This is a genomic window from Stenotrophomonas sp. 2619, assembly GCF_040548725.1.
GTDB lineage: Bacteria > Pseudomonadota > Gammaproteobacteria > Xanthomonadales > Xanthomonadaceae > Stenotrophomonas > Stenotrophomonas maltophilia_AP.
In genome coordinates, this window is the sequence record NZ_JBEPSF010000008.1 from 1 (window position 1) to 54,226 (window position 54,226).

General features: G+C 65.9%; 62 protein-coding genes, 1 tRNA gene and 1 pseudogene (1 of these 64 cut by a window edge). 28 read left to right on the plus strand and 36 right to left on the minus strand.

The window, feature by feature from the left end; translation table 11 throughout:
* Window positions 1-329 precede the first annotated feature (329 nt).
* From ABIA71_RS09440 to dxs, 4 genes are all read left to right on the plus strand, one after another.
* Window positions 330-818 (plus strand): LEA/WHy family protein, encoded by a 489-nt coding sequence (locus ABIA71_RS09440; protein ID WP_354284999.1) that lies wholly within the window; start codon window positions 330-332, stop codon window positions 816-818.
* Window positions 819-863: 45 nt separating this feature from the next.
* On the plus strand, window positions 864-2,657 hold the full coding sequence (locus ABIA71_RS09445) for an acyl-CoA dehydrogenase C-terminal domain-containing protein (protein WP_354285000.1): 1,794 nt from the start codon (window positions 864-866) through the stop codon (window positions 2,655-2,657).
* A 239-nt stretch (window positions 2,658-2,896) separates the two neighbouring features.
* A complete protein-coding gene (locus ABIA71_RS09450; RefSeq protein WP_128096442.1) occupies window positions 2,897-3,556 on the plus strand; it encodes an HNH endonuclease in 660 nt (219 codons plus the stop codon).
* Between the two features lie 112 nt (window positions 3,557-3,668).
* Window positions 3,669-5,579 carry a 1-deoxy-D-xylulose-5-phosphate synthase gene (gene dxs / locus ABIA71_RS09455; protein WP_354285001.1) on the plus strand — a complete coding sequence of 637 codons (1,911 nt, stop codon included), beginning with the start codon at window positions 3,669-3,671 and terminating at the stop codon, window positions 5,577-5,579.
* Between the two features lie 103 nt (window positions 5,580-5,682).
* Here dxs and ABIA71_RS09460 read toward each other — a convergent pair whose 3' ends face one another.
* The 3 genes from ABIA71_RS09460 to ABIA71_RS09470 form a co-directional block, all read right to left on the minus strand.
* Window positions 5,683-5,886, minus strand: coding sequence for a hypothetical protein (locus ABIA71_RS09460; protein ID WP_038687329.1), 204 nt, complete (start codon window positions 5,884-5,886; stop codon window positions 5,683-5,685).
* 168 nt (window positions 5,887-6,054) lie between these two features.
* Window positions 6,055-6,588, minus strand: a complete 534-nt coding sequence (locus ABIA71_RS09465) for a DUF3011 domain-containing protein (protein ID WP_354285002.1) — start codon at window positions 6,586-6,588, stop codon at window positions 6,055-6,057.
* 151 nt (window positions 6,589-6,739) lie between these two features.
* Entirely contained in the window at window positions 6,740-7,831 is a 1,092-nt protein-coding gene (locus tag ABIA71_RS09470) for an FAD-dependent oxidoreductase (protein WP_354285003.1), read from the minus strand.
* Window positions 7,832-7,911: 80 nt separating this feature from the next.
* Here ABIA71_RS09470 and ABIA71_RS09475 point away from each other — a divergent pair, with 80 nt between their 5' ends.
* Window positions 7,912-8,355: a MarR family winged helix-turn-helix transcriptional regulator gene (locus tag ABIA71_RS09475; RefSeq protein WP_354285004.1), complete on the plus strand. Its 444-nt coding sequence runs from the start codon at window positions 7,912-7,914 to the stop codon at window positions 8,353-8,355.
* Window positions 8,356-8,378: 23 nt separating this feature from the next.
* Here ABIA71_RS09475 and ABIA71_RS09480 read toward each other — a convergent pair whose 3' ends face one another.
* From ABIA71_RS09480 to ABIA71_RS09495, 4 genes are all read right to left on the minus strand, one after another.
* Window positions 8,379-8,582 (minus strand): hypothetical protein, encoded by a 204-nt coding sequence (locus ABIA71_RS09480; RefSeq protein WP_354285005.1) that lies wholly within the window; start codon window positions 8,580-8,582, stop codon window positions 8,379-8,381.
* 267 nt (window positions 8,583-8,849) lie between these two features.
* Window positions 8,850-9,902 carry a linear amide C-N hydrolase gene (locus tag ABIA71_RS09485; RefSeq protein WP_354285006.1) on the minus strand — a complete coding sequence of 351 codons (1,053 nt, stop codon included), beginning with the start codon at window positions 9,900-9,902 and terminating at the stop codon, window positions 8,850-8,852.
* Window positions 9,903-10,016: 114 nt separating this feature from the next.
* Entirely contained in the window at window positions 10,017-11,372 is a 1,356-nt protein-coding gene (locus ABIA71_RS09490) for a sensor histidine kinase (protein WP_354285007.1), read from the minus strand.
* Window positions 11,369-12,043, minus strand: a complete 675-nt coding sequence (locus tag ABIA71_RS09495) for a response regulator transcription factor (RefSeq protein WP_354285008.1) — start codon at window positions 12,041-12,043, stop codon at window positions 11,369-11,371. Before ABIA71_RS09495 ends, ABIA71_RS09490 begins: the two co-directional genes overlap by 4 nt.
* Before the next feature lie 113 nt (window positions 12,044-12,156).
* On the opposite strand from ABIA71_RS09495, the gene ABIA71_RS09500 reads away from it, so the two are divergent.
* From ABIA71_RS09500 to ABIA71_RS09515, 4 genes are all read left to right on the plus strand, one after another.
* Window positions 12,157-12,999, plus strand: a complete 843-nt coding sequence (locus ABIA71_RS09500) for a MipA/OmpV family protein (RefSeq protein ID WP_354285009.1) — start codon at window positions 12,157-12,159, stop codon at window positions 12,997-12,999.
* A gap of 2 nt (window positions 13,000-13,001) precedes the next feature.
* Entirely contained in the window at window positions 13,002-13,235 is a 234-nt protein-coding gene (locus ABIA71_RS09505; protein ID WP_354285010.1) for a hypothetical protein, read from the plus strand.
* A gap of 43 nt (window positions 13,236-13,278) precedes the next feature.
* Complete coding sequence (locus ABIA71_RS09510; protein ID WP_354285011.1) at window positions 13,279-13,704, plus strand: hypothetical protein; 426 nt, start codon at window positions 13,279-13,281, stop codon at window positions 13,702-13,704.
* 80 nt (window positions 13,705-13,784) lie between these two features.
* Window positions 13,785-14,552, plus strand: a complete 768-nt coding sequence (locus tag ABIA71_RS09515; RefSeq protein ID WP_354285012.1) for a transporter — start codon at window positions 13,785-13,787, stop codon at window positions 14,550-14,552.
* Between the two features lie 229 nt (window positions 14,553-14,781).
* On the opposite strand, the gene ABIA71_RS09520 is transcribed toward ABIA71_RS09515, so the two are convergent.
* Window positions 14,782-14,955: a DUF1328 domain-containing protein gene (locus tag ABIA71_RS09520; protein ID WP_038687308.1), complete on the minus strand. Its 174-nt coding sequence runs from the start codon at window positions 14,953-14,955 to the stop codon at window positions 14,782-14,784.
* A 112-nt stretch (window positions 14,956-15,067) separates the two neighbouring features.
* Window positions 15,068-15,541, minus strand: coding sequence for a GNAT family N-acetyltransferase (locus ABIA71_RS09525; protein ID WP_354285013.1), 474 nt, complete (start codon window positions 15,539-15,541; stop codon window positions 15,068-15,070).
* 124 nt (window positions 15,542-15,665) lie between these two features.
* Between ABIA71_RS09525 and ABIA71_RS09530 the strand changes: the two genes are divergently transcribed.
* Window positions 15,666-16,136, plus strand: coding sequence for a hypothetical protein (locus tag ABIA71_RS09530; RefSeq protein WP_354285014.1), 471 nt, complete (start codon window positions 15,666-15,668; stop codon window positions 16,134-16,136).
* A gap of 367 nt (window positions 16,137-16,503) precedes the next feature.
* Here ABIA71_RS09530 and panB read toward each other — a convergent pair whose 3' ends face one another.
* Entirely contained in the window at window positions 16,504-17,355 is an 852-nt protein-coding gene (panB, locus tag ABIA71_RS09535; RefSeq protein ID WP_354285015.1) for a 3-methyl-2-oxobutanoate hydroxymethyltransferase, read from the minus strand.
* 26 nt (window positions 17,356-17,381) lie between these two features.
* Complete coding sequence (locus ABIA71_RS09540; RefSeq protein ID WP_354285016.1) at window positions 17,382-17,999, minus strand: LysE family translocator; 618 nt, start codon at window positions 17,997-17,999, stop codon at window positions 17,382-17,384.
* Between the two features lie 117 nt (window positions 18,000-18,116).
* On the opposite strand from ABIA71_RS09540, the gene ABIA71_RS09545 reads away from it, so the two are divergent.
* Window positions 18,117-18,578 carry an Lrp/AsnC family transcriptional regulator gene (locus ABIA71_RS09545; RefSeq protein WP_038687299.1) on the plus strand — a complete coding sequence of 154 codons (462 nt, stop codon included), beginning with the start codon at window positions 18,117-18,119 and terminating at the stop codon, window positions 18,576-18,578.
* 27 nt (window positions 18,579-18,605) lie between these two features.
* Here ABIA71_RS09545 and ABIA71_RS09550 read toward each other — a convergent pair whose 3' ends face one another.
* On the minus strand, window positions 18,606-18,917 hold the full coding sequence (locus tag ABIA71_RS09550) for a hypothetical protein (protein ID WP_354285017.1): 312 nt from the start codon (window positions 18,915-18,917) through the stop codon (window positions 18,606-18,608).
* A 153-nt stretch (window positions 18,918-19,070) separates the two neighbouring features.
* Between ABIA71_RS09550 and ABIA71_RS09555 the strand changes: the two genes are divergently transcribed.
* Window positions 19,071-19,415, plus strand: coding sequence for a DMT family transporter (locus ABIA71_RS09555; protein WP_354285018.1), 345 nt, complete (start codon window positions 19,071-19,073; stop codon window positions 19,413-19,415).
* Window positions 19,415-19,999 carry a TetR/AcrR family transcriptional regulator gene (locus ABIA71_RS09560; protein ID WP_354285019.1) on the plus strand — a complete coding sequence of 195 codons (585 nt, stop codon included), beginning with the start codon at window positions 19,415-19,417 and terminating at the stop codon, window positions 19,997-19,999. Before ABIA71_RS09555 ends, ABIA71_RS09560 begins: the two co-directional genes overlap by 1 nt.
* An 18-nt stretch (window positions 20,000-20,017) precedes the next feature.
* On the opposite strand, the gene ABIA71_RS09565 is transcribed toward ABIA71_RS09560, so the two are convergent.
* Together ABIA71_RS09565 and ABIA71_RS09570 are read right to left on the minus strand one after the other, a co-directional pair.
* Entirely contained in the window at window positions 20,018-20,359 is a 342-nt protein-coding gene (locus ABIA71_RS09565) for a low molecular weight protein tyrosine phosphatase family protein (RefSeq protein ID WP_128097475.1), read from the minus strand.
* Window positions 20,356-20,556: a hypothetical protein gene (locus tag ABIA71_RS09570; protein ID WP_128097474.1), complete on the minus strand. Its 201-nt coding sequence runs from the start codon at window positions 20,554-20,556 to the stop codon at window positions 20,356-20,358. The genes ABIA71_RS09565 and ABIA71_RS09570 overlap by 4 nt, the downstream gene beginning before the upstream one ends.
* Window positions 20,557-20,632: 76 nt before the next feature.
* Between ABIA71_RS09570 and ABIA71_RS09575 the strand changes: the two genes are divergently transcribed.
* From ABIA71_RS09575 to ABIA71_RS09590, 4 genes and pseudogenes are all read left to right on the plus strand, one after another.
* The gene (locus ABIA71_RS09575; RefSeq protein WP_354285020.1) at window positions 20,633-21,067 is read left to right on the plus strand and encodes a S24 family peptidase; all 435 of its coding nucleotides are present in this window, start codon (window positions 20,633-20,635) and stop codon (window positions 21,065-21,067) included.
* A pseudogene (locus ABIA71_RS09580) lies at window positions 21,051-21,688 on the plus strand (Y-family DNA polymerase). Before ABIA71_RS09575 ends, ABIA71_RS09580 begins: the two are co-directional and overlap by 17 nt.
* 80 nt (window positions 21,689-21,768) lie before the next feature.
* Window positions 21,769-21,924 carry a DinB/UmuC family translesion DNA polymerase gene (locus ABIA71_RS09585; RefSeq protein WP_354285131.1) on the plus strand — a complete coding sequence of 52 codons (156 nt, stop codon included), beginning with the start codon at window positions 21,769-21,771 and terminating at the stop codon, window positions 21,922-21,924.
* 315 nt (window positions 21,925-22,239) lie between these two features.
* Complete coding sequence (locus ABIA71_RS09590) at window positions 22,240-22,296, plus strand: hypothetical protein (protein ID WP_502961228.1); 57 nt, start codon at window positions 22,240-22,242, stop codon at window positions 22,294-22,296.
* An 87-nt stretch (window positions 22,297-22,383) separates the two neighbouring features.
* Here ABIA71_RS09590 and ABIA71_RS09595 read toward each other — a convergent pair whose 3' ends face one another.
* From ABIA71_RS09595 to ABIA71_RS09605, 3 genes are all read right to left on the minus strand, one after another.
* Complete coding sequence (locus ABIA71_RS09595) at window positions 22,384-24,135, minus strand: AAA family ATPase (protein ID WP_354285021.1); 1,752 nt, start codon at window positions 24,133-24,135, stop codon at window positions 22,384-22,386.
* Window positions 24,136-24,615: 480 nt separating this feature from the next.
* Window positions 24,616-24,918: a hypothetical protein gene (locus ABIA71_RS09600; protein WP_354285022.1), complete on the minus strand. Its 303-nt coding sequence runs from the start codon at window positions 24,916-24,918 to the stop codon at window positions 24,616-24,618.
* A gap of 30 nt (window positions 24,919-24,948) precedes the next feature.
* Window positions 24,949-26,211 carry a hypothetical protein gene (locus tag ABIA71_RS09605; RefSeq protein WP_354285023.1) on the minus strand — a complete coding sequence of 421 codons (1,263 nt, stop codon included), beginning with the start codon at window positions 26,209-26,211 and terminating at the stop codon, window positions 24,949-24,951.
* Between the two features lie 199 nt (window positions 26,212-26,410).
* Between ABIA71_RS09605 and ABIA71_RS09610 the strand changes: the two genes are divergently transcribed.
* Both ABIA71_RS09610 and ABIA71_RS09615 read left to right on the plus strand, forming a co-directional pair.
* Entirely contained in the window at window positions 26,411-26,908 is a 498-nt protein-coding gene (locus ABIA71_RS09610; protein ID WP_354285024.1) for a hypothetical protein, read from the plus strand.
* 33 nt (window positions 26,909-26,941) lie between these two features.
* On the plus strand, window positions 26,942-27,289 hold the full coding sequence (locus ABIA71_RS09615) for a DNA cytosine methyltransferase (protein WP_354285025.1): 348 nt from the start codon (window positions 26,942-26,944) through the stop codon (window positions 27,287-27,289).
* Between the two features lie 72 nt (window positions 27,290-27,361).
* On the opposite strand, the gene ABIA71_RS09620 is transcribed toward ABIA71_RS09615, so the two are convergent.
* On the minus strand, window positions 27,362-27,661 hold the full coding sequence (locus tag ABIA71_RS09620) for a hypothetical protein (RefSeq protein ID WP_354285026.1): 300 nt from the start codon (window positions 27,659-27,661) through the stop codon (window positions 27,362-27,364).
* 436 nt (window positions 27,662-28,097) lie between these two features.
* Between ABIA71_RS09620 and ABIA71_RS09625 the strand changes: the two genes are divergently transcribed.
* The 3 genes from ABIA71_RS09625 (at window position 28,098) to ABIA71_RS09635 (ending at window position 29,191) form a co-directional block, all read left to right on the plus strand.
* Window positions 28,098-28,529 (plus strand): phage integrase Arm DNA-binding domain-containing protein, encoded by a 432-nt coding sequence (locus tag ABIA71_RS09625; RefSeq protein ID WP_354285027.1) that lies wholly within the window; start codon window positions 28,098-28,100, stop codon window positions 28,527-28,529.
* A 99-nt stretch (window positions 28,530-28,628) separates the two neighbouring features.
* Window positions 28,629-28,961 (plus strand): site-specific integrase, encoded by a 333-nt coding sequence (locus ABIA71_RS09630; RefSeq protein ID WP_354285028.1) that lies wholly within the window; start codon window positions 28,629-28,631, stop codon window positions 28,959-28,961.
* A complete protein-coding gene (locus ABIA71_RS09635; RefSeq protein ID WP_354285029.1) occupies window positions 28,946-29,191 on the plus strand; it encodes a tyrosine-type recombinase/integrase in 246 nt (81 codons plus the stop codon). The genes ABIA71_RS09630 and ABIA71_RS09635 overlap by 16 nt, the downstream gene beginning before the upstream one ends.
* A 70-nt stretch (window positions 29,192-29,261) precedes the next feature.
* Here ABIA71_RS09635 and ABIA71_RS09640 read toward each other — a convergent pair.
* The 9 genes from ABIA71_RS09640 to thrS all read right to left on the minus strand — a co-directional run bounded on the left by ABIA71_RS09640 (window position 29,262) and on the right by thrS (window position 37,266).
* Window positions 29,262-29,338 (minus strand) — tRNA-Pro (locus ABIA71_RS09640).
* Between the two features lie 67 nt (window positions 29,339-29,405).
* Window positions 29,406-29,762 carry a MerR family transcriptional regulator gene (locus ABIA71_RS09645; protein ID WP_038687283.1) on the minus strand — a complete coding sequence of 119 codons (357 nt, stop codon included), beginning with the start codon at window positions 29,760-29,762 and terminating at the stop codon, window positions 29,406-29,408.
* Window positions 29,743-30,042, minus strand: coding sequence for an integration host factor subunit alpha (locus tag ABIA71_RS09650; RefSeq protein WP_005410432.1), 300 nt, complete (start codon window positions 30,040-30,042; stop codon window positions 29,743-29,745). Before ABIA71_RS09650 ends, ABIA71_RS09645 begins: the two co-directional genes overlap by 20 nt.
* Before the next feature lie 25 nt (window positions 30,043-30,067).
* Entirely contained in the window at window positions 30,068-32,449 is a 2,382-nt protein-coding gene (gene pheT / locus ABIA71_RS09655; RefSeq protein ID WP_354285030.1) for a phenylalanine--tRNA ligase subunit beta, read from the minus strand.
* A 99-nt stretch (window positions 32,450-32,548) separates the two neighbouring features.
* Entirely contained in the window at window positions 32,549-33,544 is a 996-nt protein-coding gene (gene pheS, locus ABIA71_RS09660; RefSeq protein WP_038687280.1) for a phenylalanine--tRNA ligase subunit alpha, read from the minus strand.
* A 196-nt stretch (window positions 33,545-33,740) separates the two neighbouring features.
* Window positions 33,741-34,100, minus strand: a complete 360-nt coding sequence (gene rplT, locus ABIA71_RS09665; protein ID WP_017355264.1) for a 50S ribosomal protein L20 — start codon at window positions 34,098-34,100, stop codon at window positions 33,741-33,743.
* A 10-nt stretch (window positions 34,101-34,110) separates the two neighbouring features.
* Window positions 34,111-34,308, minus strand: a complete 198-nt coding sequence (gene rpmI / locus ABIA71_RS09670; RefSeq protein ID WP_017355265.1) for a 50S ribosomal protein L35 — start codon at window positions 34,306-34,308, stop codon at window positions 34,111-34,113.
* A gap of 465 nt (window positions 34,309-34,773) precedes the next feature.
* Window positions 34,774-35,313 carry a translation initiation factor IF-3 gene (gene infC, locus ABIA71_RS09675; protein ID WP_172407481.1) on the minus strand — a complete coding sequence of 180 codons (540 nt, stop codon included), beginning with the start codon at window positions 35,311-35,313 and terminating at the stop codon, window positions 34,774-34,776.
* 48 nt (window positions 35,314-35,361) lie between these two features.
* A complete protein-coding gene (gene thrS / locus ABIA71_RS09680) occupies window positions 35,362-37,266 on the minus strand; it encodes a threonine--tRNA ligase (RefSeq protein WP_354285031.1) in 1,905 nt (634 codons plus the stop codon).
* Between the two features lie 385 nt (window positions 37,267-37,651).
* On the opposite strand from thrS, the gene ABIA71_RS09685 reads away from it, so the two are divergent.
* The 4 genes from ABIA71_RS09685 (at window position 37,652) to ABIA71_RS09700 (ending at window position 41,037) form a co-directional block, all read left to right on the plus strand.
* Window positions 37,652-37,960 carry a hypothetical protein gene (locus tag ABIA71_RS09685; protein ID WP_354285032.1) on the plus strand — a complete coding sequence of 103 codons (309 nt, stop codon included), beginning with the start codon at window positions 37,652-37,654 and terminating at the stop codon, window positions 37,958-37,960.
* Window positions 37,960-38,223 (plus strand): hypothetical protein, encoded by a 264-nt coding sequence (locus ABIA71_RS09690; protein ID WP_354285033.1) that lies wholly within the window; start codon window positions 37,960-37,962, stop codon window positions 38,221-38,223. The genes ABIA71_RS09685 and ABIA71_RS09690 overlap by 1 nt, the downstream gene beginning before the upstream one ends.
* 10 nt (window positions 38,224-38,233) lie before the next feature.
* Window positions 38,234-39,820 (plus strand): PepSY-associated TM helix domain-containing protein, encoded by a 1,587-nt coding sequence (locus ABIA71_RS09695; RefSeq protein WP_354285034.1) that lies wholly within the window; start codon window positions 38,234-38,236, stop codon window positions 39,818-39,820.
* A 140-nt stretch (window positions 39,821-39,960) separates the two neighbouring features.
* A complete protein-coding gene (locus ABIA71_RS09700) occupies window positions 39,961-41,037 on the plus strand; it encodes a serine hydrolase domain-containing protein (RefSeq protein ID WP_354285035.1) in 1,077 nt (358 codons plus the stop codon).
* Here the strand turns inward: ABIA71_RS09700 and ABIA71_RS09705 are convergent.
* Window positions 41,006-42,586 carry a tetratricopeptide repeat protein gene (locus ABIA71_RS09705; protein WP_354285036.1) on the minus strand — a complete coding sequence of 527 codons (1,581 nt, stop codon included), beginning with the start codon at window positions 42,584-42,586 and terminating at the stop codon, window positions 41,006-41,008. The genes ABIA71_RS09700 and ABIA71_RS09705 overlap by 32 nt on opposite strands.
* A 142-nt stretch (window positions 42,587-42,728) precedes the next feature.
* On the opposite strand from ABIA71_RS09705, the gene ABIA71_RS09710 reads away from it, so the two are divergent.
* A complete protein-coding gene (locus ABIA71_RS09710) occupies window positions 42,729-43,112 on the plus strand; it encodes a VOC family protein (RefSeq protein WP_354285133.1) in 384 nt (127 codons plus the stop codon).
* Here ABIA71_RS09710 and ABIA71_RS09715 read toward each other — a convergent pair.
* Entirely contained in the window at window positions 43,109-44,284 is a 1,176-nt protein-coding gene (locus tag ABIA71_RS09715) for a glycoside hydrolase family 18 protein (protein ID WP_354285037.1), read from the minus strand. The two genes, ABIA71_RS09710 and ABIA71_RS09715, sit on opposite strands and share 4 nt — an antisense overlap.
* 254 nt (window positions 44,285-44,538) lie before the next feature.
* On the opposite strand from ABIA71_RS09715, the gene ABIA71_RS09720 reads away from it, so the two are divergent.
* Window positions 44,539-45,546: a tetratricopeptide repeat protein gene (locus ABIA71_RS09720; protein ID WP_354285038.1), complete on the plus strand. Its 1,008-nt coding sequence runs from the start codon at window positions 44,539-44,541 to the stop codon at window positions 45,544-45,546.
* A gap of 148 nt (window positions 45,547-45,694) precedes the next feature.
* On the opposite strand, the gene pnp is transcribed toward ABIA71_RS09720, so the two are convergent.
* From pnp to rimP, 7 genes are all read right to left on the minus strand, one after another.
* Window positions 45,695-47,803 (minus strand): polyribonucleotide nucleotidyltransferase, encoded by a 2,109-nt coding sequence (pnp, locus tag ABIA71_RS09725; RefSeq protein ID WP_354285039.1) that lies wholly within the window; start codon window positions 47,801-47,803, stop codon window positions 45,695-45,697.
* Between the two features lie 150 nt (window positions 47,804-47,953).
* Window positions 47,954-48,214, minus strand: coding sequence for a 30S ribosomal protein S15 (gene rpsO / locus ABIA71_RS09730; protein WP_038687260.1), 261 nt, complete (start codon window positions 48,212-48,214; stop codon window positions 47,954-47,956).
* A gap of 162 nt (window positions 48,215-48,376) precedes the next feature.
* Window positions 48,377-49,300 (minus strand): tRNA pseudouridine(55) synthase TruB, encoded by a 924-nt coding sequence (gene truB, locus ABIA71_RS09735; RefSeq protein WP_354285040.1) that lies wholly within the window; start codon window positions 49,298-49,300, stop codon window positions 48,377-48,379.
* Window positions 49,301-49,418: 118 nt separating this feature from the next.
* Window positions 49,419-49,853 (minus strand): 30S ribosome-binding factor RbfA, encoded by a 435-nt coding sequence (gene rbfA / locus ABIA71_RS09740; RefSeq protein WP_354285134.1) that lies wholly within the window; start codon window positions 49,851-49,853, stop codon window positions 49,419-49,421.
* A gap of 71 nt (window positions 49,854-49,924) precedes the next feature.
* Window positions 49,925-52,570, minus strand: a complete 2,646-nt coding sequence (gene infB / locus ABIA71_RS09745; protein ID WP_354285041.1) for a translation initiation factor IF-2 — start codon at window positions 52,568-52,570, stop codon at window positions 49,925-49,927.
* A 95-nt stretch (window positions 52,571-52,665) separates the two neighbouring features.
* Window positions 52,666-54,177 (minus strand): transcription termination factor NusA, encoded by a 1,512-nt coding sequence (gene nusA / locus ABIA71_RS09750; protein WP_038687252.1) that lies wholly within the window; start codon window positions 54,175-54,177, stop codon window positions 52,666-52,668.
* 4 nt (window positions 54,178-54,181) lie between these two features.
* A protein-coding gene (gene rimP, locus ABIA71_RS09755; RefSeq protein ID WP_038687250.1) for a ribosome maturation factor RimP crosses the window boundary here: on the minus strand, window positions 54,182-54,226 show its end. It continues 546 nt past the right edge of the window; the window shows 45 of its 591 coding nt (coding positions 547-591); its start codon lies beyond the right edge, outside the window; it ends in the stop codon at window positions 54,182-54,184.

Here is a 54,226-nt window from a genome sequence, read left to right on the forward strand (position 1 = left end):
TAAATAAAAAATACCCCCCCGCCGGCTGTGGGGGGGGGGGGGGGGGGGGTCGGCGCCCGCCCCCCGCCCCCCCCCCCCCCCCCCTCCCGCCCCCCCCCCCCCCCCCCCCCCCCCCCCCCCCGCCCGCCCTCCCCACCAATCCGACGCACCGGCTCCGGCTCTTGCCTTGGCTCCGGCTCTTGCCTTGGCTCCGGCTCTTGCCTCGGCTCTGGCTTCAGCTTCGAAACAAAAACCCCCTACCCTTGCACCCACCAAACCCAAACCCAGCACAACCACCATACGCCGTAGTATGCTTCGACCCACGCGGCACCTGCTCGAGGATTGCGCCCATGTACCACCGCTTCCGTACCGCCCTGCTTGTCGCCCTGGTGGCTGGCAGCACCCTCGCCCTCGCCGCCTGCAACAGCGGCGTGGTCAAGCGCGTCTCGCCGCCCGGTGCCAGCGTCCAGCAGCTCACCGTGCGCGCCGACGGCGGTTGGGATGTTGCCCTGCGCCTCCAGAATTTCAGCTCCATGCCCATGGTCTTCGACGACCTCAGCCTGGCGCTCAAGGTCGGCGATGAAGAGGCCGGCACCCTCACCGCCAAACCGGCCGTGTCCATCGGGGGCGTCTCCGCCGACGTCATCACCCTCCAGCTCCAGCCTGCCTCCGGCGCCCGCCTGGTCGTCGCCGACGCCCTCGCCGGCAACCGCACCCTCGCCTACTCGCTCAAGGGCACGGTCAGCGCCACCCCGCAGGAAAAGAAACAGCGCAGCTTCGATGTCGACAGCCGCAGCACCCTCAACCAGGCCCCCGGCCTGCCCGGCGTGCTGCGCTGACCCGCGCACCGCCCGCCCCCCTTTGCACCTGATCGAGACCTGACGATGAGCAGCTACACCGCACCGCTTTCCGATATCCGTTTCGCCCTGCATGACGTGCTCAAGGTCGAACCCCTGTTCGCCCGCCTCGGCTTCACCGACGCCACCACCGACGTGGTCGATGCCGTCCTCGAGGAAGCCGGCCGCTTCAGCACCACCGTGCTGGCGCCGCTCAACAGCGTGGGTGACGAAATCGGCTGCGTGCTCGACCAGGCCAGCGGCGAAGTCACCACCCCGCCCGGCTTCAAGCAGGCCTATGCGCAGTTCGTCGACGGCGGCTGGACCGGCCTCACCGCCGCGCCGGAACTGGGCGGCCAGGGCCTGCCGCATACCCTCGGCGTGCCGCTCAATGAAATGATCAACGCCGCCAACCTGGCCTGGGGCAACTTCCCCCTGCTCTCGCACGGCGCCATCGAAGCACTCAAGCAGCACGGTGAAGCGTGGCAGCAGGAGGCGTTCCTGAAGCCGCTGATCGAAGGCCGCTGGACCGGCACCATGTGCCTGACCGAACCGCATTGCGGCACCGACCTGGGCCTGCTCAAGACCAAGGCCGAACCCAATGCCGATGGCAGCTACGCCATCACCGGCACCAAGATCTTCATTACCGCCGGCGAGCACGACCTTACCGACAACATCGTGCACCTGGTGCTGGCCAAGCTGCCCGACGCCCCGGCCGGTGCCAAGGGCATCTCGCTGTTCGTCACCCCCAAGTTCAAGGTGGACCGTGAGGGCAAGGTCGGCGCGCGCAACGCGCTGCGCTGCGGCTCGATCGAACACAAGATGGGCATCAAGGGCTCGGTCACCTGCGTGATGAACTTCGACGGCGCCGAAGGCTATCTGGTCGGCCAGCCGCACAAGGGCCTGCAGGCCATGTTCACCATGATGAACACCGCGCGCCTGGGCGTTGGCCTGCAGGGCATCGGCTTGTCCGAACGCGCCTACCAGAACGCCCTCAAGTACGCCCGCGAACGCCTGCAGTCGCGCTCGCTGAGCGGCCCGAAGCATCCCGAAAAGCCGGCCGACCCGATCCTGGTGCACCCGGACGTGCGCCGCATGCTGCTGACCATCAAGTCGCTGGTCGAAGGCAGCCGCCTGCTGGCCCTGCATGCGGCCACCCTGGTCGACGTGGCCCACCACGCCGACGATGCCGGCGAGCGCGAGCGCGCCGACACCCTGGTGAGCTTCCTGACCCCGATCTCCAAGGCCTGCCAGACCGAATGGGGCATCGAGAACACCTACAACGCCCTGCAGTGCTTCGGTGGCCACGGCTACATCCGCGAGCACGGCATGGAACAGCTGGCCCGCGATGCGCGCATCACCACGCTGTATGAAGGCACCACCGGGATCCAGGCGCTGGACCTGATCGGGCGCAAGACCGCGTCCAGCCAGGGTGCCGGGCTGAAGCTGATGCTGGCCGAGATCGAGGCGTTCGCGCAGGCCAACGAAGGCAACGCAGCGGTCGCCGAGTTCATCGGTCCGCTGCGCGAGAAGGCCAAGGAGTGGGGCGCGCTGACGATGGCCACCCTGCAGCGCGCGGCCGGCAACCCGGACGAACTGGGCGCGGCCAGCTTCGATTACCTGTTCTATTCCGGTTACGTGGTGCTGGCCTACTGGTGGGCACGCAGCGTTGCCGCCGCCGAGGCCTCGGCGCAGGGCGAGGCGTTCAAGCAGGCCAAGCGCGACACCGCACGCTTCTACTTCGCCCGCGTGCTGCCGCGCACGCTCAGCCACGCCGCTGCGATCCAGAGCGGCGCCGCGCCGCTGATGGCGATGGCGGATGCGCAGTTCGGGGAAGGCTGATCGTTCACCGGGCCACCGACCAACGGTCGGTGGCTACCGGTCGGTTGCGCCCGCCAGGTCGCGCCCTTTGCTCGCACGACCCGCGCCCCGTCTGGAGAAAAGCCCCCTTTTTGTTGAAGGGGGCGCGCCATCGGCGCGGGGTTCAGGTGGAATGCCCCACCGAATCGTTACGAATTGGGTACGGGCGCCCAAGCGCCTATACCCAATTCGTAACGATTCGGGTATAAGCTGTTTTCCCGATGGAGACAGACACTACACGCCTAGGTCTGATCGATACCGGAGCCTCGTCCGCCCCGGTCGACGAAGTATCGCCCGTCGCCACGCTGCATCGGCCTGGCAGCGTCCGGTTGCTGTCGCTGGATGCCCACGGCCGGGTACTGGACTGGATCAACTGGCAGGATGCGGCCTGCCTGTATGCCCGTGATGCCGTCGCCTGGACCCTCGGTGACCCCTGCCTGCACATCCATGGCGGCACCAGTCGCCTGACCGGCATACAGAGCGGCATGGACCTGCACCCCATCATCGCCGCACGTGGCCACGCCCGTTCGCGTGCGCTGGACCCCACCCCGAACCTGTCCAACCAGGCGCTGTTTGCCCGCGACGCGCACCTGTGCCTGTACTGCGGCCAGCAGTTCAACCGACCGCAACTGACCCGCGACCACGTCATGCCGCTCTCCAAGGGCGGCCTGGACGTGTGGGAGAACGTGGTCAGCGCCTGTTTCCACTGCAACTCGCGCAAAAGCGACCGCACCCCGCAGCAGGCCGGCATGCCGCTGCTGGCCGTGCCGTACCGTCCCAGCTGGATCGAACACATGATCCTGTCCAACCGCAACATCCTGGCCGACCAGATGGCGTTCCTGAAGGCGCAGCTGCCCAAACGCTCCAAACTGGCGGCCTGACCTGCGACCAACTGACGCAGGCACCGTCACCGTTTGGTCACCCCGAAGGCGGTTTGCTTGCCCCACCCCGGTTTGGGGGGGAAAATAGGCGCTCAGAAGAAGCGCGATAAACATGATCGATTCCGCCCGCTATCCCCGCCTGTCGCGCATCCAGTCTCCGGATGACCTGCGCAGGTTCGATGAATCCGAACTGCCCGCCATCGCCGACGAACTGCGTGCCTACCTGATCGAATCGGTCGGCAAGAGCGGCGGCCATTTCGGTGCAGGGCTGGGCGTGATCGAACTGACCGTGGCCCTGCACTACCTGTACCAGACCCCGGTCGACCAGCTGGTCTGGGACGTGGGCCATCAGACGTACCCGCACAAGATCCTCACCGGTCGCCGCGACGCGATCCACACCGTCAAGCAGAAGGACGGCGTGGCGCCGTTCCCCAAGCGCGAAGAGAGCGAGTTCGACACCTTCGGTGTGGGACACTCCTCGACCTCGATCTCGGCCGCGCTCGGCATGGCCATCGCGCGCCAGCTCGAAGGCGACGAGCGCAAGGTGGTGGCGGTGATCGGCGACGGCGCGATGACCGCCGGCATGGCCTACGAGGCGCTCAACCACGCCGGTGGCATGGACAGCGAACCGAACCTGCTGGTGATCCTCAACGACAACAACATGTCGATCTCCGAGGCCGTCGGCGGGCTGACCAAGATGCTTGGCCGCGCCACCGGCAGCCGCACGCTCAACGCGCTGCGCGAAGGCGGCAAGAAGATCCTGGGCGACAAGAAGAACAACCCCACCGCGCGCTTCGTCAAGCGCTGGGAAGAGCATTGGAAGGGCATGTTCGTGCCCTCCACGTTCTTCGAAGAGATGGGCTTCCATTACACCGGCCCGATCGATGGCCACGACCTGCCGGCACTGGTCGCCACGCTGAAGACGCTCAAGGGCCTCAAGGGCCTGAAGCTGCTCCACGTGATGACCACCAAGGGCAAGGGCTACGAGCGTGCCGAAGGCGACCAGATCGGCTATCACGCCGTCGGGCCGTTCGATCCGGACAAGGGCCTGGTGTCCAAGGGCGCCGCCAAGAAGCCGACCTACACCGATGTGTTCAGCGACTGGCTGTGCGACGCCGCGGCGGCCGAACCCAAGCTGGTGGGCATCACCCCGGCAATGCGCGAAGGTTCGGGCCTGGTCCGTTTCAGCAAGGAATACCCGGAGCGCTACTTCGACGTGGCCATCGCCGAACAGCATGCGGTGACGCTGGCGGCGGGCATGGCCACGCAGGGCGCCAAGCCGGTGGTGGCGATCTACTCCACCTTCCTGCAGCGCGCGTACGACCAGCTGGTGCACGACGTAGCCGTGCAGGAGCTGGACGTGCTGTTCGCGATCGACCGCGCCGGCGTCGTTGGCCCCGATGGCGCCACCCATGCCGGCAACCTCGACCTGAGCTTCCTGCGCTGCGTCCCGCACATGGTGGTGATGGCGCCGGCCGACGAAGCCGAATGCCGGCAGATGCTGAGCACCGGCCTGGCGTTCCCGGGCCCGGCGGCGGTGCGCTACCCGCGCGGCAGTGGCACCGGCGTGGACGCGGGCACCGATCTGTCCACGCTGGAGATCGGCAAGGCCGACCTGCGCGTACAGGGCAGCCGCGTGGCCCTGCTGGCGTTCGGCAGCACCGTGCCGGCCGCCGAAGCGGTGGGCCGTGAGCTGGGGCTGAGCGTGGTCAACATGCGCTTCATCAAGCCGCTCGACCGCGCCCTGCTGCTGGAGCTGGCGCGTACCCACGACGGCTTCGTCACCATCGAAGACAACGTCGTGGCCGGTGGCGCCGGCTCGGGCGTGGCCGAACTGTTCAATGCCGAGGACGTGCTCAAGTCGATCCTGCACCTGGGCCTGCCCGACAGCTTCCAGCACCACGCCAGCCGCGAAGACCTGCTGGCCGAAGCCGGGATCGATGCCGCCGGTATCCGTGCGGCGGTGCTGAAGCGCTGGCCGCAGCTGACCCGCGATGGGCAACCGCTCAGCGCGGCGGGGTGATGGGGGCAGCCGACCAACGGTCGGCTCTACCGGAATGCAAACGGGCCGCGTCATCTCGACGCGGCCCGTGTTGTTTTCCAGTCATGGGTGTGCCCCACCGGCGTCAGCCGTAGCGCACGGCCTCCACGTAGGCCCCGCTGGCCTCCACCCGCACCGAACTGCGTCGGCCTGTTTCGGCGTGGTGCAGGCGCGCCAGCGCATCGGCGAAATCGAATGCCTTGGCGCTGTCGTGGAAACGGAACGATTCCAGCTTGTCCGGGTGCAGCACGCGCCACAGGCGGTGCTCCAGTTGCAGGCGGATCAACATGCGGTGCTCTCTCCATGAGTCGGCATATCGGGCAGGACGCGCCGCACGACGGTGCGGTGTGACCTGGGATCGGATGAAGCCGGGGCTTCCCGCCCCGGACAGTAACCAATCGGAACTGTGATCTGTATCAGATTTTTCTGATTCACCCGTCCAATCAGCGCTACGACCTCAATTCACCTGGAATTCGCCGCGGCAACCGCCATCCACCCACACGCCGGTGCGGTCCCAGCCCCAGGTGCGCCCTTCCACGCAGGCCGTGCGCGAGGTCTGGCGTACCAACCGCGCCTCGCGGCGCACATTGGCCACACAGCGCTGGCGGCGATGGTCATTGGAGTCGCAGGTCAGGATCTGGCCGCGCCCGCCATTGTTGTGGCCCCAGCCGCCGCCGCCATTCCAGCGGCCGCCGCGGCCCGCTTCGGCGATGAACTCGGCGCGGCAGCCCTGGGTAACCCACACTCCGTCCCGGGCCTGGCCCCAGGTCTGGCCTTCCACGCACGGCGAACCGGAAATCTGCCGGACCAGGCGTGCGCGCCCCTGCAACGGACACTGCTGGGTGCGGCCCTTGATCGATTCGCAGCGCACCGGGCCGCTGTTGTAGCCCTCGTCCCGGTAGCGGTCGTAGTTCTGCGCCTGGGCCGTGGCGCCCAGCGCCAGCATCGCGGGCAGCAGTGCCCACAGCCACGCCTGCTTTCCGTGCTTCATCCCATTGCTCCTCATGCCTGCCTCGAAACTGTGTGTGGTGGTGGCGCACAGGATGTGGCAAACCCAACACGCGGGACATAGGCCGGAAGTCCCCGATTTCATGCCCTATTTAGGTACCCGACGGCCGGCTGACCAGGCCGCGCCAGCGCGGTCACATTGCATCGAACATCTGCAGCACGTGCTCGGCCGAGTCCATGGCCAGCATCGCGTGCGCGCCAGTGGCGGACACCGCGGCACGCGCGAACATCACCTGCTCGTGCGCCGTTACAGCGGCCTGCCAGTCGGCGGCGCACAGCGCGTCGGCGAGGTCGGCGGCATCGCGCAGGGCCAGGTTGGCCCCCTCGCCGGCCGGTGGCATCAGGTGCGCCGCGTCGCCAATCAGGGTGACGGCATCGCAATGCGCCCACCGATAGTCCACGGGCAATGCATGGATCGGCCACGGCCGCACGCTGTCCTGCGCGTCGGCGATCAGCCGGCGCAGGTCCGGGTGCCAGTCCTGGAAATGCGGCAGCAGGCTGGCGCGGGTGTACAGGGGCGCCGCTTCGCCGTCGCCCAGCTGCTGCGGCAGCGAGGCGTACACCCGCACGTGGGAGTGCGCATTGCGCTGGGCAAACAAGGTGCCGCCGTTGCCTTTGGCAATCAATGTGCCGCGCCCAACCAGTGCGGCCAGCGCCGGGTGCGCATTGTCCACGTCCGGCAGCGACAGCTCGTACAGGGTGATGCCGGCGTGCTGCGGACGCACGTCGGTCAACAGCGGGCGTACCTTCGACCACGCACCATCGGCGCCCACCACCAGGTCGGCGCGCTCCACCGCGCCGTTGCCGAACGCCAGCTCGACACCGTCCGCCACCCGCCGCGCCTGCGTCAGCGCATGCCCCCAGCGCACGCAACCCTCGGCCAGCGGCGCCAGCAACAGCGCGCGCAGCTGGCCGCGGTCGATCTCCGGGCGGTCGCCGCCCACGCCATCGTCGGCCAGCAGCAGCCGACCCTGCGCGTCGAACAGGCGCATGCCCTGGTCCTCGTAGCGCGCCAGCTGCTGGAAGGCCGCGAACAACCCGGCGCTGCGCAGCGCGGCTTGCCCGGTTTCGGCGTGCAGGTCGAGCATGCCGCCCTGGGCGCGGGCGTCGGGCGCGGCGTCGGCTTCATACACCTGCACGGCACGGCCTGCCTGCTGCAGCCGGCAGGCCAGCAGCAGCCCGGCGGGGCCGCCACCGACGATGGCAATACGGGGAACACGGGACATGCGGCGCCTCCAACGGCTTTAACATAGGACCCTATGATTAGTATCATAGGCGCCTATGTCAAGGCTTCGCAGGTGAACGCATGACCCGGTCAGTGCCCGATCCCAGCAACGTTCCGTCGTTCCTGATCAAGCAGGTGTCCCGCGAACTCAGCCGGCTGGCCGAAACCCAGCTACGACCGCTGGGGCTGGGCATGGCCAGCCTGCCGGTGCTCGAAGCCGTGCGCCAGGGCAAGGCAACCACCCAGGCCGAACTGGCGCGCCTGCTGCGCGTGGAGCAGCCCTCGATGGCGCAGACCCTGGCACGGTTGGAGCGCGACCAGCTCATCCGGCGGTCGCCGGATCCACAGCACCCGCGCGCCCAGCGCATCGAACTCACCGCGCTGGCGCTGCAGCGCTTGCCGCAGGCACGCGAGATCCTCAACGAAGGCAATACCCGCATGCTGGCCGACTTCAGCGTGGACGAAACCATGCGCCTGACCAGCTTCCTGCAACGGCTCAGCGCCAACCTCGACCGCACCGGCTGAACGCCCGCGGCAGGCGCGGGGTCTCAGCCGTAGCGCACCGCGTCGACAAAGGCATCCATCGCCACCACCCGCACCGCGCAGGCCTGGCCGGTTTCGGCGTGGCGTGCGCGTGCCAGGGTGTCGGCGAAGTCGAAGGCCACCGCACCGTCATCGAAGCTGACCGGGTCCGGGCGGGTCGGGTGGATCACGTGCCAGCGGCGGTCCTGGCATTGCACCTTGATCATCATGCTGATCGCTCCTGCGGGGGCATCCATGCAGAGTGGCAGTACGGTGCGCCGCATGGGGGCGCTGGCCGCGTGGGGACAGGCAAGCGAGCCATCCCTCCCTCGAGCAGCACGATACGTCCCGCGCCCCGGGCCGGGATATCGGATTAGTCTGATTTTGCGCAGTCACCGACCGTGCGCTGCGCACTTCCCTGATGGCAGGGTCGGCCGATGCCACCTGCCAGCAGGGTGCGGCGGCAGGCCGCCAGCCTACGCGGCCCGCGCCCTGGATCAGTCGCCCGTGCCCAGGAACGCGAACGGCGCCGACGGCTGGAACTGCCCCAGCGCATCGCCGGCGAACACGTTGCGCTGGTCGCGGCCGAGGTCCAGTTTGAGCACCTGCGCGCCCACGGCGAAATTGATCTTGTTGAGGTCCACCCAGAACGTGTTGGGGGTCAGGGCCGATTCGAAGAAATACAGCCGGCGCTTGTGGTCGGCCACGGTACGCCACCGCGTCGAGGAAATATTGGGCTGGCCCGGGGTGGTGATGCCGTACGGCACCGACACGTTGCGGATCACGCTGAACACACTGGCCAGCGCAACCACCGGATCTTCGCTCTTGGGAATGGCGTTGATGTAGAACGACGCCCGCGCGAAACGGTCGGCCGAGCGGTTGGTACCGGGCAGCATCACGGTGCCGCCGATCTGCTGCCAATAGGTGTTGAGCGCCAACTGCTGGTCGAACACAGGCGAGTTTGTCATGACCTGGTAGGCGCGATCATGGTGGATCACCTGCTTGCCGCCGATGTATTCCACGATCGCGCTATCGCCGCTGGCGTCGGACAAAGCAAGGTGCAAGGTGGCCTGCCGCGATTCGCCCGGCAGGTTGTCGGTGACCAGCGCGTAGGGCTCGCGCTCCAGCGCGGCCACCGCTTCGGCCACCGTGGCGAAGTTGTCGAGCATGTACTGCGCCCACAGCGAGATCGCCAGGCCGGGTTTATGCCCGCGTTGTGCCGGGTACTCCGATTCCACCAGCCACAGCAGGTTGGCCGACAGTCCCGCTTCGTTGAGCCCGTCGGTGGTAGAGATGTCGAACCCACTGGCTACCACGCTGCCATACCTGGCCTTCCAGTGGATCGAATCCTTCCCGGCCTGGCCGTTGCGCGCGATGCCACGTGGCAACACCCACAGATTGGTGGCGATGTCGCTCTGCCAATCCATCGAACGGGCGGTGATGACGTCCTGGTGTTCGCCAAGATAGACCACCCGGGTGCAGGCGCTGGCCGGGGCAACCGCACCGCCGACTGCCGTCGCAAGCAACACCGCGCACGCAAACGCCTTCATGGCATTTCTCCCCGCAGAATGATGGGCAGCCACACCGGTTGCATGCCGACGCGGAATGGCCCGATCACACCGGACCGCTGGTGATGGAGGGGTGAACCGTCCGGGTACGCGCCCTCAGCCCTGCACGATGCCCGGCCGATCCACCGCCAGTGCCACCACGAACCGCGCCCCGCCGCCGGCGGCGCTTTCCGCGGCGATGCTGCCCCCGTGGCGCAGCATGATTTCGCGCGCCAGATACAGGCCAAGCCCGCTGCCGCTGCCGCTCGGGCGCAGCCGGTGGAACGGCTCGAAGATCGCCTGGCGCTCCTGTTCCGGCACGCCGGAGCCTTCGTCACTTACCGCCAGCACGCCATCGGGCTGCAGGGCCACGGCAATCAGGCCGTGGTCGCCGCCGTGGGCAATCGCGTTCTGCAACAGGCTGGCCACCACCCGGTGCAGCGCATCCGGATCGCCCCGCACCCAGACCGGCGCATCCGGTGCATCCACGGCGAAGGTGTAGCCGGCATCCAGCACCAGCGGCGCCACGTCGCCGGCCACTTCGCGGGTCAGCGCGGCCAGGTCCACGCGCTGCGACTGGCTGCGGTGATGGTCCAGCCGCTGCAGGTCGAGCAGCTGCTCGGCGATGTTGCTCAGCCGGCCGAGGTCGCGCTGCAGGCGCGAACGCGCCGGGCCAGACGGCAGGTCGGCGATGCGCGTGGCCAGGATCGCAATCGGCATGCGCAGTTCGTGGGCCGCGCCCACCAGGAAGCGGTCCTGCGCGTCGTAGCTTTCGCCGATGCGGCGCACCGCCGCGTTGAAGGCATCCACCAGCGGGAAGATCTCGGCCGGCACGGCGTGCGTGTCCAGGCCACCACCACGTTCGTTGATCTGGATCGCCGCGGCTTGCGCGGCCACCCGGTTCACCCCGCGCAGGGAGCGGTGGATCGCCCACGGCGCCACGACCAGGGTGATCACGATCAACGGCACGGTGATCCAGCCCCCCAGGTAGCCGATCACCACCAGCATCTGCCGCCACAGCCCGCGGTGCGGCATGCCGCCGATCATCACGTGCACGCGCCCTTCCGGCGTGTCGTTCACCCAGATGCGCATGGCCAGTTCGGCCGCACGCGTGCGGGTGCGTACGTCGGTCGGCTCCAGGTAGCGCAGCTGGGCCACCAGCGGGCGGTACATCTCCGGCACCGCGCCGTGGGTGACCTGGCGGCCGTCCTCATCGGTGGCGGCGAACCAGAACGTGGACGGGCGATCCTGCGCGGCCTGGTCCAAGGCGCGCCAGTCCACGTGCAGTGCATCGCCCTGGACGCGGATCGACTTGGCGATCGACTCGCTCATCTTCCAGTCGATGTAACCGGCGCCGCTGTCGCCGTACATCAGCACCATGCCGACCAGGCCCATCGCCACCATGGTCACCTGGATCAGGATGATCTTCCAGGCCAGGCTGAACGACAGCGAGCCGGGTTTGAGGAATTTCATGCGACGTCCTTCAACAGGTAACCGATGCCGCGCATCACGTGGATCTCGACCCGCGCATCGGCCTCGGCCAAGGCCTTGCGCAGCTTGGACACGTGCGCGTCCAATGCGTTGGACTGGATCGCATCGTCGAAGCCATACACCGCCTCCAGCAATGCCGCGCGTGCCACGGTACGCCCTTGCCGCACCGCCAGTGCTTCCAGCACCAGCAGCTGCCGGCGCGGCAGCGCCAGCAGCACACCGTCGACGCTGGCCTCGCGCGCGACGAAATCAAACTGCAGCCGCCCCAGCAACAGCACCGGCAAGGCGATCTGCGACGGCCGCCGCGAGATCGCGCGGATGCGGGCCAGCAGTTCTTCCACCGCAAAGGGCTTGGTCAGGTAATCGTCGGCGCCGACGTCCAGGCCGACCACCCGGTCGGCCACCGAATCGCGCGCAGTAAGCATGATCACCGGCAGGTTGGGCACCAAGCTGCGCGCCACCCGCACGAAATTGGCCCCGTCGCCGTCGGGCAGCTGCCGATCCAGCAGCAGGATCTGGTGCACGCCGGCTTTGAGCGCCTCGCCGGCCTGGGCCATGCTGACCACCACGTCCACCACCATGCCATGCCGGCCCAGGCTGGCCTGGATGGCATTGGCCAGTTCCGGATCATCTTCAAGCAGCAGGATGCGCATGGGGGTGGGCACAGGGGGCGACGGCTGCCGATGGTACCGCGCGGCCCGGCGCAACGTTCCGACAATGTAGGCACGGCACCATGGCCGCTTGGCATTCCCAGTGTGGCAGGTACATGCGCGAGCGTTGCAAGGAAGATTCCCCCCCGGCAGGCACCTGCGGGCTTGTTGGTCATGAAACCACCCGGCGGTCGCTGTGCCCGGGCATCGCCGCCGTACTGGTGGCGACCGCGGCATGGCTGGTGGCCGGCAGCGCGTTTGCGCAGGCGCCTGGCGCCAAGCCGCGCAGCAGCCTCGGCGTGGCCGTGGTTGCACTGAAGTCGCCCTATACCGGCTACAAGACCGACACCGTGGGCGCGCCGATCATCAGCTACGAAGGCAGGAAGTTCCACTTCCGCGGCGGCAGCTTCGGCTACAAGCTGCTGGACAGCGACAGCACCGAAGTATCCCTGATGGCCTCGCCGTACATGATGCGTTTCAAGCGCAAGGACAGCCACGACCCGCAGCTGCGGCAGCTGTCCAACCGCGGCTTCTCGGCGATGGCCGGGGTGGCGGTGCGGCATACCGCGCCGTGGGGCCTGCTGCAGGGCAACGTGCAGGCCGAAGTCAGCGGCCACGGTGGCGGCATCGCCGCCGATGCCAAGTACGCCTACCCGCTGCCCATGGGCCGGGTAACGCTGGTGCCGGGTGTTGGCATGAACTACGCCGGGAAGGGGCTCAACGATTACTACTTCGGGGTCAGCGACGACGAAGCACGCCGCAGTGGCCTGGCGCGCTACCGCGCCGGCAGCGGGGTGTCGCCCTACGCCGACCTGACCGCAGTGATGCCGTTGGGGCCGCACTGGACCGCCACGGCATCGCTGCGCCGCACGCGGCTGTCCGATGCGGTCAAGGACAGCCCGATGACCACCGGCGACCATATGGACTCGGCCGCACTTTCGCTCAGTTACGGATTCTGATCATGCGCCAGGGAATCGTCCGTCGTGTTGCCGATGTGGCCCTGCGTATCGAACCGGACCGCAGCGCGGTGCTGGACTGGATCCTGCATACGCCGCTGCCCTCGCTCGGCGGGCAGACCACCTTCGAACTGGCCTGCGATGGCCAGGGCGAGCGGGTGATCGCGCTGTTGAACGCCCTGCTGCTGGAACCCGGCGCGGCCGCACCGCGCCTGCCGCAGGCACGCGCACCGCACTGAGCCGGATCCGCCCCGCTTTTCCGACCCTGCTCCCGGAGCCCGCATGAGCCGTCCCTTTCCGATGTTGAGCGCCCACGAGGGTGGCGAAGACCCGTTGCTGGCCCAGGCCCTGGTCGACTTCGACCGCGCCGTGCAGGCCCTGATCGCCGACGACCCGGTGGCACATGGGCGGTTCTCGCGCGCGTACGTCACCGCGATCTTCCGTGCGTGCCTGGCGCCCAGCGACCCCGGTCCCGGCGCGCCACGCGGCCGCCCCGATCCGGAAATCGCGCAGGCACTCAAGCGCTGGATACAGGGCCAGCTGCTGCTGCATCCCGGCGAAGGCAGCGACCACCGACTCACTGCCGCGCGGCGTGCGGCGCACGGTTTCTGGCTGCAGTCGCTGGCCAACCCGATCGATGCCGACGGCCGCCCCCGCGCCGACCGCCTGCTGGAGGGGCTGCTGGCACTGACCCGCGCCGACGGCTGATTGCTACGGCGGGTACTGACTCATCACGGAGGCTTGCGGCACACTCTGCCGATGCTGCACCGCAGCCCGGAGATTGCACGATGCGCCTGCCTGTTGCCCTTGCCCTGTTGTTGATCGCCTCCCCTGCCCTGGCCCAGGACGACGATGACACGCCAGCCTTTGACCGCCCCGGTATCGGCTTCTCGCCGAGCACCTTGCCGCGCGGCAGCGTCGCGCTGGAGTGGGGCCTGCCGAGCCTGGAGCGCGATCGCGATGGCGACGGTACCCGCTCCACCGAATACAGCAGCGATCTCAACCTGCGTATCGGTCTGACCGAGCATGTTGAACTGCAGGCCTTCAGTACGCCGTTCAACCACCTGCAGGTAAGGCCGCGGAACAGCTCTGCCAGCAGCAGCAACGGCGGCGGCGACAGCGGCGTTGCCGTCAAGATCGCCCTGCCCAGCGCCTCGGACAACCATGCCTGGGCGCTGCTGGCCAGCACCACCTTCGCCACCGGCGCGCGCGATTTCAGTGAAGGCGGCACCCAGTACGCGCTCGGCGCCAGCTACGAATACACCCTCAATGATCGTTGGAGCGCGGCGTTGTATGGCAACGCCATCCGCGGCGCCGGCGCGGACGAATTCACCTGGTCACCGAGCATCAGCGTGGCGTTGACCGACACCGTGAGCAGCTATCTGGAAGCCGGTTTCACCCACACCGAAGGCGAAGCCTCCACCGCCATCGCCGGGGCCGGCGTCACCTGGATGGTGGCCCGCACCGTACAGCTGGATGCCTCGTTCGACGTCGGCCTGGACAACAGAAGCCCGGACCTGCAGGCCGGCCTGGGCGTGTCGTTCTTCTTCCAGTAAGGCCCGCGCCAATGCAACTGCTCGCTCAGGGTAGAGCCACCCCACGGGTGGCTGCGCGCGATCCGTGCCAACGCACACAGACACGCACCGCATGTGGCCACCCGTGCAACTGAACGCATCCTTGTGACACCCGGACGTTCCATCGCATGCCGGCGGCGCACCGCCCAAACAAGAACGCCTGCGCATCACTGCGCAGGCGTTTGCATTTCAATCCGATCCTGCCCTGCGGTCAGGTGACCTTCTTGGCGATGGTCATGCCGAGCACGAACAGCACCACGGCGATGATGATGCCGGCCCAGAACAGGAATTTCGCCACGCCGATCGCAGCGCCGCCGATGCCGGCGAAGCCGAGTGCACCGGCAATGAGGCCGATGACGGCGAAGATGATGGCCCACTTGATCATGATGATCCTTACCCGCAAACCGGGATGACTGACAGGCCTCCAACGTAGCGATGCCGCTGTCCGCCCTTCGTGAACGACACGCGCGAACGGCGTGAAGTCTGCGCCGCAGCGATCAGCGCGCCGCGAACGTGGCCTCCGCTGCGTGGGACACGCTGCGCGTCATAGGCTGATAAATCAGCCCGGCCGACTCACCCACCTCGGCACTGCAGGCAAAGCCGTGGCGCTGGTAGAACGCCACCGACGACAGCGACGCATTCACCGTGACCACCTCGCTGCGCGCCTGTGCCATCACGGCGGCCAGCAATGCCTCACCCACGCCTTGCCGCTGGCACGCCGGATCGACGAACAGCATCGCCACGTGGCGACGCTCTTTCAGTTCGGCCACGCCCTTGATCACGCCGGCATCGTCGTACACCACCTGCAGGCTGTCCGGCCCCGAGCGCTGCGCGAAGCCATCCGCGGCCGCGATCGTCCCGAAGGTTTCCACGCCGGTCGATGACAGCGAAGGCGCCACTGCGGTGAGAAACGCGCGCATGCACACTGCACTGGCCTCCTCCCGATCGGTCTCCAGCAGTGTCCTGACCATCCTGCCTCCTTCGTGTTCTGTGCGAACGCTTCACTCTACGCGACGCCTGCAGGTGAGTCGCAGCCGACAGCGACAAACCCGGCGGAATCTGCTGAGATTGCGCACCACGTCGTGCCGTACCGCCATGTCCCATTCTCCTGCCGCAGCCGCATCCGATCCCCGACGCACCCTGCTGCATGCATGCCTCGATCTCGGGGTGCTGCTGGCCGCCTCGATCACCTTTGCGTGCGTGCTCACCGCCCAGCTCCAGACAGAACGGTTCGGATGGGCCTGGCCGTCGATTCCCTACGACTACACGCGCGGCGACGTGTGGATCCACGCGCTGCTGGCCAGCCTGGTGGTGATTCCCGTGCTGATGCTCTGCAGGCGTGCGGGCGCACGACGCCCCTCGCGCTGGCAGGACCTGGCCTTCGCCGTGGCCACGCTCGTGGTCATCCGGCTGGGGCCGCCCGACGCACAGGTGTTCGGCACCACCTGGACCACGTGGGAGATCACGGCCGGGCTGTTCCTGCTGCAATGGCCCATCGGGGTGCCGGTGACGGTGGCGGCGGTCGTGCTGCGTCGCCTGCTGGGCATGTGGATGGACCGGCGCTGAGCGCTTGGGGCCCCGCTGGGGACCGTTGGGAGGGTGTTGGCCTGGCGATCGCGGTACGCGCCAGACCTGCATATGCATGAAAAATATCCAAATAATCAACTAGTTGGATGATTATTCATGCGCCGCCCTCAGCTTCCCTCATCTAGCTAAGCGGATTTAATTTGTGATCATTGCCACAAATTCACACCTCCGTCACAATCAGGGCGTCCAACCAGCCCCGTCACGCCCATGCGCGCGCTTATCACCAAGCAACATCCGGCCCTGCTGAAGTTCTACTTCGTGGCCTGTTATGTGGTTTTGATCGAAGAAGTGCTGCGCGCCATCGGCTAGGACGGCCACCGGACGCGCACCACCCTGCCCTGGCCGGTTACGACTGGAACGCGTGTTCCGGCCCCGGGAAGACCCCTGCTTCCACATCCGCGGCGAACTCACTGGCCGCCCTGTGCAGCAGGCCATGCATGTCGGCGTACTGCTTGACGAAGCGCGGCAGCTGCCCCGTGCGCAGCCCGGCCATGTCCTGCCAGACCAGCACCTGCGCATCGCAGTCGCTGCCCGCGCCGATACCCACCGTGGGCACCGGTACCGCGGCGGTGATCTGCGCCGCCACATCGGCAGGCACCATCTCGATCAACACCGCGAACGCGCCGGCCGCTTCCAGCGCGCGCGCCGCTTCCACCAGCACCGGGCCATTGTCGCCACGACCCTGGACGCGGAACCCACCCAGCTGATGCTCCGACTGCGGCGTGAACCCGATATGCGCCATCACCGGAATGCCCGAGCTGACCAGCTTGCGCACCTGCGGCACCATCTCGATCCCGCCTTCCAGCTTGACCGCGTGCGCCCCGCCTTCCTTCATGAAGCGCACCGCCGTGTGGAAGCACTGCTCCGGTGACGCCTGGTAGGAGCCAAACGGCAGGTCGGCGATCACCAGGGGGCGCCGCGTGCAGCGGCTTACCGCGCGCACCAGCGGCATCAGCTCATCCACGGTGATCGGCAGCAGGCTGTCATTGCCCAGCACGTTGTTGGACGCCGAATCGCCGATCAGCAGCACCGGAATGCCGGCGTCTTCGAAGATCGCCGCGGTGTACATGTCGTAGGCAGTGAGCATGGCCCACTTCTCGCCGCGTGCCTTCATCTCCTGCAGGTGCGGAATGCGCACGCGCTTTGCCTGCGCCAATGGGCTGGGGGAGGTCGCGTACGGATGAAGCTGTTCGGTCATGGCATGTCCTTGTTTCATGAGGGGGATCAGATCGTAGTGCTTCGGCACAGCAACAGCACGGCGATGATCACCATTGCCGCACCGGAAATGCGGCCGACCATGCGCGCCGCACGTGGTCGGCTACGCAGCAGCGCGCCGGCACCGAAGCCGATGGCCAGGTACACCAGCGCGCAACTGGCGATATGCACCAGGCCCAGCGCCAGGATCTGCACGGGCATCGCCCAGTGCGCGCCGGCCGAAATGAACTGCGGCAGCAGCGCCAGGAACAGCAGCATCACCTTGGGATTCAGCCCGCTCACGCAGGCGCCGCGCACCGCCCAGTGACGCCAGCCCGACGCCGCATGCGTGCCGCCCGTTTCGGGCGCAGGCGGGTTGCGCAGCAATGCCACGCCCAGCCAAAGCAGGTACAGCGCGCCGGCCAGGGTGAGCGCGTGCAGCGCCACCGGGAAGCGGGCCAGCACCGCGCCAACGCCGGCCGCTACCAGCGCGATCATCAGCAGATGACCGCACAGCAGCCCGGCCACCGCCGGCACCACCACCCGCCCGCGCAACCCCGCCGCGATCACGTGCGCCCAGTCCGCGCCCGGGGTGAGCACCAGGAGGATCGACACCGCCCAGAAGGCGGCCACGGTAGTGGGTTGCATGGGGTCACGTGCGGTCGTGCCGCGATCTGCTGGCCAGACAGAAGAATATTCCCGCATCACTGGAATGTGCTTCCAATTACTTGCCATGCAGCACGCTGCAGGAGGAAACTCTTGCGCATGGACGACACCGACCGCCGAATTCTTGCCGAGCTGCAGAAAGATGGGCGGCTCACCGTCACCGAGCTGGCCGAACGTATCGGCCTGAGCATCTCGCCGTGCCACCGTCGCGTGCGGGCGCTGGAACAATCGGGCGCGATCCGGGGCTACCGCGCCGAGCTCGACCCCGCCGCGTTGGGACTGAAGTTCTCGACCCTGGTGTTCATCACCCTGCGCGACGGCGACCGGCGCGCGGTGGAAGCCTTCGAGCAGGCCGTGGCCGAGGTACCGCAGGTGCTGCAGGCGCAGCGCCTGTTCGGCGACCCGGACTACCTGCTGCATGTGGTCACCCGCGACCTGCCCGCCTTCCGCCTGCTCTACGACGAGCACCTGTCCGCGCTACCCGGCGTGCAGCGGCTGACCTCGACGCTGGTGATGAAAGAGGTGGTGGTGGACCGACCGCTGCCGCTGCTGGCGCGCTGACGCCGGCACCGGGCCGTACCGCCGCTGTCACGGCGGGCTGCACAGTTCCTGCGCGATGTCCTTGATCAACCCGGCAATCTCATTGGCCAGGCGTCGGCTGTCGGCCACGGACCCGTAGAAGCGGATGGTGCGGCCGTCCATCTGCACGCCCGCCAGCCCCAGTTCGCCCTTCAAGGCATCGACGCGGCGATGGAAGACCTGCAGCCAGCGGACCGAGGGGGCCACGTCGAGCATGGCGACGATGGCCTCGTCTTCCGCATGGTCGACCGTGGCCTGCAGGCCAGGCACGTCAAAACCGAGCAGCCGTGGGGCGCTCGGGTTACCGGGGGTGGGGTTCATGCGCCATGGTAGCCGCAAACCCACTCCGCGCCGCGCGGCAGCAGCGCGGTGCGGCTCGCGCCCCGAGGTGGCTTTGGCGGATGTCAGTCAGATTCCGTTCACGGTCCCGGCAAGTAACATACCGCCCGGTCGGTATCCAATCTGGAAGAATCCATGTCCACCCTGCTCACCGCGTATCTGTTCCTGTCCGGCGCGATCGTTGCCGAAGTCACTGGCACCCTGCTGCTGCAGAAAACCGCCCAGTTCACCAAACTGGGCCCCACGCTGACCATGGCGCTGTGCTACGTGGTGTCCTTCTACCTGCTCAGCCATGCGCTGAAGGCGCTGCCGCTGGGCATCGCCTATGCGATCTGGGGCGGCGTGGGCGTCGTGCTCACCCTGATCATCAGCGTGACAGTGTTCAAGCAGAGCCTGGATTGGCAGGCCATCACCGGGGTGGCGATGATCGTCGGCGGGGTGGTCATGATCAACGCGTTCTCCAAAGCGGCGGCACATTGATGGACGCCACCCGACGACGCCGGCAGCCGGCGCTGGTGCGCGCCGCGCTGCTTGATGCGGCGGTGCAGGAAGCCAGGGTGCACGGGGTGGGCAATGTCACGGTGCTCTCGGTGGCCGCACGCGCCGGGGTCAGCAAGGGCGCCCTGTTCCATCACTTCGCCAACCGCCAGGACCTGCTGGAAGCGGCGTATGCCGAGTGCCTGGCACGCTTCGGGGATGCGCTGGATGTGCTTGTCGCGACGGACCCGGTGCCGCACGGTCGCTTCACCCGCGCCTACGTCCGCGCCACCTTCGAGGCGATGCATGCCGAGGACGCCAACTGGGCACGCTTCTCGCTGAGTGCGTTGGTGGAACCGGCGTTCGCCGCGCTGTGGCGACACTGGCTGGATGACCGCCTGGCCCAGGTGCCTGAGGAACGTGGTGCACCCCGGTTGCGTGTGGCGCGGCTGGCGGCCGACGGCTACTGGCTGCAGGCGTTGGGCGGTGGGTTGGTCGAGAGCGGCACGGGCGAGATCGATGCCTTGCGCGAGTGCGTGGTCGGGTTTACCTACAGCGACCCGGAGCCGGGTGCTGGCAACCACTGACCGCGTGCTATCGCTGGATCAACGCGCTGCAACGTCGCCGGCCAGATACCGCGCCACCCGGTCGTCGAGCAACGCCACCAGGGCCGGGTCCATGTAGCGGTAGTCATCGGGAATATCCAGGCAGTGCAGCCGCTTGTAAGCCAGCAGGCGCGCATACGTCGCCTGCAACCGATGCTGGTGCTTTGGCTCCATCACGAAGATGACATCGGCCCAGCGGATATCCGCTGGGCCGATCGGTCTGCGTGCATGCGGGCTGGTGCCCGCCGAGCGTGCCGTGAATCCCGCACGCGGCTGCCAGACGGCTTCACCGGTAGGGCTGCGCAACTGGTTGCGGCTGCAGACAAACAGCAGGTTGGTCATTGCCGGTCCAGCAACTGGCGCGTGCTGAGGATCGGATAGTGGATGCCCAACTGGCGTGCACGCATCAGCTTGCACGGGCGGGTATACAGCAGCTTCCAGTTCTTTTCGGGCTTGAACTTCATGACATGCGCAATGCGGTCGCCGCCGCACTTGCGGGCCTGCGAACGGCGCCAGGCGCGGTTTCTTTCCATTTCCATGGTCGTTTTCTCGTGAGTACCGGGTTCAGCAGCCGCGGTAGTACGAGTGGGCCTATGGTAAGTGCTGAAACGTGCGATGGCAAAGCCTCACGCCGCGCAACAGGTTGCGCTGCTGTGCACCGCATCGGACGCGAGACGTCGCGCCCTTCCTTCGTTCATGCCATTGCCCGCGAACGTGTCCGCTTCGACATGGGCGCGCACAACGAAAAAGGGCCCGCACATCGCTGTGCAAGCCCTTGATCTGTTACCAACAACGGTCAGTGACGGCGACACTCTGGTGGTCGACCGGTCGGTCAGCCCCCAAGCCGGTGACCTGGTGATCGCGGTGTGGGATGGCAACCAACCCTCATGCAAGGTGCTCAAGACGTTCGAGCACCACCTCGGGCTGCATTCGGCCAACCCGGCGTTCCCGCCTATCGTCTTGGACCAAGGCACGGAGGTTGAAGTGGTCGCGGCGGTGGGCGTTGTCCGGCAGATCCAGCGCAGGCGCGCCCATGGTCGGACTCGTTGACGGCAACAACTTCTACGCCAGCTGTGAACGGGTGTTTCAACTGACCCTGCGGGGAGTGCCGTTGGTGGTGCTGAGCAACAATGACGGCTGCGCGATCGCGCGCTCTGCTGAGGCAAAAGCCATGGGAGTGAAGATGGCCAGCCGGCCCGCGAGCTGAAGCACCTGGTGCGCCGGAATGGCCTCCAGATGCGTTCAGCCAACTTCGGGCTCTACGGGGATATGTGCGCCCGGGTGGTGTCGGTACTGTGCGACGCCGCCCCCAAGGTCGAGGTCTACAGCATCGATGAGAGCTTCATCGATCTGACCGGCATGTGCGACCGCGAGGCCTTCCCGCGAGAACTGCGCCCGTGTGTTCACCGCTGGACCGGCATTCCCAACTGCATTGGCATCGGTCCCACCAAGACCTTGGCCAAGCTGGCAAACAAGGCTGCGAAATCCAGGGATGGCGTCATTGACCTAGGAAGCTCCAGCACGCGCGAGGCTCTACTTTCGGCCTTTCCGGTAGAGGATCTGCGGGGTGTAGGCCGCCGACTGGCACCGAAACTGATGGCGATAGGCATCCGACTGCCGCGGCGCTGCGCGATGCCCCGCCAGACGACATCTTGGCCAAGTTCGGGGTGACTTTGGCGCGTACGCAGCGCGAGCTACAGGGACATCCCTGCATGTCCTTGGAGGAAATAGAGCTGGACCGGCAGCAGACTATGGTAAGCCGGACGTTCGCCGACCGTGTGCACGACCACGAGGCTGTAGCTCAAGCTCTGGCTACCTTTGCCATCCGGGACTGTGAGAAGCTACGCGCGCGGACTGGCCGCCTCCGGACTGTGGGTGTTCGCCACCTCAGACACGTTCCGGCCTGAGCTCCCCCAGCACAACTCCAGCCGCACAGTAGCGCTGCCCGCCGCTACTGCCGACACCACACTAGTGCTAGGCACGGTCTGCCGGCTGCTACACGGCATACTAGACGGCGGCATAGCGTAAAAAAAAGCAGGCGTGGCACTCTTGGATCTAGCCAGGCCGGAGGATATTCAGCAAGACCTGTTCGCACCGGCTGTTGCTGGCGACCCAAAATTGATGACTACCTTGGATCAGATCAATCAAAAGATCGGCCGAGGGGTCGCAGGCTTCGGCTCTCAGGCTGGAAGGAAAAGCCGGAGTGGAGGATGCGCCAACACATGCTGTCCCCCAACTTCACCACGCCCGTTCAGCAGCTACCACGCGTCAGTTGCTGAAATTGAAATTTCTACAGATTCACAGTCGCAAGATTGGTTAAATAGCTCGATTCACGCTCGCTTGAGCCACCCAGTTTTGCAGAATTGCTACAGTCCGTAGAAATCCTCCAACGCCAATGATGCGTTAGCCATTTGCTGCGTCCAAAGGGCGTGCAGCAGACCGTTATCATATGTTTTGTCGGCACTCCTCAAGGCTCGGATCTTAGTTGCGGCAAGCTGACGAATTGCCAATATAGATTCTTTTCTAGATTCATTAGTCACACGAGCGAACAAATCGCGGCGAACCAAGTGCGCTGTAAGTCGCCCTCCTCTATCCGCAATGGAAACAAACGCGCCAGATTGACGATCGGATGCGTTTACAGCGAAGAAGGTTACCAACTCATTAGTATTCATCAGCAGGAAACCATGTTGATGAGCCATTTCTCCGACTGGAATCCTCTGATCCTCCACGATAAGCAAATACCCGTCTTCCTTGAGCACCCTCCGCAATAGACCGCCGGGACCAAACAGGAGGACCCATTGTGCTACCGGAACTTCATGGAGCACATTGGTCATTACCACACAATCGGCCCAACCCGGCATCCTCGAAGCAAGCAGATCCTCGACATCATTAAAGTAGCGCGCGTCCGATGTCCCGTACACTTCACAAATTGCCTGCTTGCACTGCTCCTGATCGCAGGCAAACGGGTCATAGGCGACGTACTCGAATGCTCCCTCCCCATCGTGCCCGCCAGATCTCAGCGCATGGATCAAACGCCCTTTGCCCGCTCCATAGTCGACAACATTTAGAGATCCAGCCCCTCTAAGTTCATCGAGAGCAGTTCTTATCTGACCAAGCTGCGGATCGTCTGATGCTGTCATCAATGTTGCCGGCGGAAGTAAGCACTGATACGCATAGTTGTTCGCAGCCAGGTGATGAGGCAAGCTCATGAAAGAGACTAAGTGCCCAATGCTCTCGTCATCACCCAAAAGGCCTTTGATAACTTCAGCAGGGCGCTTGCCAGCGAACTCCGCCTTCCCATGGGTGACCGCCCATATTGCCGAGGGATGCTTTGAATTCACGTAGGAAAGCAAGGGTACTGAGTGTGTGGCAATCCATATTTGAACATCGGGAGCAATCTCCTCAATTCTCCGAAGCAGTTGAACCACAGCTGCGGGATGAAGGTGATTCTCGGGCTCATCCATTATTAATATAGCGGACCCGAGGCTGGATGCTTGGGCATGCAGAGCCGTGATCAGCTGAAGAGCGATTTTCTGACCAGATGAAAGGCTAGCAGCTGCGATAGCCTTATCAAAAAGAGTCGCGGACCCCGTCGGGTCCCTGTCCAATCTCGTTTCAAAAAAACCTTCCACCGCGTCACGCAGTGCAAAATAACTAATTTCCGCAGCGAGCTTTTCGGAAATCGGCGCCGAAGAGGACTGATGACTCGTTTCGTACCAACGATTCTGCACCTCCACGATGTACGCGAGAACGACTTGATTCCAACCACCCGCATCAACATTCGTCAGGTTACTAGCTGACGACCGCCTAGTACCGGTTGTCATATGGTCGGGATCGTGAAAATCACCCGCCGTCGGCACGAACCGTATGACCCGATTATTCGAGCCATCAAAATCCAAAGCTTCAACGGCTTCAACATTCGACTTTAACGTAGCCAAATGACCCGAATAGTCAGGCAATCCATTCCAAGCGTGCGAGGCCGCGACCAGTCCTTCATAGTGCTTTACCTCAGCTCTGATCTGATCAATACGCGGGCGATGCACAGCAGCATCAGCAGCTACCTCTTGCACATATTGAAGAATCCTGGACTTTCCGCTGCCATTTTTTCCAGCGAGCACTACGTATCGGCCCAGTCTCGTTAGAGCGTGCTCTTGAAGACCTCGGGCTGCAGCTCGCCCACCGTTGACATTCACCCATCCTATTGACATCTTTCTCACCATGATGCGGATGCCATGCATCCTAATCGGTGAGGCTGCCCAGCGTAAACGTCTAGGCCTAAATCTGAACCTCACTTGCTGGCAGGTTCGGCGCAGTCCCCCCCCCCCCCTAATCCAAACGTTGTACGGAATAGTGCCCCCCCCGCACACCAATGGCCCGCATTTGCGCCCCGTCGTAGGTGGTCAGGCTGCTGGTGCAGTCCGTGTCATGGGCGGTGACCGTGGCCAGCAACCGCGGGCTTGCGCTGACCAGCCCGGCGAATTCGTCCCATAGTTCAGTCCGTATCGGTGTAAGGCCTTTCGAGGGTGATGGTTTTGTTCGATCACGGCTGCCTTGTCGCTGGTCCTGGCCTCGGTCCTGACCGCAGTGCTCAAACCATGCTAGGTGCCTGCCTCGCCTACGACCTCCACGAGGTCGAGCGGCAGGATCCGTCCAACCTCGCCCGGCCGCAGCGGGCCGGCGAACAATGGCAGCACTAGGTCGTTCGCCGCCTGCTCGCCGCGATCGGCCAGGATGTTCCGGCCGCGCTCGGCCGCCACGGCACTGGTGTGGATCAGTGGGCTGCTTTCCTGCTGCGCGAACAGCTGGCCTGCCTCGCCGGCGCGGCGCACCTTGCCGCTGACCAGCGAACCGCCCGCGATGGAGGCATATCGCGTCAGTCGCTCAGTGAATTGCTCCCGCAATAACGACGAAGATCTGACTCACCCCTTCTCCTAACCTACATCCTCAGCCCGAGCCAGGAGGCGCTGTTCCTTATCAATCACGGCGCGAATAATTGACTGGAGCATATGGAAAAGACGCACTTCGTCGGGATTAAGCCGACTTTTACCGCGATGAACAATCTTTGATCTCACCTTGTAGATATCTCGAAAATTTCTAAGCAGGCTTGCCCGCGCGGAAGGGGTTTGTGCAATGAGGTATGCGCATCTGTTCGCCATCAAGTTTGTGAGGCCGACGGTATGATCCGCATCTTCGTCGCCAAGCAAAATCTCAATTGCAACCGCCGCCTGCACATAGCTAAGTAACTCATCACGACCACAATGACTATCAAACAGCCAGCGAGAAGATAGAATAATATTCTTGCCGCCACTAGATCGAAACACAGAAGCCATCCTCTCCAATTTATCCAACATATCTCGTGGCTCAGATCGAGATTTACTGGAAACAGAGAGGTTGTGAATCCCCTTTTGCTGTAGCTCATCAAAAGGAACCGTTCGGTGTTCGACCCATTTTCCGTCATCTAAGCGGTGGACATGAAGCGGGGAGAGCTTCGGCTCATTACCTAGCATGCCGTATCCTTCATTGACGAAGAGGCCTAAGGCGAGACCCAATCCAAAGAAGGAGTAAATCTCCTCGCGGGCAACCATAAATGGCTCAGTGGGCCAGTAGGCGCAGTATCCTTCGATATCAACCTGAAGATAGACACCATCCTCATCCCATCCAGATGAGGGCGCAGAACCCTCAAAGAAGCTCAGAAGGCTGGGCCTACTCAAATCGGCGAGCGGATGCGTGCTAATGAGAGACGAACCCGAAACTATGCGATGGCGAGACGAAAGCTCGAATTGATGAGACGTTCCATCGACAACGGCGCGGAGAGAAGCTGGCAACCGAATGGTAACCTGATACCGCCAAGGCAAACTACAAAACGAATCAACAAGGCGTTGAGCAATTGGCGTTGTATCAGCATAACCATCAAAGCTAATGAGCGGGCGATCACCACTATCTTCTTGATAGGCGCCATCAGGAAAGATGGCACTAGCCTCTCCATAAATAAACATCGTGAAGGGACTATCACCTATGTATCGTCGCAACTCCTCTGCCAGCGCCCCCTTGTCGGGCAAGCTCTTAATATTAGCCAGCCCAATCAACGATGACGTGGACACAAACAGGTTTGCATAGACCGTTGCGCCCTTCAATACGTCGCTGAGCTGTTGTACCAGCCGAGCCTTGAGGGGGGATTCAATCGAAATCGACATAACAACCCTTCAAATCTATGAGCAGCCAAATTCTACCTTGGCGGCATCTGTTTTTATCAAGGCTGTGTATACCGCCAGCGCCCACTGGAACCGTCGGGAAGTAATTCTCAGGGGATCAATAGCTTGCAGGCATTCCCATCGCTCCGCTCTTCGCAGTCAAATTGTCACTTCATAGAGTGCAAAGGCGGACACCGCGCTGGTGGCGCCGGTACTGGTGCAGACAGGATACGGCCAGCGCGCTGGTCAGGCACCGCGCTCACTGGATCTGCAGCAGCCGCTTGGCACGGTGGTTGCGGTCGGAGTGAAGCATGCAGTGGCAGCACCGCCCCTGGTGCAGTTCCGTGGCGACAGCATCGGCACTCCTATCACCGAGCCGGTTCCCACTATCACGTCGGGTGCCGGCGCTGCCCGGCCTGCCGGGGCCGCGCACGCCTTGGGCGTGGCCGCTGCCTCGCTGGTCACACTGCGGCGGAACATGGTTGGCGCAGATGGCCGCTCCCCGCTGGCTACGGTGGCCGCCCAGGCAGAACACCATGCCCTGTCCACGGCCTTCATGGTGCAAACCGAGCATGGCGAAGGCCGACCGGGAGGTGTCCAGCGTTGGGGCGCGGGCAGCAAAGATGCACGCGATCCGTTGGGCACGGTCACCGCAAGCGGATACGGGGGCCATGCCGTCGCCGAGGCCCAGCTGGCATAGCTATCGCCCGAGCACCAAGAAGGCGCACTGCGGGTGGCTGCCTTCCTGATCAAGTACTACGAAACTGGCGCCAACGTGCCGAACCTGTCGCACCCGGTCGACACCGTCACCACGCTTGACCGGCTGGCGCTGGCCACTGTGGTAATCAAGGGCACGCCCTACGTCATCGTGGATATCGGACTGCGCATGCTCAAGCCGCACGAGCTGTACCGCGTTCAGGGCTTCCCGGCCGGCTGCGTCATCGACCGCATCGCCAACGGCACGCCGCTCACCACCAGCGCCGCAGTGCGCATGGTCGGCAACAGCGTCAGCCCGCCGCTGCGGGCTTTTGCAGACGCAAACTTGGATCCGGTGCGAGACCATATTGCGGTGGCGGCATGAGTTCTCTCACTGCAAGCGCATTCAACCGAAACAGCCACCGCTACGATATCAGGCTACTTCTGGTCTTCAGCTTCACCTGCCAGCTGCAGCTGCCGTAAGAACCTCTTCCGCATCGTCTGCGCCTTCTTCAGGCACTTCGGCGTCTCGCTCTTCACCGTCAAGCTGACCGGTGGAACGAAGAAACTTCAAGGCCAGTTCCTTACCGAGTTCGATCCCTTCTGCCAAGGTCATGCGATCTGAAGAGGCGCCTCCGATGCGGGCACCATCAACGATGGCGCGATAACTATTGCCGCTAGGGCTCACCTCAGCGATAACGCGAACGGTGTGGCTATTCAACATTCCGTCGAAAATTCTTTTCATGGTGTTAGTCACTCTGAATTCCTTTTTCACATAGGGCCGAATGCTACACGCTCACTTCACCTAGGCGATAGGTGTGCGTGGCACGACTTTGTGCCGTGGGCGCCAGAATTCATCCATCCCATTGTTCGACTGGGCTTTCCTCAACGCCCTTTGAGAGGTTCATCGACCCAGCCACACATGAGAGAACACATGGGGCTGCCGCCTGCCCCGCCGGACACAGTGGGATCATCGACCCGAGGGAGATGCCGTGCATTTGATGACGACAGAAAAGTGGCTCGACCGCTATTTCGACCCTTCGAGTCGGCCAAGCATTGCCACCCTGCAGCGCTGGCTACGGGATGGAAAATCCCGGCCAAAAAAGTGGGCGGCACGTGGTTCATCGATGAACACGCATGGCTCTCGGACGGGAATGACCTCGTCGAGCGCGTACTGAAAGCAGGATAGGAAGATGTCACCACGAAAGCGTAGCGCCGGCCGTCAGGGCTGGCCAGACAACCTCTACCCGAACAAGGGCGGGTTCAAGTACGGCCACCCCATCAACCGGCGCGAGACGTTCATGGGTCGGGACCAGGCCAAGGCGTTCGCCGCGGCCAGGAAGCTCAACGCCATGCTGCTGCTGGGCAACGACCTGGTAGACAAGGTGATCGGCTCTCTCGAGACGGTGGCCGACGGGATCACCGTGTTTCGCCGCGACGACGTGCCCGGGCGCAACTGGGCGCCGAAGACGGCCGAGGTGTACGAAAGCGTCATCCGCCGCACCGAGGCCGGCATCGGCAGCCTGCCAGTGGAAGAGGTGACCGTGAAGGACTGTGCAGAATTCATCCGCGGCGTGACCCAGTCCGACCGAGCGCGCCAGCAGTTCCGGCTGGTGCTGGGCTGAATCATGGGCGTGCGCTGTGCAGGAGGGCCGGATCGACACCAACCCCGTGCTGGCCACGCGCCGCTTCCAGCACGAGCGCAAGCGCGCCTTACCCGTGAGGTGTATGCAGCGATCTGGGACAAGGCCGAGCAGTGGTTGCGCCTGGCCATGGACCTGTCGCTGGTGACGCTGCTGCGCCGCGAGGACGTGGTGTCGCTGAAGTTCGCCGACGTGCGCGACGGCTACCTGTGGGTGGTGCCGCAGAAGACCGAGGGCAGCACGCTGGTGAAGTTGAAGATCCGCATCAGCGACCATCTTGCCGCCTGTTGGCGCACGAATGCCACACCGTGCTGTCGCCGTTCGTGCCGCATCGCCTTCCCGACCGCGCCCGGCCCTCCGACAAGCGCGCATCGACGCGGCAGCACCATACGCAGGTCATGCCGGAGCAACTGACCCGTGCATTCCATGAAGAGCGCGAAACGGCTGGCATCAGCGGCGACAACCCGCCGAGCTTCCACGAGATCCGCAGCTTGGGCGGCGCGCTGCTGAGCGAATTGAGCTGGGCGATCGAGCAGGTCCAGGGGCTGATGGGCCACTCGTCTACGTCGATGACGGAGAACTATCTGGATGGCCACGACACACCCTGGCAAGAAGTGCCGACCGGCAGCGTGCTGGTTCGATAGGGGGAGAATAGGGGGACGCAAAAAAAAAGCCCGCGCATCGCTGCGTAGGCCTTTGTTTTCATTACCAGTTTGGTCGGGACGGCCGGATTTGAACCGACGACCCTCTGCCCCCCAGGCAGATGCGCTACCAGGCTGCGCTACGCCCCGATGATGCTGGTACTGTCCCCGCCTCTCAGCGGGCCGACGAGTATAACGGTTTTATCGAAGAATTTGTTCAGCGACGAAGCAATTGCAGCACTTCTTCCAGCTCCATCCGCGTCTGCTTGATGATCTGGTTGCTCAGCGTCGATTCGTCGCGGGCACCGGCACCTTCCAGGCGCAGGCGCGCGCCGCCGATGGTGTAGCCCTGCTCGTAGAGCAGGCCGCGGATCTGGCGCACCATCAGCACATCGTGGCGCTGGTAGTAGCGGCGGTTGCCGCGGCGCTTGGCCGGCTCCAGGCTGGGAAACTCGGTTTCCCAGTAGCGCAGCACGTGCGGTTTGACATCGCAAAGCTCGCTGACTTCACCAATGGTGAAGTAGCGCTTTGCCGGTATCGGCGGAAGTTCGCGGTTACTGCCCGGATCCAGCATATGCCTCTACCCTTTCCTTGAGCTTCTGGCCCGGACGGAAGGTGACCACCGTACGGGCGGAAATCGGAATTTCCTCGCCGGTTTTCGGGTTGCGGCCCGGGCGCTGGTTCTTGCGCCGCAGGTCGAAATTGCCGAAGCCGGACAGCTTCACCTGACGTCCCTGTTCCAATGCCTCACGCAACACATCGAAGAACGCGTCGACAAATTCCTTGGCTTCGCGCTTGTTCAGACCCACTTCGTCGAACAGCTTTTCGGCCATCTCAGCCTTGGTCAATGCCATTCCTGCTACCCCCCATGCTGCCCGCTCAACCGCGGATCCGGGCGTGGTGTTCACGCTCCATGGCAGAGACAGCCTCGGCCACTACCGACTCCACGTCGCGGTCCGTCAGAGTGCGCGACTTGTCCTGCAAAATCAAGCCCATAGCGAGACTCTTGAAGCCCGGCTCGACCCCCTGGCCGACGTACCGGTCGAACAGGGTCACCTGCCGCAGCAGCGGCCCGACGGCCCGGCGCAGGGTGGCTTCCAGGTCGGCCCAGGCGGAGGCCTCGGGCACCAGGAAGGCCAGGTCGCGGCGCACCGACGGGAAGCGCGACAGCTCGGCCGCACGCGGCAGCTGGCGGGCGGCCAGCGGGGCCAGGTCCAGCTCGAAGGCGAACACGTCGACGTCGATGTCCATGGCCTTGGCCAGGCGCGGGTGGATCTGGCCGATCCAGCCCAGGCTGACGCCATCGCGCAGCACCTCGGCCGAACGCGCCGGGTGGCCGTAAGGACGCTGCGAGGGCTGGAAGGTCAGCACCGCGCCGGAGGCCGCGGCCAGCGATTCCAGGTCACCCTTGAGGTCGTGGAAATCGACCTTGCGGGTGGCCAGGCCCCACTGCTGCGGGTCGGCGTCGCCACACACGGCGGCGGCCACGCGCTGGGTCTCCAGCGGTGCCGGGATGCCCTCGCCTGCCTGCGGGTGGAAGCTGCGGCCCAGCTCGAACAGGCGCACCCGGCCCAGCTGGCGCGCGGCGTTGCGGCCCAGGGTGGCCACCAGGCCCGGCAGCAGCGACGGGCGCATCACGGCCAGTTCGGCCGACAGCGGGTTGGCCAGTGCCACCACGTCGTCATGCAGCTGCCACTGGCCGAGCAGACCGGCATCGACGAAGGCGTAGTTGATGGTTTCCTGCAGGTCGCGCGCCACCAGCTGGCGGCGCACGCTCAGGTCGTCCAGGCAGGTCTCGCTGGGCATGGCGATGCGCGAGGCGCCGCCCGGCAGCGTGGTCGGGATCTGCTCGTAGCCGTGGATACGGGCCAGCTCTTCGATCAGGTCTTCTTCGATGGCGATGTCGAAGCGGCGGCTCGGCGCGGTCACCTGCCAGCCGTCGGCGTGGGCGGCCACGTCCATGCCCAGCGCGCGCAGGATGCGCTCGACGTCGGCATCGGCGATCTGGATGCCGAGCACGCGGGCGATGCGCGCGCGGCGCAGGCCGATGCTGGCGGTCGCCGGTAGGTCGGCCTCACGTACCGCTTCGGTCACCGGCGCGGGGGTGCCGCCGGCCAGGTCCAGTACGAGGCGGGTGGCGTACTCGATCGCGGTGCGCGGCAGGGCCGGGTCCACGCCGCGCTCGAAGCGGTGGCCGGCGTCGGTGTGCAGGCCCAGCTTGCGGCCACGGCCCATGATCGCGGCGGGCGCGAAATGCGCGGCCTCCAGGAACACGGCGGTGGTGTCGTCGGTGACGCGGGTGTCGAAGCCGCCCATCAGGCCGGCCAGCGCGATCGGGCGATCGGCGTCGGTGATGACCAGGAAGCTGTCGTCCAGCGCGGCATCGCGGCCATCGAGCAGCTTCAGCGCCTCACCGGCGTGCGAGCGACGCACGCCGATGCTGCCCTGCAGGGTGCCCAGGTCGAAGGCGTGCATCGGCTGGCCCAGTTCCAGCATCACGTACTGGGTGATGTCCACCAGCAGCGACACCGGACGCACGCCGCTGCGGCGCAGGCGCTCGGCCATCCACAGCGGGGTGGCGGCGCGGGCGTTGATGCCCTCGATGACACGGCCCACGTAGCGCGGCGCTTCGGCGCCGGCGGCCAGGTCGACGGTCAACTCACGGGTGCCCACGGCCGCAACCGGGGCCGCGTCGAACGGCACCACTTCGCTGGCGCATGCAGCGGCCACGTCGAAGGCGATGCCGCGGATGCTGAAGCAGTCGGCGCGGTTGGGGGTCAGCTTGATCTCGATGCTGGCGTCGGGCAGGCCGAGGTACTCGACCAGGGTCTGGCCAACCGGCGCGTCATCGGGCAGCTCGAACAGGCCGGAGGCGTCGCTGTCCAGGCCCAGCTCCTTGGCCGAGCACAGCATGCCGTTGGAGTCCACGCCGCGCAGCTTGGCCGGCTTGATCTTCAGCTCGCCGATCTGCGCGCCGATCATGGCCAGCGGCGCAACCAGGCCCGGGCGCGCGTTCGGCGCGCCGCACACGATCTGCAGGTGCTCGCCCTGCCCGGCATCGACCTGGCAGATCTGCAGGCGGTCGGCTTCGGGATGGCGCTCGGCGGAAACGATGCGCGCCACCACCACGTGGTCCAGGCCCACGCCGAGCGCGGTGACCTCTTCCACTTCCAGGCCGATGGCGGTCAGCACCGCGCCGAGTTCGTCGCGCGAGACCGAGGTGGGAACGTGGCTGCGCAGCCAGTTTTCAGAGAATTTCATGGTGTCACCCTGGTGGGCCCGGCGCATGCGCCTGGGCCGTGATGAATGGTGGTGCGACGTAGAGCCGGGCGCTGCCCGGCTGCACGGGTAGTACCGGCGTTACGCGAACTGCTTCAGGAACCGCACGTCGTTTTCAAAGAACGCGCGCAGGTCGTTGACGCCGTAGCGCAGCATCGCAAAGCGCTCCACGCCCATACCGAAGGCAAAGCCGGTGTAGCGTTCCGGATCAATGCCGACGTTGCGCAGCACGTTCGGGTGGACCATGCCGCAGCCGAGCACTTCCAGCCAGCGGGTGCTGCCGTCGGGCTGCTGCCAGGCGATGTCCACTTCCGCGCCGGGTTCGACGAAGGGGAAGTAGCTGGGACGGAAGCGCATCTCGAAATCGCGCTCGAAGAACGCGCGCACGAACTCGGACAAGGTGCCCTTTAGGTCGGCGAAGGTCGAATGCTCGTCCACCAGCAGGCCTTCGACCTGGTGGAACATCGGCGAATGGGTCTGGTCGCTGTCGCTGCGGTAGACCTTGCCGGCGGCGATCATGCGCAGCGGCGGCGCGTGGTCGCCCATGTAGCGCACCTGCACCCCGGAGGTGTGCGTGCGCAGCAGGCGGCCGTCGCCGAAATAGAAGGTGTCGTGCATTGCACGCGCCGGGTGGTGCGGCGGGAAGTTCAGCGCTTCGAAGTTGTGCCAGTCGTCTTCGATTTCCGGGCCTTCGGACACTTCATACCCGAGCCGGCCGAAGATCTCGGTGATGCGCTCCAAGGTACGGGTGACCGGATGCAGGCCGGCGCGATCGGCGCGGCGTCCCGGCAGGGTGATATCGATGGATTCGGCGGCCAGGCGCGCGTCCAGCGCAGCGTCTTCCAGCACGGCCTTGCGTTCGGCCAGCGCGCTGGTAAGCGCGTCGCGGGAACGGTTGATGGCTTCGCCGGCGGCCTTGCGCTCGTCGGCCGGCAATGCGCCAAGCTGCTTGAGCTGGGCGGTGATGCTGCCGTTCTTGCCGAGCAGTGCCACGCGCAGGGCTTCCAGCGCATCGGGGCTGCTGGCAGCGGCCACGTCGGCCAGTGCCTGGGTGGTCAGGGATTGGATGTCACTCATGGATAGCCGGAGCCTCGCGTCGGTATGCCATCGCGATACGCGCCGGGCCGACCCCCGTCGCCACCGCTGTCGATCGGGGGCACCGGGAGGGCCACCGCCAACACAAAAAAGAATGGGGAAGGACTTGCGCCCTTCCCCATGCATTTGCCTTACCCACCACCGCTGCGCGACTGCGGCAACGGCGGGGGGAATGGACTTATGCCGCCAGCGCGCCCTTGGCCTTTTCGGCCAGTGCAGCAAAACCGGCTGCGTCGTGCACGGCGATGTCAGCCAGAACCTTACGGTCCAGGGTGATGCCGGACTTGAGCAGGCCATTCATGAAACGGCTGTAGCTCAGGCCGTTGATGCGGGCAGCCGCGTTGATGCGGGTGATCCACAGCGAACGGAAATTACGCTTCTTCTGCTTACGACCGATGTAGGCGTACTGCTGTGCCTTGATCACGGCCTGCTTGGCAACGCGGAAGACCTTGCGGCGAGCGTTGTAGTAACCCTTCGCCAGGGTCAGAATTTTCTTGTGGCGGCGACGCGCCTGTACGCCACGCTTTACTCGTGCCATGGGTCAGTCCTCAGAGGTAGGGAAGCATACGGTTCAAACGGCCTGCGTCTTCTGCACGAACATGGTTCGTCTGACGCAGATTGCGCTTCCGCTTGGTCGACTTCTTCGTGAGGATGTGGCTACGGTTGGCATGGCCAGCCTTGAACTTGCCGGAGGCGGTCTTGCGGAAACGCTTGGCCGCCGCCCGGTTGGTTTTGATCTTGGGCATTGCAATGTCCTTGATGATGTTTTGTCACTGACCAGGGCGGTGGCCTGCGCCACACTTTCCGTCCATGCCCTTGCCTGCTTGTAAGCCCGGGATCCCCGATGGGAACCAGGCCGGTCCTGTTGCCGTTGAAACAGCATGCCCCTTGCGGAGCCTGAAACCGTTCAAAACAGCGCCCCGCAAAACGGGGCCGCCCATTATGCCCGCGAACACGGGAGGTTGCAAACTGTTGATTGGGCGAATGTTTACCGCGGGGCGGCCGAACCTGAACGGAACGGGCGCGGAGGCCGGGGTTGTGCCCGACCGAGCGCGGGAAACGGCAGAAGGCGCCGATGGGCGCCTGCTGCGTGGTGCGCGGAGCGGCCAAGCCGACCAACGGTCGGCTCTACCCTCCGCCACGGGGGGCTGTGCAGCCGACCAACGGTCGGCTCTACCCCTCCGCCGGTTCGGGCCAGGCCCGAGGGCCGGTTACTTCTTCTTCGGCGCGATCATCATGACCATCTGCCGGCCTTCAAGGCGCGGACGGGACTCGATCACGATGTCCTCACCCAGATCACCTTCGATCCGGTTGGCCATTTCGCGACCCAGTTCCTGATGGCTCATTTCACGGCCACGGAAGCGGATGTTGACCTTGATCTTGTCGCCCTCTTCCAGGAAACCGCGCATCTTGCGCAGCTTGATCTGGTAGTCGCCTTCATCGGTGACCGGACGGAACTTCACTTCCTTGATCTCGACCTGCTTGGTCTTCTTCTTGGCCTCGTTGGCCTTCTTCTGCGCTTCGAACTTGAACTTGCCGAAGTCCATGATCTTGCACACCGGCGGATCAGCCTGCGGCTGAATCTCGACCAGGTCCAGACCTTCGTCTTCGGCCATCGACAGCGCTTCGTCACGCGTCAACACGCCAATCATTTCTCCGTCGCTGCCGATCACGCGTACGCGCGGCACCCGGATTTCCTGATTCTTGCGGTTCTGTTTGTTGTCAGGGGTACTGATATTGCAATCTCCCAGAGGAATCAAACCGGCCCCTGGCGGATCATCCGCAGGGCCGGGACTTTCTTACACGGACTGTTCTGCCTGCAACCGCTCGATGAAGGCCTGGACGGACATGCTGCCCAGATCTTCGCCAGAGCGCGTACGCACGGCCACGGCGCCATTTTCCTTCTCACGGTCGCCAACCACCAGCAGGTACGGGACCCGCTGCAGCGTATGCTCGCGAATCTTATAACCGATCTTCTCGTTGCGCAAATCGGCGTTTACCCGGAAGCCTTGATCTGCAAGGGTTTTCCGGACTTCGCTCACGTATTCAGCCTGGGCATCGGTGATATTGGCCACCACCACCTGGGTCGGGGCCAGCCAGGACGGGAACTGGCCGGCATGGTGCTCGATCAGGATGCCCAGGAAACGCTCCATCGAACCGACAATGGCCCGGTGCAGCATCACCGGATGCTTCTTCTGGCTGTTTTCGTCCACGTATTCCGCGCCCAGACGGCCAGGCATCATGAAATCGACCTGCATGGTGCCCAGCTGCCAGGTGCGGCCGATGGCGTCCTTGAGGTGGTACTCGATCTTCGGGCCGTAGAAGGCGCCCTCGCCCGGCAGCTCCTGCCATTCCACCCCGCAGCTGGACAGTGCCGAGCGCAGCGCGCCCTCTGCCTTGTCCCAGGTGGCGTCATCGCCCAGGCGCGATTCGGGGCGCAGCGCGATCTTGACCTGGATCTCCTCGAAGCCGAAGTGCTGGTACACCGCCAGCGCCTGCTGGTGGAACGCGGTCACTTCCGCCTCGACCTGGTCTTCGGTGCAGAACACGTGACCGTCGTCCTGGGTGAAGCCACGCACGCGCAGGATGCCGTGCAGCGCCCCGGAGGGCTCGTTGCGGTGGCAGGCGCCAAACTCACCGTAGCGGATCGGCAGATCGCGGTAGCTGTGCAGCCCCTGGTTGAACACCTGCACGTGGCCGGGGCAGTTCATCGGCTTGAGCGCGTAGGTACGCTTCTCCGACTCGGTGAAGAACATCGCGTCCTGGTAGTTGTCCCAATGGCCCGATTTCTGCCACAGCGACACGTCCAGGATCTGCGGGCAGCGCACTTCGCCGTAGCCGGTGCTGCGGTACACCTTGCGCATGTACTGCTCGACCACCTGCCACAGCGCCCAGCCCTTCGGGTGCCAGAACACCAGGCCCGGGGCCTCTTCCTGCAGGTGGAACAGGTCCTGCTGCTTGCCGATGCGACGGTGGTCACGCATCTCCGCTTCTTCAATGCGCTTGATGTACGCATCGAGCTGCTTCTTGTCGGCCCAGGCGGTGCCATAGACGCGCTGCAGCTGCTCGTTCTGCGCATCGCCACGCCAGTAGGCGCCGGAAATGCGGGTCAGCTTGAAGGCCTTCAGGAAGCGCGTGTTGGGCACGTGCGGGCCGCGGCACATGTCCACGTATTCCTGGTGGTAGTACATGCCCATGGCCTGGATGTCCGGGGACATGTCCTCGATCAGGCGCAGCTTGTAGTCCTCGCCACGCGCCTTGAAGATCTCGATGACCTCCGCACGCGGGGTGACCTTCTTGATGACGTCGTAGTCCTGCGCGATCAGCTCGCCCATGCGCTTTTCGATGGCGGCCATGTCGTCCGGGGTGAACGGGCGCTCGGAGTAGATGTCGTAGTAGAAGCCTTCGGCGATGACCGGGCCGATCACCATCTTGACGTCCGGGTACAGCTGCTTGACCGCATGGCCGACCAGGTGGGCGGCGGAGTGGCGGATGATCTCAACGCCCTCCTCGTCCTTGGCGGTGATGATGCGCAGGGTCGCGTCGCGATCGATCACGTCGCTGGCATCGACCAGCACGCCGTCGACCGAACCGGCGATGGTGGCCTTGGCCAGGCCGGCGCCGATCGACTGGGCGACGTCCATGACACTGACGGGGTTTTCGAACTCACGGCGGCTGCCGTCGGGAAGCGTGATCGCGATCATGACTGGGCTTTTTCTGATGGGCCTGCAACGCAGGCCGGGGAATCGGAGGTGGAACAGAGGCAACGGCGACATGCCGCTCGGCCATAAAAAAAGCGCCACGAAGGCGCCTGCAGGGGGCCGTCGGGAGCGTTCAGCGGTGGGCGATGGTAGTGCTCATGTCGCACGCTGGACCGGCGCTGGGCGCGGGCCACCTTGTTACCTGGATGGATACCCTGCCGATCTTAAACCAACGCGCGGATTTTTGCGCCTGCACTGCCGCGGCATGCGCCTGAACGCGCCGCTGTGGCGGACCAAAACCGCAATGATTACCATGCGCAGCGGGCCGTGCGGCATGCGGTCCCGCCCTCCCCCAAGGATCCCCCATGGCCTTCGCTGCCCGTCCAACGTGCGTCCCGTGCTGAGCGGCAACACGCTTGCCCTGCTGTATTGCAGCGTCGCCGGCGCGGCCTCTGCGTTCTCGGCGCTGGCCTTCTACGCCGCGTCCCCGCACTGCCGCTGGCCGCGGCTGCGCCGTGCCGGACGGCTGGGGCGGCAGATCGGGCTGGTGGCCGCCGCCACCTCGCTGTGGCTGTGGATGGGCCAGCTGGGGCTGGCCACCGGCCTGTGCGTGACCCTGGCCGGGTGGATGCTGACCGCCCTGATCCTGCCCTACCTGGCCGCCTGGACGCGCCCCGAGCGTGAGGCGCGGCCCTGATGTGGGCGCGTGCGCTGGCCGGGCTGGTGGCCGGATTTTTCGTGGCCGCCGCGGCCGCCGGACTGGTGGCGTGGCTGCCGCCCGGCCCGTGGCAGAGCGCCATCGTGCCCAGCCTGATCACCTTCATTCCGTTCTGGATGCTGGCCGCCCTGTGGGCCTTCGCGTTCCGCAGCGGCCTGCGCGCCTGGGCGGGGCTGGGCATCAGCGCAGCGGCTGGTTTTGGCCTGTTGTGGCTGCTGCGCGCCGCCCAGCTGGTGCAGTAAAGGAACGTCGATGAAATTCAGTTCGCTCACCCTGCGCACCTTCACCACGCTGCATACCTGGGTTGGCCTGGTAGCCGGCTTTGCGCTGTTCGTGGCGTTCTATGCCGGCGCAATCACCGTGTTCCACCACGATCTGCCGCTGTGGCAGTCGCCCCAGGCAATGACGCAGCCCGCGCAGACCCTGGACGATGCACAACGCCTGCTGGATGGCGTACTGGCCCGGCACCCGGAAGCCCGCCAGCACCTGGGCATGACCTTCCCCGGCGCCGAAACGCCGCAATCGGTGGCCTATTGGCAGGACGCCAAAGGCACCTGGCTGTTCGCCTGGGCCGATCACTACGATGGCAGCCCTACGCCGCCCCAGGCCGGGCTGGCCGAACTGGTCAACGAACTGCACTACACCCTGGGCCTGCCGGTGGCCGGCATCTACCTGATGGGCGTGGTCAGCCTGTTGTATGGGCTGGCGTTGCTGTCCGGGCTGGTGATCCACCTGCCCAAGCTGGTCGGCGACCTGTTCGCGCTGCGCCCGGGCCGCAACCTGAAGCAGATGTGGCAGGACGCGCACAACGTGATCGGCGTGCTCAGCCTGCCCTTCCACCTGCTGTTTGCGGTCACCGGCGCGCTGCTGTGCCTGGTGTTCCTGCAGATGGCCGCGCTCAACCCGCTGATCTACGACGGCAAGCTGCTGGCCGCGCTGCCGGCGGCGATGGATACCGCGCCGATCCGCGCGGCCGCCGGCGAGCCGGTGCGGGCCGGCAGCCTGGCGATGCTGCATGCCCGTGCGATCGCCGTGGCCAACGACCAGGGCCAGGCGCGCTTCGAACCGGCGTACCTGAAGCTGGCCAACGCCGGTGATGCCAACGCAGTGATCGAGATCACCGGCGACGGCGGGGTGTCGTTGGGTCCGTTGGGTGCCGTGGCGCTGGACGCCAATACCGGCGATGTCCTGCACACCCAGCTGCCGGGCCGGCGCGATGCCAACCACGCCACGCTGGCGACGGCGTATGCCCTGCATTTCGGCGAGTTCGGCAACGGCCTGGTGCCCTGGCTGTATTTCGCACTGGGCCTGGGCGGTGCCTTCCTGTTCTATTCGGGCAACCTGCTGTGGATCGAGTCGCGGCGCAAGCGCCGGCAGCAGGCCCAGGGCCGCGCCCAGATCAACATGGCGCGCGCCACGGTCGGGGTGTGCATCGGCCTGTGCGTGGCCATCTCGGCCGCCTTCGTCGGCGTGCAGCTGCTGGAACACCTGGCCCCCGCGCACGCCGACACCGGCATGCGCTGGATCTGTTTCCTGGTCTGGGGCGGCTGCGCCCTGTGGGCGGCGCTGCGCGCGCCGTGGCAGGCCGCACGCGAGCTGCTGTGGGCCGCGGCGATCGTCACCGCGCTGATCCCGCTGGTGCATGGCGCAATGAGCGGGCTGTGGCTGTGGACCAGCGCGCTGCGCGGCTATTGGCCGCTGTTCTGGGTGGACGGGGTGGCGCTGGCCATGGCCATCGGGTTTGCCGCGATGGCGCGCGCCAGCAGCCGGCGCGCGATCCACGGCGAGCCGAACAGTGTGTGGTCGCGACCGCAGCCCCTGGCCGCGCCCGCGCCGTGACCGCCGACGCGGCGCCCCGTGCGCCGCGCCCTCGCCCGCCGGATCCTTGTGCGGGCGGGCTTTCAGAAACCTTCAGGCGTTCTTCCAGCACTTCAGTCGCCTCCGTGGCGTAGTCGGGCTCCCCTTCAAGGAGCCCAACCATGCACACCCGTCCCTACCGATGCGCCGCCCTGATCCTGTCCTGGCTCGCCTGCCTGCCAGTGGCGGGACGCGCCGCGCCGCCCTCACCGGATCCCGCCCCACTGGCCGCCCTGGAAGCGGCCATCGCCACCGACGACATCAAGCAGGTCACCAGCGTGCTGCTGCTGGTGGACGGACAGATCGCCTACGAGCACTACTTCAACGGGGCCAGCGCCGACACGCTGCATGATGTGCGTTCGGCCAGTAAAAGCGTCACCGCCATGCTGGTCGGCGCGGCCATCGGCGATGGCCACCTGCCGGGGGTGAAGGCGCGGGTGTACGACTACTTTCCCGAATTCACCGCCACCCATCCGGTCGATCCACGCCTGCGCGCGACCACCCTCGAAGACCTGCTCACCATGAGCAGCCTGTGGGAGTGCGACGACGAGAACGCGTTCTCGGCCGGCAACGAGGAACGCATGTACGTCACCGAGCGCTGGCTGGACTTCGCCCTGGCGCTGCCGGTGAAAGGTTTCGCGCCGTGGATGACGCGCCCTCAGGACAGCCCGCATGGGCGTGCCCACGCCTACTGCACGGCCAATTCGTTCGTGCTTGGCGCCGTGTTGGAACGCGCCACGAAGCGGCCGCTGGCCGACTATGCCGCGCAGGCGCTGGAGCGTCCGCTGGGGATCACCGCCAGCCGATGGAACCGTTCGCCGGAAGGCATCGGCATGGGCGGCGGCGGCACCCGCTACCGCAGCCGGGACCTGGCACGTCTGGGCGAGTTGGTGCTGGCCGGTGGGCGTTGGCAGGGCAAGGCACTGATCCCGGCCGACTACGTGACCGCGATGCTCAGCGCACAGGCCAGCACCGGCGATGGCAGCGACTACGGATACCAGTGGTGGGGCCTGAAACTGCCCGTGCAGGGCCGGGAGACGACGCTGTGGGCGATGTCCGGCAACGGCGGCAACTACGTGTTCGTGATCCCGGACAGAAAGCTGGTGGCGGTCATCACCAGCACGGCCTACAACCGCAGCTACGCCCACCCGCAGTCGCGGCGCATCCTTACCGGGTTCCTGCTGCCCGCGCTGGACTGAGCCCGTCCAGATCGCCTGGCCGCCACCCGGCGGCCAGGACCTGCGCGCGCTGCGCACCGACATCGGCCTCGATCCGGGCCAGCAACGGTGGCCACCCGGGTGTCGCGCGCAGCGGCGCGAACAGCGGGGTCGCGCGCAGCCAGGCGGCATCGCGGAAGCCCGCGTCCACCGCACGCTGCAGGTCGGCCACGGCGGCCTCCGTGTTGCCCTGGGCCTGGTGCAGCAGGGCGCGTTCAAGGGCCATGTCCGACCAGCCATCCCCAGTGTCGCCGGCCTGCGCCTGCAGCTGCGCGGCGATCCACGTCGGCGTGGCCGGTACGGTGCCGTACAGGCCGGCCAGGGTCTGCCCCATTGATTGCTGCGGACGCAGCTCCCGGCCGCGCTCGAAGGCCTGCGCCGCGCCCGCGGCGTCGCCCTGCATCAGCAGCATCTCGCCCTGCAGGCGGAACAACTGCGGATGCGGCGTACCGCGCGCAAGCGCCTGCTGCAGCGCCGCCCGTGCCCGGTCCGCATCGCCCATGAGCAGCAGGCTGCGCGGCCAGGCGATGTTGGCGAACACGTTGTCGGGGAACAGCTGGAAGTTGCGTTCGTGGCGACGTGCAGCGGCGTCGGTGAAGCCGAGCAGTTCCAGCTCGCGCGCGACCTGCACCTCACGGAAGCGGACGCGCTCGGGCGCGCGCAGCGAGAGGTTGGCCTGCAGGGCCTGTGCAAGGTGGCCCTGTTCCTGCTGCAGGTACGCCAGCGAGGCGCGGGTGCGCTCATCGTCCGGGTCGCGCTGCAGCGCCCGCTGGTAGTCGGCGATCGCGCGCGGCATCGCCCCCAGGCAGTCATGGGCATATCCGCGCGCGGCGAGTGCGGCGGCATCGTCCGGTGCGGCGCGCAGCACCCGGTCCGCTTCGACCAGGGCCTGCTGCGCACGCTCGGCGGGACCATTGAACAGGCAGGTCTCGGCTGCCAGCGCACGTGCCAGCCCGCGTCGTGCGGCTGGCAGGTCCGGATCGACCTGCAGCGCCTGCCGGTACAGCGCGAGGGCGCGCGCGTTGTTGCTGGCCTGGCCGATACCGGCGTAGTGGTCGGCACGTTGCAGCAGCGCGTCGGCCGGCGAGCGCGGGGCGGCGGTGGGCCACGCGATCACGGCCACGGCCGCAGCGACAATCACTGCACTGGTAACGCCAGTGGCCCCGCGCCAGCCCCAGCGCCGCGCCACACGAGGTGCACGGCTCGCTGGCGTGTGCACGACCGGCTGCACGGGCGCGCAGAGCTGATAACCGCGGCCGCGGACCGAGCGCACATACCGTGGACGGCGGCTGTCATCGCCCAGCGCCTGGCGCAGCAGCTTCACCCGCTGGCTGATCGCGTCTTCGCCGACCACCGCCGGGGCCCACACCTGCCCGGCGAGGGTATCGAAGCTCACCACGTCGGTGCCGTGGGCCAGCAGGCAGTCGAGCAGCCGCCAGCTCAGCCCGCTGACCGGCAGGACGGCATCACCGCGCCGCACCTGCTGCAGGGTGCGGTCGATCTCCAGGTCCAGCAGGCGCACGGTCTCCATGCGGCCAAGCATAGGGCACCGCGCAACCGCCCCGCAGGTGCCGTTGGTCTCCCGCCATGCAACGCGCCCCCGCTCACCGTGCATTGCCGGTGGCGGGCGTAACGTGCCGGTTTCCCCGCCTTCCCGCACTGCCATGACCGACCTGCATATCGACCGTCTCGACCACCTGGTACTCACCGTGGCCGACATCGACACCACCTGCGATTTCTACCAGCGCGTGCTGGGCATGGCCGTGGAGACCTTCGGCGCCGGGCGCACCGCGCTGCGCTTCGGGCTGCAGAAGATCAACCTGCACGCGCACGGCCGCGAGTTCGACCCCAAGGCGCTGCGCCCCACCCCCGGTTCGGCGGACCTGTGCCTGATCACCTACGCCCGCATGGACGAGATCCTGGCCCACCTGCAGGCGCAGCAGGTGGACGTGGAAGACGGCCCGGTGCAGCGCACCGGCGCCACCGGGCCGATCCTGTCGGTGTATTTCCGCGATCCGGATGGCAACCTGATCGAGGTGTCGCACTACCTGGACTAAGGCAGGAACGGCGCGGCCATTGCCTGCAGCAGGCTGCCCTGTGCGTCGTCGCCGGTCAGCTCCCAGGTGAACACCCCGCGCAGCGCGGCGGACTTGGCGAACGCTGCACGTATGCCAATCGAGGTCGGGTCTTCATAGCTGATGAAGATCCGTTCGGTCGGGTTGTACAGCCAGGGGCTCTGCGCCACCGGATGCCAGTGCCGCTGCCAGCCGGGCGTGTCCAGGAACGTGCTGCGGATGCGCCGCCAGTCGCCGGCGTCGAACGGGGCGCTGTAAGGCTGGTACAGGCCATCGTTGTCGCCCGCAGTGACGCGGAAACCGCGCCCATAGAACGGCACGCCCAGCACCAGTTTGCTGGCCGGCACGCCCTGCTGCTGGTAGTAGGCCACGGCGCCTTCCACGTTGTTCCACCGCCGCTGCGCCGGGGCCAACGGATCGTCGGTCACCTCACGCAGCGGCGCATTGAAGGTGGAGACGGCCGAGAAGCCGGTGCCCATGTCGTAACTCATCAGGTTGATGAAATCGAGCCGTTCGCCCAGTTCCCTCAGCTCGTAGCTGCGCGCAGGATCGTAGGCGCCGTCGGTCTGCACGCGGCCGGCCGGCAGCGCGGCGGTCAGCAACAGGTGCTGGCCACGGGGCGTGCCGACCGCATCGAGCTGGCGACGGAATTCCTGCACCAGCAGGGTCATGTTGCGGCGGTCCTGCGGGCGGTCGGTGATGTCGGTCGGGCCGCCATACACCGGGAATTCCCAGTCGATGTCCACGCCGTCGAAACTGCCGCGGTGCGTGTCGAAGAACAGCGCCACGCAGGACGCAACAAACCGCGCGCGGCTGTCGGCCGTCAACGCCGCGTCGGAGAAGCCGCCGGCGTTCCAGCCGCCGATCGAGATCAGGGTATGCAGCTTCGGGTGCGCACGCTTGAGCGCCGCCAGCGCCGTGAAATGCGCGTCCGCCTGCGGCCCCACCACGCACCTGCCCGCGTCGATGGTGGCGAATGCGTAGAACAGATGGGTGAGCGTGTCGGCCGGTATGTCCGCGACCGGATAGCGTTCGGCCGAGCCGCCCGGGTAGTACGCCCCGATCACCTTCGACGGGGGTTCGGCAGCAGAGGCGGCCAGCGAGAGTGCTGCGGCGGCGCAGGCGACAAGAACGGCAAGGCGCTGACGGAACATGCAGACTCCAGAAGGGTCGATGACCGCGCCACGTTAGCAAATGCACACGCGTGCGACGACGGTATTGCAGGCCTTTTGACCCGATGTCCGGCGAAGTCGTCCAGCGGACACCAGCGCGCCGCCAGCATGTGCCAGCGCAGTGTCGCGCAGGTCAATCGCGGCATCGGGCAAGGCCCACTGATGTCCTGTTGCTCCGCCACGGCGTGCCGCTGCGACAGGCGACGGTGCGCCCGGATTCGGCCTATCCTGCGCACATGACCGACACTTCCGATCCACGCGACACCGCACCGGACACCGCCGCATGGGACGCGCTGGAAGCGCGTGCCTACGATGCCTTCGACCACGGCCAGCTGAAGCAGGCCAGTGCGCTGTTCGGCGAACTGACCACGCTGGCGCCCGAGGTGCCGTACCTGCATTACATGCGCGGCCTTGCCCACAAGTACCTGCGCGACTGGCCCGCCGCGCTGCAGCATGCCCTGCGCGCGCAGGCGCTGCATGGGTCGGCCGACGACGCCAGTGCCTGGAATGCCGGCATCGCCGCGACCGCGCTGGGCGACTGGGCCGAAGCGCGCCGGCAGTGGACCCGGTGCGGCATCGGCATTCCCGACGGCGACGGTCCGATCGAACGCGATTTCGGTCTGGTCAGCATCCGCCTCAATCCCTGGGGCAATGGTGAAACCGTGTTTGCACGGCGCATCGATGTGGTGCGCGCGCGATTGTTGAACGTGCCCCTGCCGGAAACCGGCCACCGGCTGTTCGACATCGTGCTGCATGACGGCGCCAAGACCGGCGAGCGCGCGCTGGATGACGGCACGGTGCCGGTGTTCAACGCCCTGCAGATCCTGCAGCGCTCGGACCACCGCACCTTCGTGGCCTTCATCCGCTGCCCGTCGGCCGATGACCTCGACGAACTGCAGGCGGCCGAACTGCCCGGCATCGGCTACGTGGAAGACTGGACCGCGTCGATCGTGTCGCTGTGCCTGCGGTGCAGCTATGGCGTCGGCCACCACCGCGACGATGCGGCCGACACCGATCACGATGACGGCGACGCCAGCAACGATGACTGGCAGGTCGAACGCAACCTGGGCATCGGCGCGCAGGGCAAGGCGGCGGTGGAGCGGCTGCTGGCCAACTGGGTGGCCGCGGGGCCGGGGCGCAGCGTCGATGCGATCGAGAGCCCGCCGTGCGAGGAAAGTGCACCGGAAGAAGGCACGGTGTGGTGGCGGGGCGTGGGCGACGATGAGGACGAGAGCGAGGCGTAGGCGCCTGCCTGGAGAGTATCGTCGGCCGGGTTACGGAACGACGGGCACAAAAAAGCGGGCCGAAGCCCGCTTTTTTGTTGTTCGAACGCGTGAGGCGCAAGGGGTGAGGACCAACGGTCCCCACCTACCGCGCCACCGGCCCGGCCGATTACTCGGCGACGGCGCCTTCGCCTTCTTCAACGGCCTTCATCGACAGGCGGATACGGCCCTGCTTGTCGACTTCCAGCACCTTGACCTTGACCACATCGCCTTCCTTCAGCACGTCGCCGACCTTCTCGACGCGGTCGCTGGAGATCTGCGACACGTGCACCAGGCCGTCCTTGCCCGGCAGGATGGTGACGAACGCACCGAAGTCCATGATCTTGGCGACCTTGCCTTCGTAGATGCGACCCGGCTCGACGTCCGAGGTGATCTGCTCGATGCGGGCCTTGGCAGCCTGCGCAGCGATGGCATTGACCGAGGCGATGACGATGGTGCCGTCATCCTGGATGTCGATCTGGGTGCCGGTTTCCTTGGTGATGGCCTGGATGGTCGAACCACCCTTGCCGATCACTTCGCGGATCTTGTCCGGGTGGATCTTGATGGTCAGCAGGCGCGGCGCGTAGTCCGACAGCTCCTGGCGCGGAGCGGTCAGGCCGTGGGCCATTTCGCCCAGGATGTGCAGACGGCCAGCCTTGGCCTGCTGCAGAGCCTGCTTCATGATCTCTTCGGTGATGCCTTCGATCTTGATGTCCATCTGCAGGGCGGAGATGCCCTCAGCGGTACCGGCGACCTTGAAGTCCATGTCGCCCAGGTGATCTTCGTCACCCAGGATGTCGGACAGGACGACGAAGCGCTCGCCTTCCTTGACCAGACCCATGGCGATACCGGCCACCGGCGACTTCACCGGCACGCCGGCGTCCATCAGGGCCAGCGAGGAACCGCAGACCGAGGCCATCGACGAGGAGCCGTTCGACTCGGTGATTTCCGACACGACGCGGATCGTGTACGGGAAGGATTCCAGCGACGGCATCACTGCCAGCACGCCGCGCTTGGCGAGGCGGCCGTGGCCGATTTCGCGACGCTTCGGGCCCATCATGCGGCCGGTCTCACCCACCGAGTACGGGGGGAAGTTGTAATGGAACAGGAAGTTGTCCTTGTACTCACCGGACACGGCGTCGATCACCTGACCGTCGCGGGCGGTGCCCAGCGTGATGGTCACGATGGCCTGCGTTTCACCGCGGGTGAACAGCGACGAACCATGGGTACGCGGCAGGATGCCGGTCTTCACGGCGATCGGGCGGACGGTGTCCAGCGCACGGCCGTCGATGCGGACCTTGGTGTCCAGCACCGAGTTGCGCATGGTGCTGTATTCCAGCTCGCCGAATTCCTTCGACAGCTCGGCCGGGTTCCAGCCTTCAGCGGCCACGCGGCCGGCGAGCGACTCGATCACGTCCTTCTTGATCGCCGAGATGGCGTCGCGGCGCTGCAGCTTGTCGCGCACCTGGAAGGCTTCGCCCAGACGCGGGCCGATGGCTTCCTGCAGGGCGCTGATCAGCACGTCGTTCTTGGCCGGGGCAACCCAGGTCGACGGCTTGGTGCCGGCTTCCACGGTCAGCTCGTTGATCGCGTTGATGACCTTCTGCATTTCGCGGTGACCGAAGGTCACGGCGCCCAGCATCACGTCTTCGGACAGCAGCGCGGCTTCGGATTCCACCATCAGCACGGCGTTGGCGGTACCGGCGACAACCAGTTCCAGCTCCGAATCCTTCAGTTCGGTCACGGTCGGGTTGAGGATGTACTCACCGTTCTTGTAACCCACCTTGGCAGCGGCGATCGGACCCTTGAACGGGGTACCGGCCAGCGACAGTGCAGCCGAGGCGCCGATCAGCGCGGCGATGTCGCCGTCGATGTCCGGGTTCAGCGACATCACGGTGGCGATGATCTGAACTTCGTTCTTGTAGTCTTCCGGGAACAGCGGACGGATCGGGCGATCGATCAGGCGCGAAATCAGCGTCTCTTTTTCGGTCGCGCGGCCTTCGCGCTTGAAGAAGCCACCCGGGATACGGCCACCGGCGTAGAACTTCTCCTGGTAGTCACAGGTCAGGGGGAAGAAGTCCTGGCCCTCACGCGCGCTCTTGGCAGCCACGGCGGAGACCAGCAGCACGGTGTCGTCGAACTTGACGATGACGGCGCCACCGGCCTGGCGGGCGATTTCGCCGGTCTCAAGCGTGACGGTGTGCTTGCCGTACTGGAAGGTTTTGGTGATTTTTGCCACGGGGGATGTCCTTGGGATGATGCTTTCTTCGAATGGACCGCGGGCGACCCTTGCCGCCGACGGGTGACCGGTTGTCCGGCCCAGGCGTTTGATGCGGTACTACCAAAACAAAACCGCGGCGCATTCCTGCGCCGCGGTTGGGATTCCTGCTTAGCGACGCAGGCCGAGCTTTTCGATCAGGGCCTTGTAACGCGGAGCGTCTTTCTTCTTCAGGTAGTCGAGCAGGCTGCGGCGGCGGTTGACCATCTGCAGCAGACCGCGGCGGCTGTGGTGATCCTTCTTGTGGGTCTTGAAGTGGCCGGTCAGCAGCTCGATGCGGGCGGTCAGCAGGGCGACCTGGACTTCCGGGGAGCCGGTGTCGGCGGCGCTGCGCTTGTTGTCTTCAATGACCTTCTGGGTGTCGATCGACATATCAGTTTTCTCTTGGATGCGTGGCCCGCAGAAACGTCCCATTGACGTACCGCGTGACTCGCCGTGAACGAAAGGATGAACCCGCAGAACGCGGGAAGCCTGAAAAGGCCGCGAAATTGTAACGGGCGCAGCCGTCCGGGACAAGGACCGGCTGCGCCGGGGTCAGCCCTGCCCGGCCAGGTTGAAGCGCCGCTGCGGCGCCAGCCGGCCGTTCTCATCGACCTGGCCCAGGCCCTGGATGGCCTCGTCCGGGCCGTACACCACGACCGTGCCCTGCGCCCAGGACGGGTCGCGCAGGCGCTGGCCCACGCAGAAGCGCGGGGTCTGTTCAGCGTCCAGGATGACCCGCGGATAGTGCGCCAGGCCGGCGTCCAGCGGCAGCAGCAAGGCATCGATGGCCGCTTCGTCGCCCTGCTCCACCAACGCCCGCAGGGTGTCCAGGGACACCATCGGCGCGTCGCGGAACGGGTCCACCCACAGCCGGCGCAGGCCGGCGATGTGTGCCCCGCAGCCCAGCGTCTCGCCAAGATCGCGGGCCAGGCTGCGGATATAGGTGCCTGAACCGCAGGTCACGCGCAGGCGCAGCCGGGTCGGTTGCTGCTCCAGTACCTCGATGGCGTGCACCTCCACCTGGCGCTCCGGGGCCTCGATGACCTCGCCGCGGCGCGCCTTCAGGTACAGCGGTTCGCCCCCCTGCTTGAGTGCCGAGTAGATCGGCGCGCGCTGCAGGATGCGCCCCTTCAAGGGGGCCAGTGCAGCCTCCAGCGCATCGGCGCTGATCGCCGGCACCGGCCGTTCGCGCAGCACCGCACCATCGGAATCGTCGGTGTCGGTGGTCTGGCCCAGCACCACCTCGGCGTCGTAGGCCTTGGCCGAGCCCAGCAGCAGACCGGCAATCTTGGTGGCCTCGCCGAAGCACAGCGGCAACAGGCCGGTGGCCAGCGGGTCCAGGCTGCCGGTGTGGCCGCCCTTCTCGGCGCGGTACAGGCGCCGCGCGATCTGCAGCGCGGCGTTGGAGCTCATGCCGCCCGGCTTGTCGAGCAGCAGGATGCCGTCCAGGCGACGGAATGTAATTCGGGGTGCCATGTCGTGGTTTCACTCGGCGCCATGCGGCGCTGCCGGCAGGTCCGGCGGTCGACGGTGCGGTCGTGGTCGACCCGGGCACCGCCCCATAAGACAACAGCCCTTGCGGGCTGTTGGTCCATCAATCAGATTTCTTGCCGCTTTCGTCCGCGTCGCCATCCCCGGCGTCGTCCTCCGGCTGCCGGCTCTTTTCAGCCGCCAGCGTATCGGGCAGGTCACGCAGGATGTTGTCGATGCGCTCGCCGCGATCCACCGAATCATCGTAGTGGAAGTGCAGCTCGGGCACGTGGCGCAGCTTCATGGCACGCGCCAGTTCCATGCGCAGCCCCCAGGCCAGTTCCTTCAGGCCCTTCATGGCTTCTACCGAACGTTCGGGCATCAACGCGGTGACGAAGATCTTGGCATGCGCCATGTCACGGGTGATTTCCACGTCGGAGACGCTCACCGAAGGCAAGCCGTGTTCACGCACCGCGTTGTGCACGAGCGTTCCCAGTTCACGGCGGATCTGGGCGGAAACACGGTCGGTTCGATGGAAGGTCTTTGGCACGGTAGGCAGGCTCGTCTTGAAAAGGTGATGCGGATCAAACGGAAAGAACCGGACCGCGCGAGGCGGTCCGGCCTGGAACATTACAGGGTGCGCGGCACTTCGATACGCTCGAAGCACTCGATCTGGTCACCCGGCTTGACGTCGTTGTAGGCCTTCACGCCGATACCGCATTCGGTACCGTTGCGGACTTCCTCGACGTTTTCCTTGAAGCGGCGCAGCGATTCCAGCTCGCCTTCGAACACCACCACGCTGTCGCGCAGGACGCGGATCGGCTTGCTGCGCTTGACCGTGCCTTCGATGATCATGCAGCCAGCGACTGCACCGAACTTCGAGCTGCGGAACACATCGCGGACCTGGGCGATACCGATGATCTCTTCGCGAATTTCCACGCCGAGCAGACCGGAGGCCACCTGCTTCACCTGATCGATCACGTCATAGATGATCGAGAAGTAACGCAGGTCTACGCCGTTGGATTCAATGATGCGACGGGCCGAAGCATCCGCACGCACGTTGAAGCCGATCACGGTGGCCTTGGAGGCAACCGCCGAATTGGCGTCCGACTCGGTGATGCCGCCCACGCCGGAGTGGATCACGTTGATGCGGATGTCTTCGTTGGACAGCGCGACCAGTGCCTGGCTCAGCGCCTGCACCGAACCCTGCACGTCGGCCTTGATCACCAGGTTCAGCACCTGCTGGCCATCGCCCTTGCCCAGGGTTGCCATGATGTCTTCCATGCGGCTGCCGGCCGACTGCACCAGGCGCGATTCGCGGCGCTTGGTTTCGCGCTGCTGTGCGACGTCCTTGGCCAGACGCTCGTCTTCGACCACCACGAAATCATCGCCGGCATCCGGCACGCCGGACAGACCCAGCACCTGCACCGGAATCGACGGGCCAGCCTGGTCGGGCTGCTTGCCGGTTTCGTCGAACAGGGCGCGCACGCGGCCGTACTGGATACCGCAGACCAGGTAGTCGCCCTTCTTCAGCGAACCCTGCTGCACCAGCACGGTGGCGATCGGGCCGCGGCCCTTGTCCAGCGAGGACTCGATGACCACACCGCTGGCGCGGCCATCGGGCACGGCCTTCAGTTCGAGCAGTTCGGCCTGGACCGAGATCGCGTCGAGCAGGTCGTCGATGCCCAGGCCAGCCTTGGCCGAGATTTCGACCATCTGGATGTCGCCACCGAAGTCTTCGGACACGACCTGCTCACCGAGCAGCTCGTTCTTGACGCGCATCGGGTCGGCACCGGCCTTGTCGATCTTGTTGATCGCCACGATCAGCGGCACACCGGCCGAACGCGCATGCTGGATGGCTTCCTTGGTCTGCGGCATCACGCCGTCGTCGGCCGCCACCACCAGCACCACGATGTCGGTCAGCTTGGCACCGCGCGCACGCATCGACGTAAACGCCGCGTGGCCCGGGGTATCCAGGAAGCTGATCACGCCCTTCGGCGTTTCAACGTGGTACGCACCGATGTGCTGGGTGATGCCACCGGCTTCGCCCGTGGCGACCTTGGTGCGGCGGATGTAATCCAGCAGCGAGGTCTTGCCGTGGTCGACGTGGCCCATGATGGTGACCACCGGCGGACGTGCCGTCGGCTCGCCCTGGTTGCCACCGGCCAGCGCCAGCAGCGCGTCTTCGGCGTCGTTGGTGTTGGCACGGATCACGTTGTGGCCGAGTTCTTCGGTCACCAGCGCGGCGGTGTCGTGGTCGATGGTCTGGGTGATGGTCGCCATGACGCCCATCTTGAACAGCGCCTTGACCACGTCGCCGCCCTTCAGGGCCAGCTTCTGGGCCAGGTCGGCCACGGTGACGGTGTCGCCGATGGTGACGTCACGCACGATCGGAGCGACCGGACGTTCGAAACCATGGGCACCGCCGCCGCTGCGCGACTGGTTGCTGTCACGACGGCCGCCGTGCTGGGTACGCCCGGTCGGGCGACCACGCGAGTTGCTGTTGTTGCCGCGACGGGCACGGTCGGCAGCCGACAGGTGCAGCTGACCGGCGAAGCGGTTGCCACCCTCGTCGTCACGCTTGGCGCCCGGACGGTTGTTGTTGTTGTTCGAGTTGCGGTCGTCCGAACGCGGGGCCGGACGCGCAGCCGACGGCGCCGACGGGCGCGCGGCACGGGCCGGTGCATCGGCGGCAGCGGCCGGCTTGGCAGCGGCAGGTGCCGGTGCAGGCGGTGCGTTCTTGGCCGCTTCCGCAGCCGCTTCGGCAGCCTTGCGCTCGGCTTCGGCACGCTCCTTGGCGTCGATTTCTTCCTGACGCTTGCGGGCGATTTCCTCGTCGCGTGCACGGTCCTTTTCGGCCAGTGCGCGCTGCTCGTCCAGATTGCGCTGGCGGGATTCCTCCAGCTTGCGCAGGATGTCGGCGCGCTCTTCATCCGCCGTCATCGGCTTGCCGCTGGCGTCCTTCATGTAGGTGCGCTTCTGGCGCACTTCCACGTTGACAGTGGTCTTGCTGCGGCCGGCGCTGACGGTCACTTCCTGCAACTTGCGACGGTTGAGGGTGATCTTCTTGGCGGCGTCGTCGGTGCTCTCGACGGGCTGCTCGGTCTTGCCGTGCGAACGACGAAGGAAGCCCAGGAGCTTCACCTTCTCGGTGCTGGTCACGACCTGGTCGGGACCGCTGAACTTCATGCCGGCTTCGGCAAGCTGTACAAGCAGTTTATCGACCGGGGTGTTGACCAGTTCGGCAAGCTTGCGGATGGTGGTTTGCTGCGACATTCGGATCCTATGATCTGGTTGGCGCTCCCTCGAAACGTGCGAAGGCAGCGCGGAGTCTAAGCCCTGAGCGGGTCAGGGCACTGTTCATCGCTGGCTCATTCGCCGCGCTCCAGGCGGGCGATCTCCTCGGCTCGGGCGGCCAGGATCAGGGCGGCGGCGCGCTCCTGGTCCAGGTCCTCGATACCGAACTCGAGGATCTCGTCGGCGGCCAGGTCCGACAGGTCCTCACTGGTACGCACGCCATGACCGGCCAGGGCGTAGGCAGTTGCCTCGTCCATGCCTTCCAGGGCGAGCAGGTCGTCGGACGGCGAACCGTCTTCCAGACCTTCTTCCACCGCCAGCGCCTCGTTGAGCAGCGCATCGCGGGCACGGGCACGCAGTTCTTCGACGATGTCTTCGTCGAAGCCTTCCACGGCCAGCAGTTCGCCGACCGGGACGTAGGCGATTTCTTCCACGGTGTTGAAGCCTTCGGTCACCAGGATGGCGGCGATTTCTTCATCCACTTCCAGCTTGTCCATGAACAGCTGGCGGGCAACGCCCTGCTCTGCCTCGGACTTGGCGGTCACCTGGTCCTGGGTCATCACATTGAGCTGCCAGCCGGTCAGGCGGCTGGCGAGGCGCACGTTCTGGCCGCCCTTGCCGATCGCCTGGGCCAGGCGCTCTTCAGCGACGGCCAGGTCCATGGAGTGCTTTTCTTCGTCGACGATGATCGACTGCACTTCCGCCGGCGCCATCGCGTTGATGACGAAGTTGGCCGGGTTCTCGTTCCACAGCACGATGTCCACGCGCTCGCCGTTGAGCTCGTTGGACACGGCCTGGACGCGCGAACCGCGCATGCCGATGCAGGCACCGATCGGATCGGTACGCGAATCGTGGGCCAGCACGGCGATCTTGGCGCGGTCGCCCGGGTCACGTGCACAGGCCTTGATCTCGACCAGGCCCTGGCCGACTTCCGGCACTTCGAGTTTGAACAGTTCGATCATGAATTCCGGGGCGGCGCGGCTGATGAACAGCTGCGGGCCACGCGGCTCCGAACGGACTTCGGCCAGGTAACCGCGGACGCGGTCGCCGGCGCGCAGGACGTCGCGCGGAATGCCCTTGTCCTTCGGGATGAAGGCTTCGGCGTTGCCACCGAGGTCCACATAGATGTTGCCGCGCTCGGCGCGCTTGACCACACCGGTGACCAGTTCGCCAACGCGGTCCTTCCATGCATCCACGACCTGCTGGCGCTCGGCTTCGCGCACGCGCTGGACGATGACCTGCTTGGCGGCCTGGGCAGCGATGCGGCCGAAGTCGGGGTTTTCGATCTGTTCTTCGATGTAATCGCCAACTTCGACGCCTTCGGCTTCGTCGATGGCATCCATCAGGCGGATCTGGCGGTCCGGGGACTCCATGACCACGTCATCGGCCACCACTTCCCAGCGGCGGAAGGTTTCGTAGTTGCCGTCCTTGTGGTCGATCGACACACGGGCCAGCACTTCTTCGTCGGGGTAGCGCTTTTTCGCGGCCGACGCCAATGCTGCCTCGATGGCATCGAAGATCACTTCACGCGGAACGCCCTTTTCATTGGCGACCGCATCCACTACCAGCAAAAGTTCCTTGCTCATTGGCTCACTCCGCGCGCGGCTTTTTGGCCGCCGGCTCGTTGGATGGTTT

Bases quoted from the DNA above. Each gene is read 5' to 3' on its own strand.
- ABIA71_RS09475 (WP_354285004.1), top strand. From the start codon at position 7,912: ATGACCCGGTCAGTGCCCGATCCCAGCAACGTTCCGTCGTTCCTGATC.
- ABIA71_RS09695 (WP_354285034.1), top strand. From the start codon at position 38,234: ATGAAATTCAGTTCGCTCACCCTGCGCACCTTCACCACGCTGCATACC.
- rplT (WP_017355264.1), bottom strand. From the start codon at position 34,100: ATGGCACGAGTAAAGCGTGGCGTACAGGCGCGTCGCCGCCACAAGAAA.
- ABIA71_RS09525 (WP_354285013.1), bottom strand. From the start codon at position 15,541: ATGGTCAGGACACTGCTGGAGACCGATCGGGAGGAGGCCAGTGCAGTG.
- ABIA71_RS09530 (WP_354285014.1), top strand. From the start codon at position 15,666: ATGTCCCATTCTCCTGCCGCAGCCGCATCCGATCCCCGACGCACCCTG.
- pheS (WP_038687280.1), bottom strand. From the start codon at position 33,544: ATGAGTGACATCCAATCCCTGACCACCCAGGCACTGGCCGACGTGGCC.
- ABIA71_RS09635 (WP_354285029.1), top strand. From the start codon at position 28,946: ATGCCGGAGCAACTGACCCGTGCATTCCATGAAGAGCGCGAAACGGCT.
- ABIA71_RS09645 (WP_038687283.1), bottom strand. From the start codon at position 29,762: ATGCTGGATCCGGGCAGTAACCGCGAACTTCCGCCGATACCGGCAAAG.
- ABIA71_RS09585 (WP_354285131.1), top strand. From the start codon at position 21,769: ATGGTAAGCCGGACGTTCGCCGACCGTGTGCACGACCACGAGGCTGTA.
- ABIA71_RS09520 (WP_038687308.1), bottom strand. From the start codon at position 14,955: ATGATCAAGTGGGCCATCATCTTCGCCGTCATCGGCCTCATTGCCGGT.
- ABIA71_RS09550 (WP_354285017.1), bottom strand. From the start codon at position 18,917: ATGAACCCCACCCCCGGTAACCCGAGCGCCCCACGGCTGCTCGGTTTT.
- ABIA71_RS09625 (WP_354285027.1), top strand. From the start codon at position 28,098: ATGTCACCACGAAAGCGTAGCGCCGGCCGTCAGGGCTGGCCAGACAAC.
- ABIA71_RS09495 (WP_354285008.1), bottom strand. From the start codon at position 12,043: ATGCGCATCCTGCTGCTTGAAGATGATCCGGAACTGGCCAATGCCATC.
- thrS (WP_354285031.1), bottom strand. From the start codon at position 37,266: ATGATCGCGATCACGCTTCCCGACGGCAGCCGCCGTGAGTTCGAAAAC.
- ABIA71_RS09605 (WP_354285023.1), bottom strand. From the start codon at position 26,211: ATGTCGATTTCGATTGAATCCCCCCTCAAGGCTCGGCTGGTACAACAG.
- ABIA71_RS09705 (WP_354285036.1), bottom strand. From the start codon at position 42,586: ATGGAGACCGTGCGCCTGCTGGACCTGGAGATCGACCGCACCCTGCAG.
- ABIA71_RS09515 (WP_354285012.1), top strand. From the start codon at position 13,785: ATGCGCCTGCCTGTTGCCCTTGCCCTGTTGTTGATCGCCTCCCCTGCC.
- rpsO (WP_038687260.1), bottom strand. From the start codon at position 48,214: ATGTCGATCGACACCCAGAAGGTCATTGAAGACAACAAGCGCAGCGCC.
- ABIA71_RS09575 (WP_354285020.1), top strand. From the start codon at position 20,633: ATGGCAAAGCCTCACGCCGCGCAACAGGTTGCGCTGCTGTGCACCGCA.
- ABIA71_RS09490 (WP_354285007.1), bottom strand. From the start codon at position 11,372: ATGAAATTCCTCAAACCCGGCTCGCTGTCGTTCAGCCTGGCCTGGAAG.
- ABIA71_RS09445 (WP_354285000.1), top strand. From the start codon at position 864: ATGAGCAGCTACACCGCACCGCTTTCCGATATCCGTTTCGCCCTGCAT.
- ABIA71_RS09560 (WP_354285019.1), top strand. From the start codon at position 19,415: ATGGACGCCACCCGACGACGCCGGCAGCCGGCGCTGGTGCGCGCCGCG.
- dxs (WP_354285001.1), top strand. From the start codon at position 3,669: ATGATCGATTCCGCCCGCTATCCCCGCCTGTCGCGCATCCAGTCTCCG.
- ABIA71_RS09565 (WP_128097475.1), bottom strand. From the start codon at position 20,359: ATGACCAACCTGCTGTTTGTCTGCAGCCGCAACCAGTTGCGCAGCCCT.
- ABIA71_RS09460 (WP_038687329.1), bottom strand. From the start codon at position 5,886: ATGTTGATCCGCCTGCAACTGGAGCACCGCCTGTGGCGCGTGCTGCAC.
- ABIA71_RS09470 (WP_354285003.1), bottom strand. From the start codon at position 7,831: ATGTCCCGTGTTCCCCGTATTGCCATCGTCGGTGGCGGCCCCGCCGGG.
- ABIA71_RS09690 (WP_354285033.1), top strand. From the start codon at position 37,960: ATGTGGGCGCGTGCGCTGGCCGGGCTGGTGGCCGGATTTTTCGTGGCC.
- pheT (WP_354285030.1), bottom strand. From the start codon at position 32,449: ATGAAATTCTCTGAAAACTGGCTGCGCAGCCACGTTCCCACCTCGGTC.
- ABIA71_RS09480 (WP_354285005.1), bottom strand. From the start codon at position 8,582: ATGATGATCAAGGTGCAATGCCAGGACCGCCGCTGGCACGTGATCCAC.
- ABIA71_RS09505 (WP_354285010.1), top strand. From the start codon at position 13,002: ATGCGCCAGGGAATCGTCCGTCGTGTTGCCGATGTGGCCCTGCGTATC.
- nusA (WP_038687252.1), bottom strand. From the start codon at position 54,177: ATGAGCAAGGAACTTTTGCTGGTAGTGGATGCGGTCGCCAATGAAAAG.
- ABIA71_RS09510 (WP_354285011.1), top strand. From the start codon at position 13,279: ATGAGCCGTCCCTTTCCGATGTTGAGCGCCCACGAGGGTGGCGAAGAC.
- ABIA71_RS09450 (WP_128096442.1), top strand. From the start codon at position 2,897: ATGGAGACAGACACTACACGCCTAGGTCTGATCGATACCGGAGCCTCG.
- infB (WP_354285041.1), bottom strand. From the start codon at position 52,570: ATGTCGCAGCAAACCACCATCCGCAAGCTTGCCGAACTGGTCAACACC.
- ABIA71_RS09500 (WP_354285009.1), top strand. From the start codon at position 12,157: ATGCGCGAGCGTTGCAAGGAAGATTCCCCCCCGGCAGGCACCTGCGGG.
- ABIA71_RS09465 (WP_354285002.1), bottom strand. From the start codon at position 6,588: ATGAAGCACGGAAAGCAGGCGTGGCTGTGGGCACTGCTGCCCGCGATG.
- ABIA71_RS09650 (WP_005410432.1), bottom strand. From the start codon at position 30,042: ATGGCATTGACCAAGGCTGAGATGGCCGAAAAGCTGTTCGACGAAGTG.
- ABIA71_RS09485 (WP_354285006.1), bottom strand. From the start codon at position 9,902: ATGAAGGCGTTTGCGTGCGCGGTGTTGCTTGCGACGGCAGTCGGCGGT.
- ABIA71_RS09540 (WP_354285016.1), bottom strand. From the start codon at position 17,999: ATGCAACCCACTACCGTGGCCGCCTTCTGGGCGGTGTCGATCCTCCTG.
- panB (WP_354285015.1), bottom strand. From the start codon at position 17,355: ATGACCGAACAGCTTCATCCGTACGCGACCTCCCCCAGCCCATTGGCG.
- ABIA71_RS09715 (WP_354285037.1), bottom strand. From the start codon at position 44,284: ATGTTCCGTCAGCGCCTTGCCGTTCTTGTCGCCTGCGCCGCCGCAGCA.
- ABIA71_RS09440 (WP_354284999.1), top strand. From the start codon at position 330: ATGTACCACCGCTTCCGTACCGCCCTGCTTGTCGCCCTGGTGGCTGGC.
- ABIA71_RS09555 (WP_354285018.1), top strand. From the start codon at position 19,071: ATGTCCACCCTGCTCACCGCGTATCTGTTCCTGTCCGGCGCGATCGTT.
- ABIA71_RS09720 (WP_354285038.1), top strand. From the start codon at position 44,539: ATGACCGACACTTCCGATCCACGCGACACCGCACCGGACACCGCCGCA.
- truB (WP_354285040.1), bottom strand. From the start codon at position 49,300: ATGGCACCCCGAATTACATTCCGTCGCCTGGACGGCATCCTGCTGCTC.
- rpmI (WP_017355265.1), bottom strand. From the start codon at position 34,308: ATGCCCAAGATCAAAACCAACCGGGCGGCGGCCAAGCGTTTCCGCAAG.
- ABIA71_RS09545 (WP_038687299.1), top strand. From the start codon at position 18,117: ATGGACGACACCGACCGCCGAATTCTTGCCGAGCTGCAGAAAGATGGG.
- ABIA71_RS09570 (WP_128097474.1), bottom strand. From the start codon at position 20,556: ATGGAAATGGAAAGAAACCGCGCCTGGCGCCGTTCGCAGGCCCGCAAG.
- ABIA71_RS09700 (WP_354285035.1), top strand. From the start codon at position 39,961: ATGCACACCCGTCCCTACCGATGCGCCGCCCTGATCCTGTCCTGGCTC.